This window comes from Streptomyces sp. JLBG701, from assembly GCF_058544905.1.
In genome coordinates this window covers 8,494,243-8,549,258 of record NZ_CM178588.1, presented here as the reverse complement: position 1 = coordinate 8,549,258, position 55,016 = coordinate 8,494,243, and the positions used below count along the sequence as shown (strand labels likewise).

Sequence of the window (55,016 nt, the reverse complement as noted above, 5' to 3'; positions counted from 1 at the left end):
GACTCCGGAGAGTGAAAATGGACCGCTCAGCTCCGACGCGCAGGGTTCCGCCCACAGTCTCGGTCTCGCTCACGGCGCCGGGAACCTCCGTTCGTTCCGGTCGATCTTCGCGTCCAGTGCCGACAGCGGGTCGATGCCGAGCACCTCGCACAGTTGCAGCAGATAGGCGAGGACGTCGGCGACCTCGTCCGTGACCCGGTGGGCGGTGTCGGGGTCGTCCATGACGCGCCCCGACTCCTCGGGCGTCAACCACTGGAAGATCTCGACCAGTTCGGAGGCCTCCACGCTGAGCGCGGAGACGAGGTTCTTGGGCGTGTGGTAGGGCTGCCAGTTCCGCGCGGCCGCGAACTCGGCCAGCCGCCGCTGGAGTTTGGGCACGTCAAGGTGTTCTGTCACGGTCCAGGTGTACCACCGAGACTCCGTCCACCCCGGCGGCCCACGAGGCGTCGCTCACCGCGCCGACGAGGCGGATGTGCCCGCGTTCGCACATGCGCGCCGCCAGCCGCAGCAGCTCCGTGCGCTGTCGGGGGTCGAGGCCCCGGTCGAAGCCGTCGGCGAGCACGGTCAGCGTCTGCATGGCCTGGGGCACTTCGCCGGCCGCGTCGATGTCCAGTACTCCGGGGCCGGTGAGCAGCACCAGCGCGAGGGCGAGGTAGCGGAGTTCGCCGTAGCCCAGCCGTGCGAGGCCGGTCCTGACGCCGTCGCCACGGTCGAGGACAGCGTGAACCAAGCCGTCGGGAAGCGGTTCCGCGAGCAGGTCCGCTACGGTTCCGACGCAGCCGGCGCGTACTGCCGCGACGAGTTGCGCGTGCCGCCGGCCGCACTCGGCGCGGGTGCGCCACAGGACGTCGGCGAGGTTGTCGCAGCCGCCGAGCAGTCGTCCGGAGGCGAGGGGGACGGGGGCGCGCATCCGGGCGGGGCGTGGATCGCAGGGGAAGACGGAGCGCAGGGCGACCACCATCTGTTCGGCGGCGGCGAGCACTTGGCGCTGTCCGTCGGTCTTGCCGGCCACCCGCAGCGGGAGCAGTGCGGTGCCGAGCCGGTCGTCGGGGAGCGGGGCGCGGGTCACCGAGGCCGAGCCGGCGGTGTGCCAGGCGGCCTGCACGGAGCGTCGGCCCGGGTCGCGCAGGGCGGTCTCCAGGAGGACGAGGCCGCCGGACGTCAACCGCTCGCCCACGATGCGCAGTTCGGGTTCGGCCTGGACGGCGACGTCGAGCCGGACGGGGCCCTCGGGTCCGTCGGCCGTGCAGCCGATACGGAAGCCGCGGCGGCGCTGGGCGTCGGGCCGGGCCCGTTCGGGCACGCAGGCCACGGGGTCGGCGAACACCTCGTCGAGCTGGGCCCCGCCACCGAGCCGGGCGAGTGCCTCGTAGGCCCTGAGCGCGCTGGACTTGCCGCAGCCGCTGGCCCCCGCGAAGAGGGTAAGCGGCCCGAGCGGGAAGCCGACGCGGCGGTGGGCGGCGAAGGCGGAGAGGCGCAGTTCGGTGACGCGCGGCCGGTCCGGGTGGGTCTCGCCTGCCGCGGGGAGGGCCGGGGACGGCTGGGCGGGGAGGGCGCACTCGGGCGATTCGGATGACGCGGATGAATCGGATGACTCCAATGACACAGCCATATCCGGACCGTACGGCTCCGCGGTCAGGCGAACCGTTCCGCCCGGGCGCCCTTCCTACGATCGAGGGACCGGCGTCACGTGCCGGGTACCCCCGCGCTCTCCATCAGCCCCTGCACCTCGGTGTCGGGCGGGGTCAGCAGGAACACGTTCCGGTCGACGCGGTGCATGCCGCTGGACAGGCCGAAGACGACGCCCGTACTGAAGTCGAGGACCCGCTTGGCGATATCGGTCTCCGCGCCGCTGAGGTCGAGCAGGACAGGGACGCCTGCCATCAGTGTCTCGGCGACCTCGCGCGCGTCCCCGAACACGTTGACCCGCAGGACGACGAAGCGCCGCCGCGGCTCCGTCTCCGAGTCCGGCAGGGAACGGTGGTCCACCGCCGACGGCCAGGCGTCCCGGCCTCGCAGCGGCACGACCTGGGCGAGCCCTTCCCACTGTTCGTCGGTGGCGTCGTAACGGTTCACCGGTTCACCCCGCCCTGACTCGCCTTCAATGCCTGCACCAGCCAATTCTTACGCCAAGTCACCCGTTCGGCCCAACCGCGACACGGTGCGCGACCGTCACTCGTACGACTGCCTTTCTCCGAACTCCTTCGCCAAAGCACCTCTTACCACCACCACACCGGACTCTTCACCTCCAGCGACACTTCGCTCACCAGGCCCGATTACCTTCCAATGTCGTGCACTTGGCAGAAACGCAGCCGCTGACACCCACGCGACAGACACCGGCGTGGGTTTCCGCCCCGGAAGCCCCGGAAGCCTCGCAACTCCCGGCGCAGTGGCACCGCGTCCTGACGCTCCTGGCCGATGTGAGTCTTTTCATCGGCACGCGCGCGGTGTGGACGCAGGCGGCCGGTCACCGGCTCGTCGTCGCGGGGGTCATCTCCGTCTGCTACGCCTCGATCCTCGCGTGCGGAGTGCTGGCGCTGGTGGTCCGCCGGACCCGTTCGCTGGCCCGCGTGGACCTGTGCGTCCTGGTGACGGCCGTGACGCTCACCCTGTGCACGTGGACGCTCTACCACTACGGCGGCGACGAGGCCGTCCTCACCACCCAGGCCGCGAAGGAACTGGTCGCAGGGCGCGCGATCTACGGACAGCCGTGGCCCTGGCTCTTCCACCACGCGGGCGTCGCCCTCACCCCGACGGTTACCGGCGGCTACGACCTCACCTACGGCTATCCCCCGCTGGCCGTGCTGCTGACCGCGCCGCTGCTGTGGCTCGGGCACGGCGGTGCCCCGGCGACGGCGGTGAGCACCGGCGCGGTCGTGGCCGGCGCGGTCACGCTGTGGCGGATGCTGCCCGTGCCGTGGCGGTCGGCGGCGACGATGGCCTGCCTCGGCTTCGGGTTCCTGCCGACGTACGGCCGCGTCGGCTATCCGGCGCTCCTCGCGCTGGCCCTGCTCATCCCGGTGGTGGTGCGCTGGCCGCGGATCGGACAGGGCGGCCGGCTGGGCCCGGCGGGTCTGGCACGGGCCGCGTGTCTGGGGGCGGCCTGCGCCGCGCAGCAACTGCCGTGGTTCCTGGCCCCGTTCCTGCTGGCGGGGATCTACGCGGTACGGCGCGGCGAACTGGGGCCGCGACAGGCCGCGTTGGTGGTGGCGCGGGTCGTCGGGGTCGCCGCCGGCGTATGGCTGCTGATCAACACGTACTTCATCGCGTACGAGCCGCACACCTGGCTGGCCGGCATCGCGCTGCCCCTGACCCAGGGCGCGGTCATCCACGGCCAGGGCCTGGTCGACATCTCCCTGTACTTCACGAACGGCAGCGACCGGCTCGACTGGTACTCCCACGCGAGCCTGTTGCTGGCGGCGGCGCTGCTCGCGCTGTTCGTCCTGTTCCTACGACGTCTGGGGCCGGCCGCGACGGTCCTGCCCTGGTGCGCCTTCTATCTGGCGACGCGTTCCCAGGACGGCTACTACCTCATGATGACCCCGCTGTGGCTGGCGGCCGCGATCACCGCACCCGCGGCGGAGTTCGCCACCGCGTGGCAGCCGCGCCCGCGCTTCCTGTCAGGCCCGCACCGACGCCCGGCCCGCCTGGCCACGGCCCTGCTCCTGCTCTCCCCGGCCCTGGTGAGCGCGATGCTGGCGGCGACGGGGACGCCACCGCTGGCCATGCGGGTCACTGCGGTACGGCGGGCGGCTTCGACCGCGAACGCGAACGCCTCGACGGCCGTTTCCGCGCTGACGCTCCGGATCACCAACTCCTACGACGGCTCCCTCACGCCCCACTACACGCTCACCACGAGCCAGGGCATGGAGCAGTACTGGTCGATCGTGCGGGGGCCGGCGACGATCCCCGCCCACAGCACGGTGAGCGTCGAACTCCGGCCGCCCGGAGGGAAGTTCACGGTCCCGCACCGCCGGCCCCGAATCCGGATCCGACTGCGGGCCTTCACCGCCGCACCGCAGACGTTGTCGAGCGCGGACGTGAAGTTGGGAGCAGGCGACTACAACTGACGGTTCCTCAGGCAGCCGTACGCGTGAAACGGAGTTTCGTGGCGACCGTCGTCAGGCCGCGGATCATGCCCATCTGGTTCCAGCCCATGCCGAACTCCGCACGGTCGACGATGAATTCGCCGTCGAGGGTGAGCGAGTCGGCCGCCGCGCCGGTCAGGCGGGCGGTGAAGGACAGGGGCCGACTGATGCCGCGCACGGTCAGCTGGCCTACGACGTGCACCTCGTCGCCGTTGCGGAGTTCGGCGCTGCGGGCCGCGAAGGTGATCACCGGGTGGTTGTCGGCGTCGAAGAAGTCGGCGGACTTCAGGTGCGTGTCCCGCTTGGCGTGCTTGGTGTCCAGGGAGGCGACGTCCAGGGTCAGCGTGCCGACGGCGGACCCGTCGGACCGGACCTCACCCTGACCGCTGACGGCGCTGATGGTGCCCTTCACGGTGACCATGCCCCACATCGTCTTGTGCTGGATGGCGACGGTGGACGCGGTGGTGTCGAGCTGCCAGGTACCGGTTTCGACGGCGACGGTCATGATGTCCTCCAGTGGTTCAAATTTGGATGAGCTCAAGCTAGCTCATTATCCAAATCTGAACAACCACCTCGTCCAAAAATGGACAACAGGTACACTCGAAGGCATGGCCGCCCCTGATGAGCACCCCGTCGACCTGCCCGAATGCCCCAACGCACAGGGTGACGGACTGCTGCCCGCCGAGCTGCGCGCCTGGATGGTGCTGCTGGGCGTGACGGGAGCGGTGGAGCAGCGGCTGCGGTCCGTCGTCAAGAAGAACCTCGACGTCTCCCACGACGAGTTCCTGGTCCTGTGTCTGCTGGCCGAGCAGCCCGGACAGGGCCTGCGCATGACCCGTATCGCGGAACTCCTGGGCCGCCCCAAGACCCGCCTCACCTACCAGATCGCCTGCCTCCAGCACGCCGGCCTGGTCACCCGCCAGTCGGTCTGCGGCGACAAGCGCGGCATCGAGGTCGCCCTCACGGACAAGGCCCGACGCCAGCTGAAGGAGGCCGCCGAGCCCCTCGCCGAGACGGTCGCCCAGGCGCTCGCGCATGTCATGGGGCCGGACCAGCGGGCGGCGGTGCGCGGCCTGCTGCCGGAGCTGGACGAGACCCTCCGGGACGCATAGCCCCCCCTCTTTGCCGATCACGCCTCGCGCGGGCCTCCCCATGCCCGATGATGGGCGGGCAATGACCCAGCCCGCTCCGATGACCCTTCGCCCGCCCCACCCACCCCTCCCCCTCCTCCGGGCGGCGGTGTTCGCAGTCGTGGGCACGGTGCTCGGAGTGAGCGCGCACCGGTTGGTGGCCGAGGAGCCGATGCCGTGGCGGGAGAGCGCGGTGGCGGTCGTCCTGCTCTTCGGGGTGGGACTCATCGGTGTGCGGCGCCCGCGTTCGCTCGCCACCATGGTGGCGACGAGCGCGACGGCACAGGTGGGACTGCATCTGTGGCTGTCGGCCGAACACATGGGCCCTACGGCGGCGATGGCGATGCCCGCCGACATGCATCACGGGATGCACGCCCCCGGCACCTGGCACGACCAACTGCACGACTCCTCCGCGATGACGGCCGTACACGCGCTCGTGGCGGTGCTCGTCGCGATCCTGCTGCACCGCGCGGACGCGGCGTGCTGGTCGCTGGCGCGCGGCGTGACGGCGGCGGTCGAGCGCTTGCGGGCGTGGCTGACGACGGTACGGGCGCTGCTGAACGGCCGTCCGGTACCAGCCGAGTTCGGGCCGTCGGCAGCGGAACTCGCCCTGGAGTGGACGGGGTTGCCGAGGCTCAAGGGGACGCTCCTCGCGGGCGTGGTGGTACGGCGGGGTCCGCCGACGGCAGGGCTCATCCTCGCCAACTGACCCCGCCGGGGCGGCACTTCGGCCGCTCCGCGTCATCCCCTTGCTCGGAGACACCCATGTTCCCTGCCCTGCAGCAGCACAGCACCGCCCGCCGTCTGACCCTCACGGCAGCCGCGGCCGCCTCCCTCGTCCTGCTCACCGCGATCCCCGCCGCCGCCCACGTGGAGGTCGAGTCGGAGAAGGCCCAGGCCCTCGCCGAGAACGTCGAGATCTCCTTCGACGCCGAGGCCGAGTCCGACAGCGCCGGCATCACCCAGGTCCGCGTGGTCCTGCCGGAGGGCATCGCGCCCGCCGACGTGGCGTACGGCGAGGGCCCCAAGGGCTGGAAGTTGAGCGCCGAGGACGACGGCTACACCGTCAAGGGCACGGCCCTGAAGGCCGGCGTCAACGCCGAGTACTCGGTCGTCGTACGGCAGCTCCCCGACGCGAAGGAGCTGGTGTTCAAGACCCTCGTCTCCTACAGCGACGGCAGCGTCGACCGCTGGATCGAGCTGGACGAGAGCGGCGAGAACCCCGCCCCCGTCCTCCAGCTCAAGGCCGCCGCGCCGGGTGCGGAGTCGGTGAGCCCGACCCCGAGCGAGACGGCCACGGAGGCGGCGTCGGAATCCCCGTCGCCGACGGCCGAGACTCCGGAGCCCTCGGACTCCCCCGCCGCCAAGTCGGCGGAGGACGACGACAATGGCGGTATGTCGACCGGCGCGTGGATCGGCATCGGGGCGGCCGTGGTGGTCGTAGCGGGCGCGGGCTTCTACTTCGTACGACGTCGGGCAACAGCCCAGCAGTAGCGCCGGCGCCAGTAACAGCAGCAGTAGCCCTCAGTCGTGCGGAGCCACGCCGCTCACCCGGTGGTCCGCGTGACTGAGGGCCTCCATCACCAGCCGGCGCAGGTGCCCGTCCCGCAGGCGGTAGTACACGCGCCGTCCCTCGCGCCGAGTCTCGACCAGCCCCGCGAGCCGCAGTTTCGCCAGATGCTGGCTGACGGCGGTCCGGGACGCCTCGCAGCGCTCGTTCAGCGAACCGACGTCCGACTCCCCCTGCGCGAGCAGCCACAGCAGATGCAGCCGGGTCGCGTCGGAGAGCAACGCGAACACCTCGGTCGCCTCCGCGAGGCGCACGCTGTCCGGGGCGCGCAGATGCGCATCTGACGCAGGTGGCACGGGCTCGCGAACAGGCATGGGGACAGGGTAGAGCGCGCGGGGGGCGGTTGGACGACCGGACGACTGGCGCCCCTATCAACATGTGCGCAGATGCGCACCTGTAGATACAGTAGGGATGTCGCGCTTCCCGACCGGCCGAGGACCCGCCCCATGCCCTCCGTCTCCACCCCTGTCTCCGTCTCCATCCTCCGCGACCGCACCTACCGCCGCCTCCTCACCGCCCAGGTCGTCGCGCTGGTCGGCACCGGCCTGGCGACGGTCGCACTCGGCCTGCTCGCCTACGACATCGCGGGCGCCCACGCCGGATCGGTGCTCGGCACCGCGCTCGCGATCAAGATGGCGGCGTACGTGGTGATCGCCCCGGCCGTGGGCGCGATCGCCGATCGGCTGCCGCGCCGAACCCTGATGGTGGGCGCGGACCTGACGCGGGCCGCGGTCGCGCTGTTGCTGCCGTTCGTGGACCAGGTCTGGCAGGTGTACGTCCTGATCTTCGTGCTCCAGGCCGCGTCAGCGGCGTTCACACCGACGTTCCAGGCGGTGGTCCCGGACGTACTGCCGGCGGAACGCGACTACACCCGCGCACTATCCCTGTCCCGCCTCGCCTACGACCTGGAGAGCCTGTTCAGCCCGGCCCTGGCCGCCGCCCTGCTGTCGCTGATCACGTACAACTGGCTGTTCCTGGGCACGGTGGCGGGGTTCCTGGCGTCGGCGGCCCTGGTGGTGTCGGCGGCACTGCCCAAACCGACTCCGGAACGGGAAGGCGGCAGCGTGTATGCGAAAGCCACCTCCGGCACCCGGCTCTTCCTCGCCACCCCACAACTACGCGCCCTGCTCGCCCTCAACCTCGCCGTAGCCGCCGCGAGCGCGATGATCACGGTGAACAGCGTGGTGTACGTCCGCGACCGGCTCGACCGAAGCGCGGCGGACGTACCGCTGGCACTCGGCGCGTACGGCGCGGGCTCGATGGCCGTGGCGTTGCTTCTCCCCCGCGTCCTGGACCGACTCTCCGACCGCACGGTGATGTTGCGCGGGGCGCTGTCGCTCACCGGGGTGTTCGCGGCACTGGGCACCATCACGGCGGCGGGAAGCGGCAGTTGGCGCTGGCCCGCACTGCTGCTCGTCTGGACCGCGTTCGGCGCCGCGTGCTCGGCGGTACTCACCCCGACCGGCCGCCTGATCCGACGGGCGGCGCCGCCGGAGAGACGTACGTCCGCATTCGCGGCCCAGTTCTCCCTCTCCCACAGCTGCTGGCTACTGACGTATCCCCTGGCAGGCTGGCTGGGCGCGACGGCGGGGCTCCAGGCGGCCGTATTCGCCCTCGGGTTCATCGCCTTGGCGGCGGGTCTGGGCGCGGTGCGTCTATGGCCTGCGCAGAAACCGACGGCCGTAGAACACGAACACCCCGACCTCGACGCCGCGCACCCGCATGTCGCCGGGGCCAGGCGGGTGGCGAACGGCTGGCGGCACAGCCACGATCCGGTGCTGCATGGGCTGCCCGCCCGGGGCTGACGCATGCTTTGATGGCCAGGACACCAGGGTGGACCGCGATGTCCAGCACGTAGCTGTCCTCCAGGCTGACTTTGTCGAACGCCGATGCCAGCGATATGCAGTCGGGCCAGTGCTGTGACCGCGAACCTTTGCCGGGTTGAGGGTCCGCCCCGTGAGTGAGGCGGCCGGCGGTGAAATTCGTGGGTTCTTCGATCACTCGCCGCCTAGGGTCTGCCGCATGACTCTCGCTTACGATGCAACCGGAGACGGTCCCGCGCTGGTACTACTGCACTCCGCGGTGTGCGACCGAAGGATGTGGGATCCGCAGTGGCCGGCCCTTGTCGATGCCGGATACCGGGTGGTGCGCTGCGACTTCCGGGGCTTCGGCCGGACTCCCTTGCCGGACCGGCGCCACAACGATGCAGAGGACGTACTGGACCTGCTGGACGCCCTCGGAATCGAGCAAGCGGCGCTGATCGCCTCCTCGTACGGCGGACGTGTTGCCGTGGAGATCGCCGCACGCCGTCCGGACCGGGTATCCGCCATGGCGCTGTTGTGCGCCGGGCTGCCAGGGCATGAACCCACCGATGAGCTGCGCGCGTTCGGCGAGCGGGAGGACGCGCTGCTTGAGGCGGGCGATATCGCGAGGGCCGTGGAACTGAACGTAGGCACCTGGCTGGGGCCGGACGCCGACGAGGCGGTCCGGGAGGAGGTGCGCGGGATGCAGCGGCATGCCTTCGAGGTGCAACTGGCCGCCCCCGAGGGAGCCGGGCGGAACGAGGTGGAGATCGACCTGTCAGCGATCAAGGCACCTTGTCTCGCTCTTTCGGGCGGCCACGACCTGGCGGATTTTCGGCAGATCGCGGCCCAACTGCCGGGTCTGCTCGCCGACACCCGGCACCTCGAACTGCCCTGGGCCGGTCACCTCCCCAGTCTGGAGCGGCCTGCCGCAGTGACGGACCTGCTGACCGGCTTCCTGCGCGAGACGGTCCCCGCCGGCTGAGCGTGATTGCCGGATGTCCCGGTCAGGCCGCCTGTGCGAGGCGGCGGCCGCCCCAGCTTCAGCGCGGTCACCCCGTCCCGGATGTAGCTCACCGCCCGTTCCACCAGACCCGGCGGAACACCCAGATCCGCCGCGCCGACGAAGGCTCCCGGCCCGGTCAGCCGATCGCGGCCCAATAGGAGTACTGGGCGACCTTGTTGGTCGTGGGGGTGATGGAGGTGGGGAGGGTGGTGAGGGTGGTGCCGTTGGTGGCGTAGCGGGAGAGGGCGGGGGTGGCGTCGAGGTTGGTATTGAGGAGGGTGGCGCTGAGGAGGAAGGCGACCCAGTGGAGGCCGGGGGTGAGGTCGGCCGAGATGGGTTCGGTGAAGGGGCCCGTGGAGGTGACTCGGGCGTCGACGCCGACTGATGCCAGGCGGGTGCCGGACGCGTCGTAGAGGCCGACGAAGTTCTGGCCGGAGACCAGTGAGACGCCTGCGGTGTTGATGCCCCAGAGGAGTTTGGTGGCGGTCACCGGGCGGGGCACGTACAGGGCCGCCAGGTAGAGGGTCTGCGCGGTGCCTGCCTTGCCGCTGAAGACGCGGGAACACTCGCGCCCCCGCCCCGCGTTGCCCCGAGCATGACGACGAATGCGCCGCGCCCCGAGGTCCTTCGATACACCGCCTTCTCCAGCGACCCCGAGGGCGGAAACCCCGCCGGCGTCGTTCTGGACGCCGCCGCCCTGGACGACAGCGACATGCTGGCCATCGCGGCCGACCTCGGATACTCGGAGTCCGCGTTTCTGACCGCGGCCCCGGAAGGACTCGGTGGGGAGGCAAGGCGGGCGTACAGCATTCGTTACTTCAGTTCCAAGGCCGAGGTGCCCTTCTGTGGGCACGCCACCGTCGCGACCGCCGTCGCTCTCGCCGAGCGGGTCGGTCCTGGGGAGTTGGTGTTCGCGACACGCGCCGGCACCGTGCCGGTGAAGGTGGTCGAGGAAGGTGGGACTCTCCAGGCCACGCTCACCAGTGTCGAGCCGCACATCGAGGACATCGATGACGCCGACCTCGATGAGGCACTCGCCGCGTTGGACTGGCCGGCCGCCGATCTCGACCCGGCCTTCCCGCCCCGGATCGCCTTCGCCGGCGCCCGCCATCTCGTCCTCGCGGCGGCGACACGCGCCCGCCTCGCCGACCTCGCCTACGACTTCGCGCGCCTCGAAGCCCTGATGCACCGCCTGGATCTGACCACGGTTCAGTTGGTGTGGCGGGAGTCGGCCACCGTCTTCCATGTCCGTGACCCCTTCCCCGTCGGCGGCGTCGTCGAGGACCCGGCGACCGGGGCCGCGGCGGCCGCGTTCGGCGCATACGTCCGTGAGCTCGGCCTGGTCCCCGACGACGCCGTCCTCACCCTCCACCAGGGCGAGGACCTGGGCCGGCCCGGCGAACTCACGGTGACGCTGCGCGCGGGTGACCCGCGCGTCCGAGTCGGCGGCGCGGGAGCACGCATCGACTGAAGGCTCAAGGCTCAAGGCTCAAGGCTGAAGCCGCGGCCAGGACGGCGCATCGTCAGCGGCCCGCCTCTCTCAGAGGCCGGGCCAGATCGCCGAAGCGTCGTCGCGGTGGGGGTCGGGCAGGCGGATCGGGCGGACCGGGATCGTACGGCTGTGTTCTTCGGTGACGGCCGTCCACGGGGTGGGGTGCCCGGAGTAGCACAGGGTCGTGAGGGCGAAGACGTTGTCGGCGTAGACCTCGACGTACTCGCCGATGGTCAGGATGCGCAGAGTGGTGGCCGGTTCGCTCAGGACGGTCTCGCCGAGGCGGGTGCCGTCGGGGCCGGTGATCCATAGGTTCTTGCCGTCGCAGCCGACAGCGAGGGCAGGGCGGTCGTCGTCCGGGGTGGCGGTGCGGAGGGTGATGTCCACGGGCCCGGTGATGCCGATGTCGCCGACCGCGTGCAGGGCGGGGTGGTCCGTCTCCTCGCCGAGCCAGGTGTCCAGGCCTGGCCACCATTCCAGGCGGGGCGCGGAATCACCTTGCACGACAAGGGACTTGGGCTGGGCGAGCATGCCCCGGCAGCGGTCGCCGGTGTCGGTCAGGCCGACCTGACGGGGCGTGGTGTGCAGGACGACTCGGGAGCCGTCGGGCGCGGCGATGACGCGTGGGGCGTAGGAGCCGGTCGGTCCGAGGGGGCCGCGGCGGGTCCAGGGGCCGCGCAACCGAGGGGCCGTCCACGACTCGAAACCACGGGTCGCGCCGATGGAGCCGATCAGCAACCAGCTGCCGTCGTCGAGGCGTTCCAGGACCGGGCACTCCAACTCGTCGACGTCGCCGGGTGAGACGAGCGGCGGGTGGACGGTCCAGTGCTCCAGGTCCTCGGAGGTGGCCCAGGCGACGCAGCCGCCGGCCTCGACGGGGAGGGAGGCGTCGTTGGCGCAGACGACCATCACCCAGCCGTCCGACTCGTCGTCGCGTACGACGAAGGGGTCGCGCCAGCCCATCTGCTCGCCGGTGCGGTACCAGCGCGGGTCGGCCTCGACGACCGGTCCAGTGCCGTGGCGCCGCCAGCCGGTGCCGTCGGTGCGGTCGGAGTACGCGAGGCCGACCGACTGGAGCGGCCAGCCGCCCTCCGTCAGTCCGCTCACGCCGGTGTAGAACATCGCCATTCCGTCGCCGTGCCGGATCGGGTGCATGGTCCACACCGCCTGCTGGTCGAAGCGGCCGGGCAGGCCGACCCCGAACGCGGGCCCCTGCGGCTGCCAGCTCACCAGATCCGTGGAGGTGGCACGGCCGAAAGAGGTCTCCATCCGCAGGTGGTCGAACTCCGCCGTCCAGGGCCCCTGGAGGTGCAGCACCGCGTACGTGCCGTCCTCGTCCCGCAGCAGGGCGAAGTCGTTCACGCAGAGGCCGGGCGGGGCGTATCGCATGCGCAGTTCCTGTCGGCTCACAGCGCCCAAACGCATGCGCTGACCATCGATCAAAACGGACTCAATTTGAAATCGGCCCAAGTAAATATGAACGCAAACGCTTGCGCAACAAGGTGGGCAGGTTTACGGTCACGTCACTCACAGATCACACCGACGTGAAATCAACGGGAGGAACTGAGCCGTGACGGCCAGCATCAACGACGTCGCCCGCGAGGCCGGCGTCTCCGCGTCCACCGTGTCCCGCGCACTTCGCGGCCGGCCGGGCGTCTCCGACGAGGTGCGGGACCAGATCAAGGCCGTCGCCGACCGGCTCGGGTACACCGCCTCCCGCTCGGCCTCCAGCCTGGCCAGCGGCCGCACCTACACCATCGGCGTGCTGGTCCCGTACGTGGGCCGCTGGTTCTTCGGCACCGTGCTGGACTCCGCCGAGAAGGTGTTCAGCGCCGCCGGGTACGACGTACTGCTGTACAACCTGGGCTCGCCGGAGACACGCAAGCGTTTCTTCACCAAGCTGCCGGTCCGCAAGCGGGTGGACGCGGTGCTGTCGCTCCTCATCCCCGACGAGGAGGAGTCGGCCGCGCTGCGCTCACTGGGGGTGCCGCTGGCCACCACGGTCGGCGGCGCCCGGCCCGGCTTCACCGTCGTCGGCATCGACGACCGGGCCGGCACCGAAACTGCCGTACGGCATCTGGTGAACCTCGGCCATCGCCGCATCGGCATGATCTCGGGATCCAGCGGGCCGCTGCACTGGACCACCCCCATCGAGCGTCGCAACGCCTACCTGGGCGTCCTGGCCGACGCCGGGATAGAGCACGACCCGGCCCTGGAGGCGGACGGCGACTACACCGTCGACGGCGGCGAGCGGGCCATGACCGAACTGCTGGCCGCCTCCCGGCCGCCGACGGCCGTGTTCGCGCAGTCCGACGAGATGGCGATGGGCGCCCTGCGCGCCCTGCGCCGCCACCGGCTCAAGGCACCGGACGACGTGTCCGTCGTCGGCTTCGACGACCACGAACTCGCCGACGTGGTCGGCCTCACCACCGTCGCCCAACCGGTCGCCAAGCAGGGCGCGGAGGCCGCCCGGCTGCTGCTGCGTCAGCTCGACGAGCCCGACGGCGAATCCCCGGGGCACGTCCAGATGCCCACCCACCTCGTTCTGCGCGAGACCACCGCCCCGCCCCGGCCGCGCGGACCGCAGTAACCCCCAGCCCCCTTAACCCCCCCCCACGTCTCGAAAAGCACCCCGCACCACGAACCCTCGCCACAGCACGGAGGCACTCACCATGAGCTCGACCAGCAGAAAGTACCGCCGCACCGCCTGTACGGGCCTGGCTCTCGCCCTGCCTCTGGCGGCGCTGGCCGCCTGCGGCGGGGGTGGCGGCACCGATGCCTCCGCGGAGGCGGGCAGCGGCAAGGGCACCATCAGCGTCTGGGCCCACCAGGGCCAGAAGAGCGAGGACGCCGCGCTGCAGGCCGCGGTGAAGTCCTTCAACTCCTCGCAGAGCAAGATCAAGGTCAAGCTGACGCTGCTGCCCGGCAACGACTACACGAAGACGATCACCACCACCGACGCGTCCAAGCTGCCGGACGTGATGGAGTTCGACGGCCCTACCATGGCGAACTTCGTCTACAACAAGAAGCTCGCCCCGGTCGACGACTACGTCTCCGCCAAGACGATGGCCAACGCCACCGACGCGAGCAAGTCGCAGGGCGAGATAGGCGACCAGCACTACGGCCTGGGCATGTACGACTCCGGGCTGGGGGTCTACGGCAGCAAGAAGCTGCTGGACGCGGCCGGGGTGAAGTACCCGACGAGCGTGGACGACGCCTGGACGGCGGACGAGTTCACGGCCGCGCTCAAGGCGCTGAAGGCCAAGGACTCCGACGGCAAGACCCTCGACGTCCAGGAGAACAACGGGTTCGCCACCGAGTGGGGCACCTACGGCTTCGCCCCGATAGTCTGGTCGGCCGGCGGCTCGCTGCTCAAGGACGGCAAGGCGGAGGGCGCCCTCGACACCCCGGCCGCGGTCTCGGCGCTGAAGACCTTCCAGTCCTGGAAGACGTACGTCGATCCCAACACCGACGGCAACGCCTTCGCCAAGGGCCGCGTCGCCCTGAGCTGGGTCGGCCACTGGATGTACCCCACCTACAGCGAGGCCCTCGGCGACGACCTCGTCGTGCTGCCGCTGCCGGACTTCGGCAACGGGACCAAGACCGGCCAGGGCTCCTGGGCCTGGGGCATCGGCGCCGACAGCAAGAACGCCAAGGCCGCCGGCACGTTCATGGACTACCTGCTCAACGACACCAACGTCGCCGCGATGACGACGGCCAACGGCGCCCCGCCCGCCACGAAGACCGCGCTCGCCGCGAGCTCCCTGTACAAGGAGGGCGGCCCGCTCCAGCTCTTCGCCGACCAGCTCGCCAAGCCCTGTGGCGCAAGCGACATCACCGCGTCCTGCGTCGCCGTCACCCGCCCGGTGACCGCGGGATACCCGACCATCACCGCCAAGTTCAGTGAGGCCCTCAACTCGATCTACGGCGGTACCGACCCCAAGGAAGCCCTGGAGAAGGCCGCCCGCTCCATCGACCAGGACTTCACCGACAACGCCGGCTACGAGATCCCGTAGGACCATCGGCCGGGGGCGGGCCCGCTTGTGCCGCGCCCGCCCCCGCCGGGAACAGGACCCATCCGTGACATCCGTAGAACCGGCGCACGCCGCGCCCCACGCCCGGGAGAAAGCCCCACCCGTGACCGCCGCCAAGCCCGCGCGTCCGGTGCGTCCGGCGCGCTCCGTACACCCTGTGCGCCCTGTGCGCAAGAACCGCGACTGGTTGCACGGACTGCTCATGTCCACGCCCGCCGTCGCCGGACTCATCGCCTTCGTCGGCATCCCGTTCGGCTACGCCGTCGTCCTCTCCTTCTACAACGTCCGCCTCGGCTCCCCACTCGCACCGTCCTTCTTCGGCCTGGAGCAGTACCGACGACTGTTCACCGACCCCGACCTGTCCGGCCCCTTCCTGCGGGCCCTGCTCAACAACCTGACCTTCGCCGTGGTCGTCGTACCCGTACAGACGGCCCTGGCGCTCGGGCTTGCGATCCTGCTCAACCGCAAGCTGAAGGCGATCGGTCTGTTCCGGTCCTTCTTCTTCATGCCGGTGGTCTTCCCGATGGCGCTGGTCGCCGTGATCTGGCGGCTCATCCTGGCCCGCAGCGACCAGGGCATGCTCAACTCCGCGCTGCACGCGGTGAGTTTCGGCAGCTGGGGTGCCTTCGACTGGCTCGGCGACTCCGCCACCGCGATGGCCTCGATCATCGTGCTGTCCGTCTGGCAGGGCGTCGGCTTCCAGATGGTCATCCTGCTCGCAGGGCTCCAGCAGATCCCGGGCGAGCTCTACGAAGCCGCCGAACTCGACCGGGCCTCCCGCTGGCAGCAGTTCCGCCATGTCACCCTGCCCGGCATCCGCGGCACGCTCGTCTTCGTCGCCATGCTCACCTCGGTGCTGTCCTTCCGGGTCTTCGACCAGGTCTACGTCCTGATCCGCGGCGGTGGTCTCAACGAGGACGCCACCCGCACCGTGATGTACCAGGCCGTCACCACCGCCTTCGACCAGAACAACGTCGGCCAGGCGTCCGCGATCACCGTCGTCTTCTTCCTGATCGTCGTCGCCCTGACCCTTATCCAGCGCCGCGTCGTCCGGCCCGACAACGAGGACTGAGACTGATCATGAGCACCAACCCGGGCTTCTCCCGCACACCCCTGCGCCGGTTCCTCGACTACGCAGTCCTGTCCGTCCTGGCGTTCATCTTCGTGCTGCCCGTCCTCTATCTGTTGGTCGGCAGCCTCAAGCCGTCGGACGAAGTACTGAACGGCTTGGCCGGCTTCCTGCCCACCCACCTGTCCTTCGACAACTACACGGCCGTCCTCGACAGCCTGAACTCCGACAGCACCGGCTACTTCTGGCGCTTCATGGGCATCTCGGTGCTGCTCGCGTTCGTCGTCGTCACCGGCGGCCTGTTCGTCAATTCGATGGCCGCGTACGGACTTTCACGGCTGAAGTGGCGTGGCCGGAACGCTGTCTTCACCCTCGTCCTGCTGCTGATGTTGGTCCCGTTCGAGTCGGTGGCCGTCCCCCTCTTCTACATGTTCAACGACCAGCGCAACACCCTCTACATCCTGGCGCTCCCGTTCATCGCCAACGCCTTCTCGGTCTACCAGTTCCACACGTTCTTCCGCTCGATCCCGCCGAGCATCGAGGAAGCCGCCCGCATCGACGGCGCGGGCCCCTGGCGCACGTTCTTCGCGATCGTCGTCCCGATGTCGAAGCCGGCCTTCGCCTCCGTGGCGATCCTGACCTTCCTCACCCAGTGGGGCTCACTCCTCTGGCCGGTCCTGATGGTCTCCGACCCGTCGGTACGCCCCCTCCCCCTGGAGATGAGCGTCTTCCAGGCCCAACTGCCCCCGGACTACGGCCAGACGCTCGCCTTCGGCGTCCTGCTCGTCCTGCCCGTGCTGATCGTCTTCGCCTTCTTCCAGCGGTGGTTCGTCCAGGGCGTGGCCAGCTCCGCCGTCAAGGGCTGAGGATCCGTTCCGTTCGAAAGGCCCCGCGTGCCCTGATTTGATCAGTCCTCAACAGCCTTCCGCACCCGCCGCGAAGGCCCGAACTCATACAGGTCCAGGATCTCCGGCGGCGCCGCGACACCCGGTCCCCCGGCACGGACCCAGTCGGCTATGTCGGCCGTCGCGTCCGTGTCGTTGACCAGGCCGAGCCAGACCGGGCGGCCGCCCGCCGCGCGGCCCTCCGACGAAGGCTGTACGACGATGACGTTGGCCTGTTCGCAGGCGTCCAGGCAGTTCACTGCCCGCACTCGGGCCAGCGGCGCCAACTCGTCCTTCAGCGTGGCCAGTTGGGCCGCATGGTCCACACTGGGGATCTTCGGTGTGCCGCAGCAGCAGCCCCGGCAGACGGTGACCGTGCACCGGCTCGCACCCTCCGAAGCAGTCGTCCCAGCGGTCCTACGGGTACGGCGGCTCATCTGTTCCTCTCGGTCGGCACGGCGGCCGTAAGAGTACGACGGCTCGCCCCCCGCCCCCTCGGCCCGCTCCCAGGCGCCCTCGCGCAGTAGCCGCAGGCCGTTGAGGCCGACGAGGACCGTCGAGCCCTCGTGGCCGAGGACGCCGAGGGGCAGGGGCAGGGTGCCCGCCAGGTCCCAGGTGACCAGGGCGGCGATGAACACCCCCGCGAGGACGAGGTTCTGGATCACCAGCTCGCGGGCACTGCGCGACAGGGCGATCACGGCCGGGATCGTGGTGAGGTCGTCGCGGACGATCACCGCGTCGGCGGTTTCCAGCGCGAGGTCGGAACCCGCCCGGCCCATGGCGACACCGGTGTGGGCTGCGGCGAGGGCGGGGGCGTCGTTCACGCCGTCCCCTACCACCATGACCTTGCGGTCCTTCTCCTCCAACTCCCTTACCGCCACCACCTTGTACTGCGGCAACAGGCCCGCCCGCACGTCGTCGATTCCGAGCTCGGCGGCCAAGTGGCGCGCGGCACGCGGGTTGTCGCCGGTCAGCAGGACGGGCGCGGTGCCGGTGAGAGCCGTGAGCGCCGCCACCGTCGCGGCGGCGTCCGGGCGGAGGCGGTCGGCGATGCCGAGTACTCCGGCCGCCACGCCGTCCACCGTGACCAGGACGGCCGTACGACCGCTCTCCTCAAGTCCACTGGCGACGACCGCCGCTTGAGCCGCGCTCGCGCCGGCGGCCCCCTTCAGCAGACGGGCCGGCGTTCCGACCGCCACCACTCGGCCCTCCACGGTGGCCGTCACGCCGACGCCGGGCGTGGAGTCGAAGTCTCCGGACTCCGGCAGCGGCAGGCCTCGCTCGCGGGCCGCGTCCACGATCGCGCGGGCCAGCGGGTGTTCGCTGGGATGCTCGGCGGCCGCGGTGAGGGCGAGCAGTGCACTCGCGTCGAGGCCTGAACCGGCCAGTGGCCGTACATCCGTCACCCGCGGGGTGCCCTCGGTCAGGGTGCCGGTCTTGTCGAGTGCGACCGCGTCGACCTGTCCGAGGCGTTCCATCACCACGGCGGACTTGACCAGCACACCGTGCCGTCCGGCGTTGGCGATCGCGGAGAGCAGGGGCGGCATGGTGGCCAGCACGACGGCGCACGGCGAGGCGACGATCATGAACGTCATGGCGCGCAGCAGCGATCCGGTGAGCGCGGCGCCGAGGGCGAGCGGGACCAGGAAGACGGCGATGGTCGCCGCCACCATGCCCAGCGAGTAACGCTGTTCGACCTTCTCGATGAAGAGCTGGGTCGGCGCCTTGGTCTCGGACGCCTCCTCCACCATGCGTACGATCCGCGCGATCACCGAGTCGGAGGCGTCCCGTTCGACGCGGATCCGTAGCGCGCCGGTGCCGTTGAGGGTTCCGGCGAAGACCTCGTCGCCCAACTCCTTGGCCACGGGGAGGGGTTCACCGGTGATCGTCGCCTGGTCCACCTCGCTGGCCCCGTCCAGCACCCGCCCGTCGGCACCGACGCGTTCGCCCGGCCGTACGAGGATGATGTCGCCGATCTTCAACTCCTCGACGGCGACGGTCTGTTCGGCGCCTTCCCCCGTGAGCCGGGTCGCCGTCGCGGGGGCCAGGTCCAGCAACCCGCGTACCGAGTCGGCGGTGCGGGCGGTGGCCAGGGCCTCCAGCGCGCCGGACGTGGCGAAGATGACGACGAGCAGCGCACCGTCCATGACCTGGCCGATCGCGGCGGCGCCGAGAGCGGCGACGATCATCAGCAGGTCGACGTCGAGCGACCTCTCCTTCAGCGCCTTGAGGCCTTCCCAGCCCGGTTCCCAGCCGCCGGTCGCGTACGAGAGCGCGTACAGCGGGCCCCACGCCCACGCCGGGGCGCCGGCCAGTTGCAGCGGCAGCGCCAGCAGGAAGAAGGCGGTGGCCGCGGTGGCCCAGCGGGCCTCGGGCAGTGCGAGGACGCGAGTGCGGCGGCGTAGGCCGTCCCGTGGCCGCGCGGGCGCGGTCCGGTCGGGCAGGGGCGGGGCGAGGGTGCTGGTCATCAGGGGTCCTTCACGCGAAACGCGAGCACGAGGAGGCCGGGGGCAGAGGCGGGTGGGGCTCCCGGGGCCTGCGCCTCACCATACAGGAACACATGAAGACCCATTCATGTCACTCATGTCATGGTGTCCGTAGGATGAGCACATGGGCCACGGACCTGACGCCAAGACGACCGCCACCGCACGTGAGCGGCTCGAAGCCGTGGGCGCCGCCGATGTCGCCGCCACGCTCCAGGCCCTCGCCACCCCCTCGCGACTGCGGATCCTGGCCCGCCTCCAGGAGGGCCCGTGCGCGGCGACCGAACTCGCCGACGCCGTCGGCATGGAACAGTCCGCCTGCTCCCACCAACTGCGCCTGCTGCGCAACCTCGGCCTGGTCACGGGTGAGCGCCGCGGACGATCGGTGATCTACGCGCTCTACGACAACCACGTGGCCGAACTCCTGGACCAGGCCCTCTTCCACGTGGAGCACCTGCGGTTGGGGCTGCGGGACGCGCCCGTCGAGGCCGTTCAAGCGACGGTCTGACGCCGCCCGTCACCCACCCCCAGTCTCAGACAGCCGCCCTACGGCGACGCACCGTGAGCGCCAGCAGCGGCCCGGCCGCGATCAGCGCGGCGAGCACGCCGTACCCGTAAGTAAGCGTGGCCACGGTGGCGACACCCGCGACCAGCAACGGGCCGCCCGCGTCGCCGAGTTCGCGGCCGAGTTCGGCGCTGCCCATGGTCTGGCCGAGGCGTTCGGCGGGGGTCGCGGCGGCGAGGGAGGCGAAGCCCAGCGGGGTGATCAGGCCGGTGCCGGCGCCGATCAGGGCCGCGGCCGCCAGGACGCCGGCCAGGCCCGGCAGCATCGCGCACGCCAGGCCCGCCGCCGTGGTCAGCAGGCCCGCGGTCATGCCGCCGCGCGCGGTGAGGCGCCCCTCGTCCAGGGCCCGGCCCGCCTTCGGCTGGACGATCGCGGCGCAGGCGGCCAGCACCGACACCGCGGCGCCGGTCGCGACCGTGCCCAGGCCCGCCGCCGCGCCGGAGACCGGCAGGAAGCCGACGCCCACCGACAGGGCGGCGGTCGCGGCGGCCAGTGTCGCGGTCGGAGTGAGGAAGGCCGGGTCGGCGAGCCGTCGGGCCAGGTCCACGACCGTCTGGCGTTGCTTCGGCAGGGGCGGTACGCGCGGTACGGCGAGCGCCGCCCAGCCGGCGACCAGCGCGCCAAGCACCGCCAGTACGACGAAGAGCAGCCGCAGGCCGCCGGCCCACACCAGGACGCCGCCGAGCAGCGGGCCGAGGGTGTAGCCGATGGACTTCCAGAAGCCGTAACTGCCGTACGCCCGCCCGTGTTTGGCGGCCGGGTTCAGCCGGGCGACGAGCGCGGACGCGGACGGCGAGAACGCGGAGGCCGCGGCGCCCTGACCGAGCCGGGCCGCCCACAGCCAGCCGGAGCTGTCCGCGGCGACGTACGCGGCGGAGGCGAGGGCGAAGGCGACGAGCCCGCCCAGCAGCACCGGCTTGGCGCCGATCCGGTCGGCCAGGGTCCCGAACAACGGCTTGAGCAACACCTCGGCGCCGTCGTAGAGGGCGAGTAGCCCGCCCAGGACGAGGAGTGAGGTCACGGCGCCTTCGGAGTGGCCGCCGAGGTTCGCGGCGATGCCGTGCGCGCCGAAGGCGGTGGTGAAGCCAGCCGCGTACAACGGCCACATCCTGGCCCGACCTGGCGATGCCTCCATCGTCCCCGTCGCCTCCGTCATGACTCCGCCCCGGGCATCTGGTGCAGGGCCGCGAACACCCGTTCCGCGTAGTCCTCGCACGCCGCCACGCACTGCTTGAGCCGCTCGCCGGCCTCGGCCGCCTCCGGGGCGCCGAACACGTCCCGGGCGGTCAGATCCCGGTGCCAGCGGCGCAGCCGCTCCAGGCTCTGCTCCTCTTCCTCCAGCTCGGCCAGGGTGAACTTGGCGATCCGGATCTCCTTGGCGAGTTCCTCCTCGAACTTGCCGCAGTCGGCGAGGAATTCGGTCCAGTCCGCGGTTCGCGCGGCCGTGAACATGGCCCGCAGCCGTGCCGCGTCCTGCGGCCCGCGTCCGGTCGCCGCCAGCGAGACGGCCTCACCGCCGGCCCGCTCGGTCAGCTCCAGCGCCCGCCCGATCCCGCCGGCGAAGACCGGCACGTCCGGCACCGCCCAGACGCCCTGCCCGAGCGAGAGCGCACCGATCTTCCGCAGCTCCCGCCAGACGGCGACCCGGTGCCGGGACGGTTCGGCCGCGATCTTGACGAGGAGTACGAGCCAGCGCACATCGGCGCCTGGATGTTCGGTCACATGAGAGAATGTAGCACTTGTTACATTCCCTCATCCGTACTCCTCAGCTCGCCGTAGCCGCGGCCGCCGCCTGGCCCGCCTTGCGGCCCGAGAACAGGCAGCCGCCGAGGAAGGTGCCCTCCAGGGAGCGGTAGCCGTGGACTCCGCCGCCGCCGAAGCCCGAGACCTCACCGGCCGCGTACAGGCCCGGAATGGGGGTTCCGGTCGCGTCCAGGACGCGGCCGGAGAGGTCGGTCTGAAGGCCGCCGAGGGTCTTGCGGGTGAGGACGTTGAGGCGTACGGCGATCAGTGGTCCGGCGGAGGAGTCCAGGATCTTGTGCATCGAGGCCGTACGGCTGAGGGTGTCGCCGGGGTAGGCGAGCGCGTTGCGGATGCCCATGACCTGGACGTCCTTGGTGTACCCATTGTCGGTCTCCCGGTCCCGGGCCTCGATCTGCCGCTGGAGGGCGGCCAGTTCGATGAGGTTGTCCCCGGTCAGCTCGTTCATGCCGGCGACGAGTTCGGACAGGGTCGTCGCGACGACGAAGTCCTCACCGTTGTTCTTGAACTTCTCGATCGGCTCGGGCGTCTGCCAGATGCGGGAGAGCAGCTGCCAGATGTTCTTGTTGGTGAGGTCGGGGTTCTGCTCCGAACCCGAGAGCGCGAACTCCTTGGCGATGATCTTCTGCGTGGTGACGAACCAGGAGTAGTCGTAGCCGGATTCGGTGATCGTCTTGAGGGTGTGCAGGGTGTCGTAGCCAGGAATGTCAGGGGTGTTGAACCGCTTGCCGGTGGCGTCGAACCACATCGACGAGGGGCCGGGGAGAATCCGGATGCCGTGGTTCGGCCAGATCGGGTCGTAGTTGCGCAGGCCCTCGGTGTAGTGCCACATGCGGTCGGGGTTCACGATCCGGCCGCCCGCCTGCTCCGTGATCCCCAGCATGCGGCCGTCGACGTGCGCCGGTACGCCCGTGACCATGAACTTGGGCGGAGTGCCCATCCGGGCGGGCCAGTTCTGCCGTACGAGATCGTGGTTGGCGCCGATACCGCCCGAAGTGACGATGACGACGGGGGCCTTGAGCTCGAAGTCCCCGACGACCGTGCGGGAGCTGGGCTTGCCGCGGGCGGCGTCGCTCGGCTCCAGGATCGCGCCGCGTACGCCGGTGACGGCGCCGTTGGTGGTGACGAGCCCGTCGACGCGGTGCCGGAACTTGAACGTCACGTTCCCCGCCGCGACCGCGGCCCGCACCTTCTTCTCGAACGGCTCGACCACGGCCGGGCCGGTCCCCCAGGTGACGTGGAAGCGGGGCACCGAGTTGCCGTGTCCGTCGGCGAGAGAGCCGCCGCGCTCGGCCCAGCCGACGATCGGGAACCACTGCACGCCCAGGCCGGAGAGCCACGACCGCTTCTCGCCGGCGGCGAAGTCCACATACGCCTCGGCCCACTTGTACGCCCAGTAGTCCTGGCCGAGCGGGTCGGTGATGCCGCGGTCGAAGCCTGCGGTGCCCTGCCAGTCCTGCCAGGCCAGTTCGTGGGTGTCCTTGATGCCCATCAGCCGCTGTTCGTCGGAGTCGACGAAGAACAGCCCGCCGAAGGACCAGAACGCCTGACCGCCCAGACCGCTCTCCGGTTCCTGGTCGAGCAGCAGCACCTTCCGTCCGGCGGCGGCGAGTTCGGCGGTCGCGACCAGTCCCGCCAGCCCACCGCCGACGACGATCGTGTCGGCGTCCGCGCTCGCGGAGGCGGCCGCGAAGGCGGGTGCCGTCTGCGCGAGCGTGGCGGCGGCGAGGACACCTCCCGCGACGGTGAGGGCGCCGCGGCGGCTGATCCCGGGCGGGGTCGCCGAGTTCACCGTGTTCTCGATGTGCTCCATGGACTGCCTTCCGTACGACGTGCGGCGGGTGCGGGAGGTCGGGAGGGTATTGCTGGGACGCCTGTGTTGTTACCGTCGGTAGCCCAGAGGGAATCAGGTCGTCGAGGGAGTGCGGTAGTAGCCGGTCGTCAACGTGGTCGTCTCCTCGTTGTGGCCCGGCGACAGCGCCGGGCCACAACGCCGGGCGGGCGGACACGGACGAGGGAGGCACCATGACGGTCACTCAGGAGCGGGAGCCGGTCACCGGGATCCTGCGGGCCCTGGCCGTCGACACCGACGTATGCCGCGAACTCGTCCGCGCGGCCCGCACCCACTCCCCCGAGGTGGCCCGGCTCACCGAGTCGGAGACCAGCTCGCACGCCACCGCCATGATCCGCGCGGCCGGCGCGTGGTTCCTCACCTTCGACCCCGTCGAGGAACAGGACTTCTCCGCCGCGCTGTTGCTGGGCGCAGACCGGGCCGCCCAGGGCGTCCCGATGACCGGCGTCCTCCGGGGTGTCCAGGCCGGGGTGACCCGCGCGGTGGAGATCACCGTCGACCGCTGCCGCTCGGCCGGGGTGCCGGACGGCACGCTGCTCAGCCTGGTCCTGCGGCTGAAGGAGTACGGCGACGCGGTCGAGCGGCAGGTGATCAACGGGTATCGCGCGGCGGAGCGGGAGGCACCCCGGGAGACCGGCGAGCTGCGCACCCGACTGCTGCGCCGGCTGCTCCTCGACGGAGTCACCCCGCCCGCCGCGGAGTTGGCGCGGGCGGGCATCCACCTGGCCGCCTCCGCACGCCAGCGCGTCCTCGTCGCCGAGACGGCGGCAAAGGCGGGGGTGGGGGCGGTGAATTCGGATACGGATACGGTCGGCGCCCGCCTCCTCGTGGACCAACTCGGCGCACTCCGCGGGGTCTTCGGACTCCTCGACGGAAGACTGGCGGGCCTGTCCCCCCGTACGCCCGCCCGTGCGGAGGTCGGTGACACCGCACTGGTGGTGGTCTCCCCGCCGACCGGCCTCGACGACCTGCGTCCGGTGTACCAACTCTGCGTCCGCGCCCTGGACTTGGGCCGCCGCCAGGGCCGCACCGGCCTGTACGACCTCACCGACTTCGCCGCCGAGATCGCCCTGTCGGACCAGCCGCTCCTGGGCGCGTACCTGAGCGACAGGCTTCTCGGCGCCCTTGACCCGGCGGACGCCTTCCACCGCCAACTGGCCCTGACCGCACTGACGTTCCTCGACCACGGGCGTCGCCTGGACCAGACGGCGGCGACCCTGTTCACCCACCCCAACACCGTCCGCTACCGGCTCGGCCGCCTCCAGCAGATCACCGGCGAGTCACTGACCGAACCCCCGGTCGACAGCCGCCCGGCACCACTCGTCGGCACAGTGCACTGGTGGTGGGCGCTGACCACGTGGCTGCGGCCGGAGTAGACGCAGCGCCAACTCATCTGTGGACCCAGTGGTAACGACTGCCCCAGGACTGGACACGCATGCTGATGAAGCACGCTTTCAGGGAGTGCACAGGAATGGATGTTTCATGACCAAACATGACAGAGAGCCGAGAAGCTTCAGGGTGCACTGGCAGGCCGTCGCGCTGGCCGCTGTGGCCCTGGCGGGCGCGCCCGTGCTCACGGGTTCCTCACTGAGCGGCGCGGCGGCGGCCGCGGAGACCACCACCGTGACCGCCGCGGCCGCCGGGGACCCCGTCTACGCCCGGCTCTACAACCAGAGCACCGGCAAGTGCCTGGCCGTGGGTGGCGGTGCCGCCTCCGAAAAGGGCGACAACCCGATCGAGTGGAATTGCACCACCAGCGAGAGCCAGTACTGGGCGCTTGAACCGGTGACAGGCGGCTATCAGGTGAGGAACCTCGCGAGCGGCATGTGCCTCGCCATGGCGAACAGCACCAAGGTGCACGGCGCCAACCCCATCCAGTGGCCGTGCGACGGTGGCGACGGCGGTGAGCAGGCCTGGGCGCAGGACGCCAACGAGCGGCTGAAAAACGTCAACAGCGGGTTCTGCCTCGCCTTCCTCGACGGCGAAACCGCCAACTACACCAAGGCCGCTCAGTGGACCTGCGGTGACAGCAAGGATCAGCAATGGCTCTGGTAACGGAACAGCACTCCTCGCGCCGGCCCCGGGTGGCCTTCCTGGCAGGGCTCCTCGGTCTCGTCGCCGCGCTGGTCGTGGGCCTGCTCATCGCGCCCGAGCGCGCGTCCGCCGCGAGCATCTCCGCCCCGGCGGTCGCCTACCAGAACACGGCGACCGAGGGCGACGGGCCCCGCACCCCTGACATCATCAGCACCAGCGCGAACGACGCCGTCGTGGTGTGGCGGGAGGGCACCACCGCCACGGTGATCACCGACACCTCGGGACCGGTCGTCGACCACGGGTACATCCGGTACTCGTACACCACCGACGGCGGCGTGACCTGGAGCCGCCCGCAGACGCTGGCGCAGGAGACCAACGAGTACTCCTGGCACTACGTCGAGCTCTACAAGACGGGCAACCGCATCATCGCGTACCTGGGCCGTACCTCCCCCGAGTACCGCCGAGGCCTGCCGATCACCGCCATCGTCGCCAAGGAGAGCACCGACGGGGGGCACACCTGGCACGACTTCACCGTCGACCTGCCGCTCGCCGACCATGGGAACCTCGCCCTCGCCGGACGCCCGGTCCAGATGGCCAACGGACTGTACTTCATGCCGTACTGGGCGACGGGTCGCGAGAACGGGGTTCTGTACTCCAAGGATCTCGCGACATGGACGGCCGGCGGTGACCCCGTGTCCAACCCGACCGACCACCTGGCCGGCGAACCGCAGCTCGTCGTCTCGCAGGACGACCCGACCAAGCTGCTCCTGGTCGCCCGCAGCACTCCTCCCGTGAAGGGGGCGGCGTCGTTCGCGCTGTCCGCCACCGCCACCGTCGCCGTCACCGAGACCGACGCCGGCACCGACGTCGACGTGTCGTGGACCCCTTTCGCCCTGAACACCAACGTGCCCAACAACGACTCCAAGGGCTACTTCACCAAGGACAGCGCCGGCCGGTACCTGACCATCTACAACACCAACACGGACCCGATCCGGCAGGCCATGAACTACCGGACCAAGAACCCCGGCGCGGCCTGGTCGAGCAGCAAGCTGTTCGCCGACCCCAGCGGCCCCACCGACCCGACACCGGCCGGCGACGGCGCGGGTTGGGACACGTACCCGATGGGCGACGAGTACGCGCCCGGCAAGTACTTCATCGTCTGGGAGCACGACACCTCGGCCATCCTGGTGAGCAAGCTCGACATCTCCGACCTGTAAGCCACCTTCCCCCCAAGACGCGGGCCGGCGCACCTGATCACAGGCGCGCCGGCCCGTACGTCTGAGGGATGAGACGCGCATGGCACCGGGGTACCGGCCCGCACGGCCGTATTCACCTCACGAGTGCCATCGAACAGCGGCAGGGCGTTCCTAGCGTTGTGCACGGGGCCACGACCGGCCCCCTTCGCACGCCTCCCGGGGGTCCACCTTGGCCACGTTCCTCTACCGGCTCGGCCGGTTCTCGTTCCGACGACGACGGGTCGTCCTGTTGCTGTGGATAGCGGTCCTGGCCGCTGTCGGCATCGGCGCCGGCAGCGTGTCGTCCAGTACGACGGACACCTTCGCCATCCCCGGCACCCAGTCCCAGAAGGCGCTGGACCTGCTGGCGAAGGAGTTCCCGCAGGCGTCGGCCGACGGTGCCACGGCCCGGGTGGTGTTCGAGGCGCCGGACGGGCGGAAGCTGACGTCCGGGTCCGACAAGGCCGAGGTCGAGTCCCTCGTCGCCGAGCTCGGGAAAGCGGACCAGGTGGCGAGTGTCGCCGACCCGTACACGAGCGGCACCGTCAGCAAGGACGGCACGATCGCCTACGCCCAGGTGACGTACTCCGTCGCCCAGGCCGACGTCACCGACGCGGCCCGCACGGACCTGGAGCACATCGCCGCGCAGGGCGAGGACGCCGGGCTCGCGGTGAGCATGGGCGGCACCGCCGTCACCGAGCGGACCGAGCAGAGCGCGACCGAGCTGATCGGCATCGCGATCGCCGCCGTGGTCCTGGTCATCACCTTCGGCTCGCTCATCGCGGCCGGACTGCCGCTGCTCACCGCGGTGTTCGGCGTCCTCGCGGCGATCTGCGGGATCACCGTGGCGAGCGCGTTCATCGACCTCAGTTCCAGCACCTCCACGCTGGCGCTGATGCTGGGCCTGGCGGTGGCCATCGACTACGCCCTGTTCATCGTCTCCCGCTATCGCGGCGAGCTGAGGGAGGGCCACGGGCCGGAGGAGGCGGCCGGGCGCGCCCTCGGCACGGCCGGATCCGCGGTCGTCTTCGCCGGTCTGACCGTGGTGATCGCGCTGGCCGGACTGAGCGTCATCGGCATCCGGATGCTGACCGACATCGGTGTGGGCGCCGCGTTCGCCGTGGTCGTCGCCGTGGTCATCGCGCTCACCCTGCTGCCCGCGCTGCTCGGCTTCGCCGGTCCGCGGATCTCGGCGGGCAAGCTCAAGTCGCGCCGGCTGAAGGGGGTCGAGAGCGGCGAGCGCGAGCCGATGGGCGTGCGCTGGTCGAGGTTCGTGCTGCGCAACCCGGTCAAGGTCCTGGGGGTCTCGGTGGCCGGGCTGCTCCTGCTCGCGATCCCGTCCTTCTCGCTGCAACTCGGCATGCCCAGCGACGCGACGGCCACCCCGGGCAGCGCCCAGCGCACCGCCTACGACACGATCACCGACGGCTTCGGCCCCGGCTACAACGGCCCGCTGACGGTCGTGGTCGACGCCCGCGGCAGCGACGATCCCGAGGCCGCCGCGAGCGACGCGGTCACCCTGCTCGACGGCCTGCCCGACGTCGCCTCGGTGAGCCCCGCGACCTTCAACACGAGCGGCGACGTGGCCCTGATCCGCGCCGTCCCGGGCTCCTCCCCCACCAGCGAGGACACCGTCGACCTGGTCTCCGAGATCCGCGACGGGGGCGCACGGTTCCAGGACGACACCGGCGCCGAGTTGATGGTCACCGGCACCACCGCCCTCAACATCGACATCTCCGACAAGCTGAGCGCCGCCCTGATCCCGTACCTGTGCGTGGTCGTCGGCCTGGCGCTGGTCCTGCTGATGCTGGTGTTCCGCTCGATCCTGGTCCCGCTCAAGGCCGCCGCCGGCTTCCTGCTGAGCGTTCTGGCGACCCTGGGCGTCGTCGTCGCCGTCTTCCAGTGGGGCTGGCTCGCGGACCTCTTCGGCGTCGACCAGACCGGGCCGATCGTGAGCGTCCTGCCGATCTTCATGGTCGGCGTGGTGTTCGGCCTCGCCATGGACTACCAGGTCTTCCTGGTCACCAGGATGCGGGAGGAGTACGTCCACGGGGCCGAGCCCCGGGAGGCGGTGGTCGCCGGGTTCCGGCACGGGGCCCGGGTGGTGACGGCCGCCGCGGTCATCATGATCTCGGTGTTCGCCGGGTTCCTGCTCAGCGACACCGCGCTGATCAAGTCGATCGGCCTGGGCCTGGCCGCCGCCGTGCTCTTCGACGCCTTCGTCGTCCGGATGACCATCGTCCCCGCGGTCATGGCCCTGCTCGGCCGCCACGCCTGGGCCCTGCCCGCCCGCCTCGACCGGCTGCTGCCCAACGTCGACGTGGAGGGCGAGAAGCTGCGGCACCGGTTGGAGAAGGAGAAGGACAGCGCGGGGGCTGCGGACCCCGAGCCGGTCGTCTCCGGAAGGAGCTGAGCTGTCGGCCGTACGATCCGAAGCAGGACGTACGGCCCACAGCGGCCGTGACCACCCCCGAGAGGCGCCCTACGACGTGACCGCACCGACCGCGCCCGGGCCGACGGCGCGCCCCCTCACGCCCGAGGCACTGCTGGGCGAGAGCCAGCACCGCTCGGACCTCGCGGTCCTGCAGTGGCTCGTCCGGGCGAGGCAGGCGGACCTGGCTCATCCGTGGATCAGGCGCTGGACGGTGCCGTTCTTCTGCGCGGCGTTGGGCCTCCCGGCCCTGCGGAACACCGCGGACGGCACCGGCCCCGGCCTGCCCGCGGTGTTGACGGTGATCGTCGCCTTCTGTGTCCCGCTGCTGTGGCGGCAGCAGTGGCCGGTCCTGGTCTTCGCGTTCACCACGGTCGTGAGCGGGGCGGGCCTCGCCATGGACATCGACACGGGGTCGGAGGCCGCGCGGATCGTGGCGCTGCTCAATGTGGGCCGCAGCGTCAGGCCCGCCCAGCTGGCGGTCTGTGTCGCGATCGCCTGCACACAGACCACCGTGGCGGTCGTCGTCCGCGGCACCGACCAGCCGAGCGGCCAGTTCTGGGAGACCCCGGTGCTGGCGATCGTGCAGACGGCGCTCGTGGCGGCGGTCGCCGCGGCCGGTCTGGTCGGCCGGGTCGTGAACGCCTACATCGGGGCCCTGCACGAACGCACCGTCCGCCTGGAGGTGGAGCGCGACCAGCGGGCCCGGCTCGCCGCCGCCGCCGAACGCGCCCGCGTCGCCGGGGAGATGCACGACATCCTCGGCCACACGCTCGCCGTCATCGTCGGCCTCGCGGACGGCGCCGCCGGACTCACCGAGGCGAAACCGAAGCGAGGCGCGGAGACCCTGCGCATCATCGCCGACAGCGGCCGCGGCGCCCTCGCCGAACTGCGCCGCCTGCTGGCCGTCATCGGCGAGGAACGCGACACCATGGCGGACACCCCGCTCGCCCCCCAGCCAGGCCTCGCCGACCTCGAACCCCTCCTGGAACGGGTCCGGGGCGCCGGCCCCACGGTCACCCTGCACACCGACGGCGACCTTCTCCCGCTCGCCCCGGGCCTCCAACTCGCGGTCTACCGCATCGTCCAGGAGGCCCTCACCAACACCCTCAAGCACGCCGCCGCCGATACGACCGTCCACATCACCCTCACCGCCGACGACACCGTCGTACGACTGACCGTCGAGGACACCGGACCGCCCCGCACCCCGCGAGCCGGGGACGACGACGGGCGCGGTCTGGTCGGCATGCGTGAGCGGGCCGCGCTGTACGGGGGGAACGTCACCTCGGGTCCCGACGCCGAGGGCGGCTGGACGGTCCGAGCCCACCTCATGATCACCACCACGAGCACGGAGAAACGTTCAGCATGACCACCGTCCTCATCGTCGACGACCAGGCCCTGCAACGCCTCGGCTTCAGCATGCTCCTTGAGCAGCATCCCGACCTTTCCGTGGTCGGCGAGGCCACGCACGGCGCGGAGGCGGTGCGGCTGGCCGCCGAACTGCGGCCCGACGTCGTGCTGATGGACGTACGGATGCCGGGTATGGACGGCATCGAGGCCACCCGCCGCATCGTCGAGTCCGGCGGCCGCTCCCGCGTCCTGGTGCTGACCACCTTCGACCTCGACGAGTACGCCTACGCCGCCCTGCGCTCCGGTGCCAGCGGGTTTCTGCTGAAGGACGCGCTGCCCGACGAGCTGATCGCCGGGATCCGGGCGGTGGCCTCCGGGGACGCCGTCATCGCCCCCGGCCTGACCCGCAAGCTCATCGACGCCTTCACCGAACGGCTCCCGGGCCACACCCCCGCCCAGGAGCGACAGCTCGCCGCGCTTACCGAGCGGGAACGCGAGGTGCTCACCGCGATGGCGACGGGCTGGAGCAACGCCGAGATCGCCGACCGGCTGTCACTGGCCGAGTCCACCGTGAAGTCCCACGTCAGCCGCGTCCTCGCCAAGATCGGCGCCCGCGACCGCGTCCAGGCCGTCATCTTCGCCTACGACACCGGGCTCGTCCGGCCCGCGTGAGAGGCGCGGTCACGGGAGCGTCCGCGCACCCAGCCGTACAGGATCACCGAGCACACCGCCGCGAACGCGCACCACGTCGAGATGAACTCCAGCTGCCACAGCGTCCAGCAGATCAGCGCGCCCGCCGCCGCCAGGATCCCGAAGGCCACCAGACCCCGGTCACCGGACAGCAGCAGGGAGCCGACCGTGGCCAGCAGATAGGCCGCGACCACCAGTTCGGCGTGGGGCAGGTGCAGGCCGTAGCCGACGGTGTGGCCGCGGATCTCGGCCGTCATCGGGCCCGCGGCGAGGGCGTACGCGAGCACCGCGGCGGTCGTGACGCCGGCGGCGAACGGCACCATCAGTCTGCGTCGCGCGTGCGGTGGCGCGGCGCACAGCACGCCCGTCGACAGCCAGAGCGGCAGCAGCGGGAGGGCGATGACGGCCCAGGCGAGGGTGGCCGGGCCCGTTCCTCCGTCGGCTGCCCAGACCGCTGCCTCGACCATCTGGTGGGCTCCGAGCAGCAGCGGCAGCGCGGCGAGCGCCAGGTCACGACGCCGGCGTACCCGCACCAGACAGGCCACACCGACCGCCGCGACGCCGATGCCTGCCACGAGGTCGGCCTTCGCGCTCCAGCACATCGGTCCATCCCGGGGTCGGCGGACCTCCATCTTCACCCGTCGCGGGCCGGGATGGCCGGAACCGGCCCGCACAGAAGAGCACGGCGCGGAGAGCCGACTAGTCCTCGATCACCAGCCCCTTCGCCGCGAGAAGCGGCGCGAGGTTGCACATCTCTACGACCGTTTTGCCCGCCCGGTACGCGGCGATGTACCCCGCCTCGGCGTCGACCCGCTCCTGTGAGGCGGCGACCGCCTCGGCGGCGTCTTCACGGCGGACGACGACCACGCCGTCTGCGTCGGCGCGCATCACGTCGCCGGGGCGGACGAGGACGCCGCCGATGGTGACCGGCTCGCACATCGGGCCGACGGTCTCCTTGACCGTGCCCTTGACGGACACGCTGCGCGAGAAGACCGGGAAGCCGAGGGCGCGCAGGTCCTCGGTGTCCCGGACGCCCGTGTCGGTGATCAGGCCGCCGAGTCCCTTGGCCTGGCAGGCGTTGGCGAGCACGTCTCCGAAGGAGCCGGCCTCCTCGTAGGCGCCGGCGGACACGACGACGACGTCGCCGGGGCGGGCGTAGGCGATGGCGGTCTGGAGCATCAGGTTGTCGCGCGGGGCGCACTGGACGGTGAAGGCGGGGCCGCACAGGGACATGCGGTGGTCGACCGGCTTGATGGCCGAGTCCAGCGCGCCGAGTCGGCCCTGTGCCTCGTGGATGGTGGCCGAGGAGAAGGCGCTCAACTGCTCGACCAAGGCCTCGTCCGGCCGCTCGAACTTGGTGGTGACGCGGATCATGATGACCTTTCAGGCGGGGGTCAGTGCGGCGCAGGCCGTCGCGATGCGCTCGCACGCGTCGGTGAGGACGTCCGTCGACGTGGCGAACGAGATGCGGAAATAGCCGGGTGCGCCGTACGCGGTTCCGTGGATCACCGCCACCTGCTGCGTGTCCAGGAGGTAGCGGGCGAAGTCCTCGTCGTTCTCGATCCGGTGCCCATCAGGTGTCAACTGGCCCATTACTTCCTGGCAGTTGACCAGGAGGTAGAAGCCTCCGTCCGGGACCGTGCAGCTGAGCCCGGGAACGTCGTTGATGAGCTTCACGGTCGCGTCCCGGCGTGCGCGATAGACCCGCACGGTGTCCTGGACGAAGTCCTGCGGTCCCGTGAGCGCGGCGGCAGCGGCGGCCTGGCTGATGGAGGAGGGGCAGGAGGAGGTCTGGGACTGGAGGGTGTTGATCGCGGTGACCAGGTCCGTCGGGCCCACCCCGTATCCGATACGCCAGCCCGTCATCGCGTACGTCTTGGAGACGCCGTTGGTGAGGAACACCCGGTCGGCCAGGCGGGGTTCGGCGGCTGCGAGGGACGGGGTGTCCTCGTCGCCGTACCAGATCTCGTCGTAGATCTCGTCGGTGAGGACGCGGACGTGGGGGTGGTCCAGCAATACCTGGGCGAGTGCGTGGAGTTCGCCGGTGGTGTACGCGGATCCGGTGGGATTGCCGGGGGTGTTGAGGACGACCCAGCGTGTGCGCTCGGTGAGCGCGGCCCCGAGTCGCTCGGGGGTCAGCTTGAAGCCGTCCGTCTCCGGGCAGTTGACGATGACCGGGGTGCCGTCGTTCGCGCGGACCATGTCGGGATACGACACCCAGTACGGGGCGGGGACGATGACCTCGTCCCCTTCGTCCAGGGTGGCCATCAGGGCGAGGAAGATGACCTGCTTGGCTCCGCCGCCGACGGTGATCTGTGCGTCGGTGAAGTCCAGGCCGTGTCGCTCGCGGAGTTTCCCGGCGATCGCGGCACGCAGCGCCGAAGTGCCGTTCACCGGCGTGTACTTGGTCTCCCCCGCCTCGATGGCCCGGATGGCGGCGGCCTTGACGTGGTCCGGGGTGTCGAAGTCGGGCTCGCCGACCGTCAGGTCGAGGACGGTGAGCCCCTGGCTCTTCAGCTCGCGCACGCGCTGGGCCGCCGCTGTGCTGGGCGAGGGGTTGATACGGCGTACGCGCTCCGCGGTCCGCATGTGATCAGCCCTCCCTGCGCTCGAAGTTGAGGCCGCCGGGGACCTGGAAGGTGGGCAGGATCTCGATGTGGCCGATGTTGACGTGCCGGGGCGCGTCGACGGCGAACTCGATGGCGTCGGCGATGTCCTCGGGCTTGAGGGACTCGTAGCCGTCGTAGTACTCGCGCTGGGCGGCCTCCATGTCACCGAGCAGGCGGCCGAAGATCTCCGTCTCCACGCGGCCCGGGCAGATCTCGCTGACGCGGACGCGGCGGCCGTAGCCGTCGACGCGGAGCTGGCGGGAGAGGGTGTGCACGGCCGCCTTGGTGGCGTGGTAGATCGTGTTGCCGCCGAAGTTGTAGACGCCGGCGATGGAGCTGATGTTGACGATGTGGCCGAGGTCGCGCTCGACCATGCCCGGCATGAGCAGGCGGACCAGGTGCAGGACCGCCTGGATGTTGACGGCGATCTGCTCGTCGACCGCGAACTCGTCGGCGGTGAGGATGTTGCCGGTGCGCGAGACGCCCGCGTTGTTGACCAGGACGTCGATCTCCAGGCCGTCCAGTACGGCGGTGAGCGCCTCGGTGTCGGTGATGTCCACGGCGTGCGGGACGCAACCCGTGGCGTCGGCGAGGGCGTCCAGCCGTTCGGCGTTGCGGGCCACGGCGTGAACTTCCAGGCCGCGCTTGGCGAGTCGCTCGACGACCACGGCTCCGATGCCGGTCGACGCTCCGGTGACGAGGGCCGTCCTGTAGTCGGAGATGGGCATGCTGATGTGCTCCTTGGTGTGGGGGTAGGGCGGGGTGCGGGTGCCGGGGATCGATCTGTCAGGCGTCGCGCAGGGGCAGGTGGGCCCTGTCCTTCACGCGGGACACGGCGATGAGGGTGCCGAGGGCGGTGAGGACGGCGTAGAAGGCCGGCATGTAGACGTTGCCCGTGCGGTCGATGAGGGTGGTCATCAGCAGGGGGGCCGTGCCGCCGAAGAGGGCGGCGGAGACGTTGTAGCCCAGGCCGTAGGCGGAGTAGCGCACACGGGTCGGGAAGAGTTCGACGAGCAGGATGTGGATGACACCCGTGTGGCCGGCGAACACCACCGCCATGACGCAGGCGCCTACGACGGCCAGCGCGACGTTGCCGGTGCCGATCAGCAGGTAGCAGGGGGCGCCGATGACGGCCATGGTGATCGCGGCGCCGGCGATGACCTTCTTGCGCCCGACCCGGTCGGAGAGGCGGCCCATGTAGGGGATGGCGATACAGATCGCGACCAGGCTGGAGGCGGTGACGAGGAGGCCCTGCACCTTGCTGAAGTCCAGCTCGCTGCTCATGAAGGTGGGCATGTAGCTGAACAGGACGTAGTAACCGGAGCCGTTCATCAGGGGGATGAACAGGGCAAGGAGCATGGCGCGGCGGTGCTCGGCGGAGGTGAACGCCTCCTTGAGGGGGTTCTTGGACAGGCCGCCCTCTTCCTTCAGGCGGTTGAAGTTGGGCGTGTCGCTGATGCGCTTGCGGATGTAGATGCCGGTGATGCCGAGCGGGACGGCGAGCAGGAACGGGATGCGCCAGCCCCAGGACTCCATGCGCTCGGTGCCGAGTCCGCTGGTCATGGCGGCGGCGATCAGGGTGCCGGTGAGCAGGGAGAGGAACGACGCGATCTGGGCGTAGCTGGTGTAGAGGCCGCGCTTGCCCTCCGGGGCGTGCTCGGCGAGGAAGCTCATCGCGCCGGATGCCTCGCCGCCGACGGAGAAGCCCTGGGCGACGCGGAGCAGGATCAGCAGGGCGGGTGCCGCGATGCCGATGCTCGCGTAGGTCGGCAGGATACCGATGGCCGCGGTGGCGGCGCTGATCAGCAGGATGACGAAGACCAGCATCCGCTGGCGGCCTATGCGGTCGCCGAGGTGACCGCAGATGACGGCGCCGAGGGGGCGGAAGAAGAAGGAGACGGCGTAGCCGAGGAAGACGAGCTGGATGGCGTTGTCGGAGCCGGGGAAGAAGACGGCGGCGAGGGTTCCGGCCATGAAGCCGAAGATGCCGTTGTCGTAGAGCTCGGCGAAGATCCCGACGCATCCCGCGAGGGTGACCTTGCGGGCGGTTCTGGGATCGACCGTGTTGGGGACTGGCTGAGCGGCCAGGGTACTCATGGCGTCTCCTGTCTGGGCAGCAGGCGTGGGATGAGGGGCGTTACGGCTCCGTGCGGGTGCTTCCAGCGGGTGGGCGGGGAGCTGTTGAGCGGGGGTGAGTGTGGTGCGGGTGGGTTTTGTAGGCGTTGGTTGCGGTTTGGTGTGGCGTGCGGGTCGGTGGGGGCTGGGCGCGCAGTTCCCCGCGCCCCTTTGGAGCGGGCCGGTGTTGGAGAGGTGCGGGGGGGTCAGGTCTCCGCAGGGGCCCGGATGTGTAGGGCCTCGAAGGCTGTGTGGACCCTGGTTCTCAGGGCGTCTATCGCCTGGCGTTGGGCTCGGTGGGCCGTGACTGCCTGGTCGAGGGTGCGGTGGCGGAAGCGGATGGTCTGGCCTGGGCGTACCTGCCCCAGGGCGGACAGACCGGTGGCGGTGACGACGGCGAGGACGGGGTAGCCGGCCGTGACGCCGCGGCCTCGGTGCAGTACGAGGAGTTCGTCCCCGGCCGGCACTTCGACGGCGCCGATGGGGACGCCGCGGGAGAGGACCTCGCCCTTGGTGACCCGGCGGGGCACTTCACCTTCGAGCCGCAGGCCGATGTGGTTGCTGCGCGGGGTGACGGTGAAGGGGGCGTCGAACAGGCGCCGTCCCGTGTCGCCGAACTCGGCCCGGTCGGGGCCGTCGGTGACGTCGATGGTCCAGGTGGTGGGGAACGGGGGGACGGGGGCGTTGAGGCGGAACAGCGGGATCCGCGAGAAGGGGTGGTCGAGGGGCGGGCAGGCCGTGCGCAGGGCGAGTTCGTCGCCGTTGCGGAGGGCGGGGCCGAAGCCCAGGATCGTGTCGGGGGCGCAGCTGCCCTGTAGGTAGTCCGCTTCGAACGAGCCGAGTACGGCCAGGTAGACGCGCAGTCCGCGCCGGATGCCGGTGACGCGAATGGTTTCTCCGGCGCGTACGGGGACCGGTTCCCATTGCGGTCGTGCGACTCCTTCGACGGTGACGTCGGCGGGGGCGCCGGTCACCGCGATGAGGATGTCGCCGGAGGGAACGCAGGCGAAGTCGAGGGCCGTGATCTCCAGCAGCGGGGCGCGTTCGTCGTTGCCGCACAGGACGTTGGCGACGCGCGCCGAGTGCTGGTCGGCGGCTCCGTTGGCGGGCAGGCCGTAGCGGGAGCGGCCGACGCGGCCGAGGTCCTGGACGGTGACGATGCCGGCGGTGCGGATGGTGAGGGTGTCAGCCATGGCAGTCCGCCAGGGTCAAGTCGGCGTATTCGTCCCACTGTTGGGCTGTGATGGGGCGGAACCGGAAGGCGTCTCCGGGCTGGTAGGCGGTGATCGGGTCGCTGTGCAGGTCCAGGACGCGCACGGGGGTACGCCCGAGGAGCGGCCAGCCGCCGGGCGAGGGCATCGGGCAGATGACCGCCTGCCGGCCCGCGACGGCGACCGAGCCGGGATCGACGCGGGTGCGGGGCGACGCCAACCGCGGCACCGGTTTCGGGAAGGGCGGCCCGTCCGTCATCGGCGCCCCCGCGGGCGCGCCGAGGCAGCGTACGGTCAGGTCGGACCCGGCGTGGAGGGCGATGACCTCGCTCTCGGCCAGGCCGAGTTGGGCGGCCACCTCCGGCAGATCGGGCCCGTACTCGCCGCCGTAGACGACAGGGACGAGGAAGCGGCGCGGAGGGGTCGTCGGCGCGGGGTCCGGGCCGAGGCGGGCTGCCTCGTGGGCCAGGACGCGCCGGACGGTGTCGTGGTCGGTTCGGGTGCAGTCGAACTCCACGAGCAGGGCGTCGTAGGTGGGCACCACGTCGTGGACACCGGCGAGTTGGACGGCGTCCAGGGCGTCGGCGAGGGCGTGGACGAGCCGCCAGGCGGCTTCGGCGTCCAGGCCGACGGCCTTGGCGACCAGGGCGGAGTCGCCGCAGTCGGTGATCGTGACGTTGCCGTTCGCCTCAGGACCATTCATGTCAGACGCCCTTGCCGCTCAGGACCTTGTCGAGCGAGGTGATCTCGACCCCGGCGGCGAGTAGTTGCTCTCGGATGCGGCCGGCCAGCGCGATCGCTCCGGGGCTGTCTCCGTGCAACAGGACGGTGTCGCAGGCGACTTGGACGTCCGTGCCGGCGACGCTGCGGATGACGCCTTCGGTGACCATCCGCAGCGTGCGCCGGGCGACCTCGTCGGGGTCGTGGATCACCGCTCCGGGCTCGGAGCGGGGGACGAGGGTCCCGTCGTCGCGGTAGGCGCGGTCGGCGATGCCGACGATGCCGACTCGCAGTCCGCGGGCGCGGGCGGCGTCGGCGAGCTCACCGTCCTGGGCCAGGATGATCAGCGACTCGTCCAGGGAGGCGACGGCGTCCACGACGGCACCGGCGTAGTCGGCGCGTACGGCGACGAGGTTGCCCAGGCGTCCGTGCGGGGCGATGTGCCGCACCCGGGTGCCGTGGGCGACGGCGAACGCCTGGAGGGCGCCGATCTGGTAGAGCAAGTCCGTACGGACTTCCTCCGGCGTGAGATCCATCGCGCGGCGGCCGAAGCCGACGAGGTCGGGAAAGCTCGGGTGGGCGCCGACGGCCACCCCCTTCTCCACGCACGTCCGCACCGTGGCGTCCATGATGCGCGGATCACCGGCATGGAATCCGCAGGCCACATTGGCGGACGTGAGCATCTCCAGAAGGGCCTCGTCGTCGCCCATCGTGTAGGCGCCGAATCCCTCGCCGAGATCGGCGACGAGATCAACCATGGGGGTCATGACGTCCTCCGGGAGAGAATGCGGGATCACAATGCTGGGAAGGGGAATTCCTAGGAAGGAGATGCACCGGGAAGGAAATGCCATCACGCCGTCGTGACATCCGGAAAGGATCCGAAACACCTCGGACACAAGCGGCTATTTCATCGAGCGAGTCCGGGCTGGATGTTCCGCTCAACTTAGGTCCCTGCTCACGTGATCGCCAATATGCGTTCGGTCTGGCGTTATCGCGAACGGTTATGACCCGCCTCACACACGAGGCCTACGATGAGGCTCCGCCCCCTTGGAAGGCCCGCATGGACACCAGGCGTCTCTACTCGTTCATCAAGATCATCGACGCGGGGAGCATCACGCGCGCGGCCGACATCCTGCACATCGCGCAGCCCGCGCTCAGCCAGCAACTGTCCGCGCTGGAAGCCCAGTTCGGGCAGCAGCTGCTGATCCGCAGCAAACGCGGGGTCGCCCCGACCGAGGCGGGCAGGGCGCTGTACCGGCACGCCCAGCTGATCCTCCGCCAGGTGGACCTCGCGCACGCCGCCGTCGAGGTCTCCGGCCGGGCTCCCGCCGGCAGCGTGTCGGTCGGGCTCGCGCCGTACAGCCTTGGCGCGGCGCTCGCGTTGCCGCTGCTGAAGAGCGTGCGCGAGCGCTACCCGGACATCCTGCTGCACATCAACGAGAACTTCGGCGGCGTGATCAGCGAGGCGATCATGACGGGCCGGATGGACATGGCGTTCATCTACGGGGCCGGCCCGCTGCGAGGCGTGCAGTTCGAGCCCGTACGCACGGAGGACCTGTTCCTGATCGGCGCGCCCGGCGCGACCGCCCCGCCGGGAGAGGGCGAGGGCGAGGGCGAGGTGAGCCTGGCGGAACTCACCGGCGTGCCCCTGCTGCTGCCCAGCCGCATCCACACGATCCGGCAGGTGGTGGACGCCGCCTTCCAACAGGCGTCGCTGCGGCCGCACGTGGTGGGCGAGGTCGAGTCCGCGCTGACGCTCGTCAACGCCGTGGACGCGGATCTCGGCGCCACGGTCCTGCCCTGGTCGGCCGCGCGCGCCATCCTCGACGTCCGCTCCCTGTCCGTACGCCGGATCGTGGACCCTGTCATCCAGGTCAAGCTGTCCCTGGTGACATCGGACAATCAGCCGCTCTCGGAACCGGCGTTGGCGGTGCACGATCTGTTCCTCGAACTGATCGAGGACAAGGATGGAGGATAAGGATCGCCAATAGCGTCAGACGAATCCGTTATTTGTTTCCGGTGACCGCCCCGGCTAGCTTTCCCCGAAGCGATCCAACTGGTCGGCAATACACGGCTCGTCACTGGAGAAACAGTTGGAAAAGCGTGTCCTGGCCACCCGTGAGAACCTGCCCGGCCGAGGCCTGGACCGCGAGCGTCCACGCGAAGTTGATCTCCGCCGGTCCTGGCCGACGCCGCCCGCAGAGCACCCGGGTGAGGCCGGGCAGGGGAAGACCCCGTAGCCCGGCGTCACTTGATGTGCCGGGCGAGCCCCGTCACCGCGTTGAGCAAGTGCTCCAACGGCCCTCGGCGGCGATGCCGCGTCCATACGCTCGCCAGCACCATCGCGGCGACGGTGAAGCAGGCCAGGGCCACCAGCGCCGGGCCGGTCTCCTCCTCCATGCCGACCGCCCGGATGGCGAGGATGTGCAGGACATAGACGGTCAGCGCGATCATTCCGACCGCGGACACAGGTGCGGCCAGGCGCGTGAGGCGCGGCAGGCGGGCCGTGACCGTGACGCACGCGGCCAGGGCGAGGAGCGCGACGCCTGTGTTGCCGAGGACGGAGAAGGTCGTCTGGCTGTGCGGCGCCCCCACCAGCAGCCAGGCGGCAGGGGTGTCGTCGGTGAGGTCGCCGACGGTGTCGGACCACCAGGCGGAGGCTCCCGAGTCCCCGTCCGTGGCCGCGGCGACGGTCGCCCGCGCGTGCGGCACGAAGTGCAGGGCCAGCCAGGAACCGCCGTAGCCCAGCACCGCCAACGCACCGCCGGTGAGGGCGAGTCGGGCATGGATCCTGCCCCGGGTGAGGTCGAGCCGGGCCACCGCCATGCCCGCGACCATGAAGGACATCCAGGTGAGCACCGGGTATTCGCCGGTGAACAGCAACTCCATGAAGCCGTCGGTGCCGCTGACGCGGGCCAGCGGATCGGAGGCGACGACGGCGTCCGCCCAGTCGCCCTGGTCGATCGACTGCCGTACCACGTACAGCAGTTGGGGCAGGACAAGTGCGCCCCCGGCGGCTACGGCCGCGAGCGTTCCCGCCCGTAGCCGGTACAGCGGGAGCACGGTGAGGAAGATCAGGCCGTAGAAGGCGAGGATCACGTCGACCTCGGTGTCGAGGGCGGTCAGGGCGTAGCCCAGCGCGATCAGGACGACCGAGCGGATGACGATCCTGCCCACCGCCTGCCGGCCGGCCCGACCGGTCCGGGGGTGCGGGCGGCCGGTGATGAGGACGAGCGTGAAGCCGGCGAGCAGGGCGAACAGCGCGGAGGAACGGCCGCGGGCCAACTCCAGTACGAGGCCCAGTGGTCCGCCCACGGAGGGATCGGGGCCGACGTGGGCGGCGTACATGCCGAGGACCGCGAGTCCGCGGGCCAGGTCAATACCGATCAGCCGTGGTGTGGAGGGTGATCCGGGGGTGGGAGAGGGCTCACCCTTCTCCGGGGAGAGCCGGTCGGGCAAGTCATCGGGCAAGCGGGACAAGGCCGTTGAGGCGTCCTGTGTCATGTGGTTCAGGCTGGCGGCGGCGCGGGCGCCGAACCATCCGGCAGGTGGCCGGAGTTGCCCCGCCGACCGGCGGGAGTCGGCGCGGGGAACCCGGGGGCGGCCACGGGCGTCGTAGGAGTCCGGCGACGGACGGAGCGGCAGGTGATCCGGGTAGTGGTGGTCGACGACGAGGCCCTGATCCGTACGGGTTTCCAGCACATCCTCGACACCGCGGACGACATCGAGGTCGTGGCGGCGGTCTCCGGCGCTCAGGCGGTGCGCGCGGCGCGGGAGTCGCGTCCCGACGTCGTACTGCTCGACATCCGGATGCCGGACATGGACGGACTGACGGTGCTGGCCGAGCTGCGCCGCATACCGGATCCGCCGGTGGTGGCCATGCTCACGACCTTCGACATGGACGAGTACGTGGCGGCCGCACTGCGGTCCGGGGCGGCGGGCTTTCTGCTCAAGGACACCGATCCCGAGCAACTGCCGTATCTCGTACGATCGTTGGCGGACGGCGGGGTCGTGCTGTCGTCCAAGGTCGCCCGTACCGTCGTGGACGGTTACCTGGACGGCGAGCCGCAGAACGACGCCGCTCGCGGCATCGCCCGGCTGACCGACCGCGAACGAGACGTGCTCGTCCTTGTCGCCGAGGGGCTGTCGAACGCCCGGATCGCCGCGCGGATGCTGCTGAGCGCGGCGACGGTCAAGGACCATGTGAGCTCCCTCCTCACCAAGTTGGAGGTGGGCAGCCGCGTCCAGGCGGCCCTGCTCGCCGAGCGTGCCGGCCTGCTCAGGCCGCTCCGGAACCCGGACGGGTGAGGGGGCTCGGACGGGTGAGGGGGCTCGGACGGGTGAGGGATCCGCGGCGTCCGCCCGCCCCGCTGCTCGACCCCGCCCTCGTCGGTGCCTCGCTCGTGGACGTCTGGGTCCACGTCGACACCGACGACCGGCCGGCCGTGGTCTGCGCGCTGCTGGCCGCCTTTTCGCTCGCGTTGCGCCGCGGGCTGCCGTTGCCGACGTACGCGCTCGCTCTGCCGGCCGCCCTGGTCACCGACGCGGTGGTCGCCCCTTTGCTGGCCCTGTACTCGCTCGCGTCGCGCACTCGCCGACGCGGGCTCCTGGCCGTCTGCGCTCTGGCGTTCACCATCAGCGACACCACGGCCTGGTCGTGGCCCACGCCTGGGTTCGCCGACCTGTCGGACCCCTCGGACCTGATCAGAGTCACCTACGGCCTGGCGACAGCGGCAGCACCTGTCTTCCTCGGTCAACTCGTCCAGGCCCGGCGCGAGTTGGCCCAGCGCCTGGCCGAGATATCCGACGCCCGCGAGAGCGAACGGCTGCTGCTCGCCCAGAGCGTGCTGGCCAGGGAACGGGCCCAACTGGCCCGGGAGATGCACGACGTGGTCTCCCACCAGGTCAGCCTCATCGCCGTACGCGCCGGAGCGCTCCAGGTCGGCAGCCTGGACCCGGAGACGAAGGAGGCCGCCACGACGATCCGGCGGCTGAGTGTGCAGACCCTGGACGAGCTGCGGCACATGGTCGGCATACTGCGCGCCTCGGGCAGCCGCCCCACGGAACTGACCCCACAACCGTCCCTCGCGGACCTCCCGCGCCTGGTCGACACCAGCGGAATCGACGCCGACCTGCACACGGACCTACCGGACGACTTACCTCCCCCGGTCCAACGCGCCCTCTACCGCACCGTCCAGGAGGCACTGACGAACGTCCGCAAACACGCCCCCGGCGCCAAAGCCACCATCCACCTCACCCACCTGGACGGCACAGTCCTGGTCACGGTCGTCAACGCGCCCCCGAGCCGCCCGGCCCTCCCCCTCCCCGGCGCCCACCACGGCCTCATCGGCCTGCGTCAGCGCGCGGAACTCCTCGGCGGCACCGTCACCGCCGGCCCCACGACCGACGGCGGCTACGAGCTCCGGCTGGAAATCCCGGTGCAGGGCACGTCGTGAGACGCGACAGGGCCGTCAAGGAGTGCGACTGTGGGTCAACCGGGCCCGGCGACCGGTCAGCGGTGCGTACCGCCGGGACGATCCGAGAGCTCCGGAAAGGCGAGGAGAGCCCCGATGAAGGCCATCGTCCAGGACACCTACGGCTCGGCCGACTCACTCCAACTGCGCGACATCGACCGCCCCGTCCCCCGCGACGACGAGGTGCTCGTCCAAGTGCGCGCCGCCGGGGTCGACCCGAGCGTCTGGCACCTCATGACGGGACGGCCGTACATCGCCCGGCTCAGCCCCCAGATCGGCCTCCGCCGCCCCACCAACCGTGTCCGGGGCTGGGACGCCGCCGGGATCGTGGAGTCGGTCGGCGCGAACACGACCGGCTTCAAGCCCGGAGACGAGGTCTTCGGCAACTGCGACGGCTCCTTCGCCGAATACGCCCGAGCCAAGGCCGCCCAACTGGCCGCCAAACCCTCCCCCTTGGCCTTCGAACAGGCCGCGGCCCTCCCCGTCTCCGGCGTGACCGCGCTCCAGGCACTCGACGTGGCCCGTCCCCGCCCCGGCCAGAAGGTCCTCGTCATCGGCGCCTCAGGCGGCGTGGGCACGTACGCGGTCCAGCTCGCCGTCCACTACGGCGCCCAGGTCACCGGCGTCTGCGGCCCCACCGGAGCCGACCTCGTCCGCTCCCTCGGCGCCGAGGACGTCATCGACTACACCCACGAGGCCATCACCGACCGCCCCCACCGCTACGACTTCATCCTCGACGCCGCCGGCAACCGCCCCCTGTCCCACCTGCGCCGCGTCCTCGCCCCGCGCGGCACGATCGTCTTCGTCGGCGGCGAGAACGGAGGGCCCGTACTCGGCGGCATGGACCGTTGGGCACGTGCCCTGCTGCTGTCCGCCTTCGTCCGGGAGAGCTTCCGCCCGGTCTTCGCGGTCACCAGGCAACAGGACCTCCTGACCCTGAAGGACCTCGCCGAGAAGGGCGTGATCGCGCCGGTCATCGACCGCACTTATCCGCTGGCGGAGGCCCCCGCCGCCGTACGCCACCTGGAGAGCGGGCATCCACGGGGCAAGCTCGTCGTCACGGTGTGAGCGGGTCGGCCGCCGCGCTTGTGTGCTTCTTCCGCTCGGCGAGCATCTCGATGAGTTCGCCGGCGCTCGCCATGGTGTGGCGTTCCACCTCGGCGTCGATCGTGTCCGGGTCGCCGTCGAGGATCGCCTCGATGAGACGCTCATGGACGTGCAGGGCGCGATCGGGATCCGAACGGGTGCTCTCGTCGACCATGATGGCGATGTTGATCTGGGCTTCCACGGTGGGCCACAGGCGTTCGAGCATGGTGTTCTCGGAGGCGGTCCACACGGTCCAGTGCAGGTTGACGTGGGCCTGGTGGAGGCGGTCCGGGTCCTGGGCGGCGTGGGCCGCCTGGTACTCCTCCCAGCTGCGCCGGAGCGTCTCCTTGCGGGAGCCGTCGGGATCGTCGGCCAGGGCCCGGGCGGCCAGCTTCTCCAGGGCGACCCGGACCGCGGCCACATCGGTGATGAACTTCTCGTCGATGTCGGTGACGACGACTCCGCGGTACGGCTGCTGTTCGAGGAGTCCTTCGTGGGTCAGCTGGTAGATCGCCTCACGCAGGGTGGGACGGCTGACCCCCATCTGCTGGGAGATCTGGACCTCCCGAAGCCGTTGCCCCGGTCCCAGCTCTCCGGCCAGGATGGCCCTCCGCAACTCGTTCACCACGGCGTCACGGCGGGTCTGGTTGATGACCGGCCGGGGCCCGGTGGCTGGTTGGGGGGCGTGGTCACTCATGGATCCTCCGCAGATTGTCAGACCACATACTAGCCGCCGGGCGGGTGATCAGCCGCCGTACTCGGTGACGCGCTCGGCGCTGACGGTGACGACCACTCTGGGCGTTGTCGCGGTCTCCTGCCAGGGCTTTCCCTCGTACTTGCGGGAGAGCTCGTCGATCAGCTCCGGCCCGCCGTCCCGGGTGATGGTGACCGACCCACGGACCACGGCGTAGGCGTAGGGGTTGTCACGGTCGATGATCAGGATGCTGGCGCGGGGGTCGCGCAGCAGGTTGAGGTGTTTCACGCGGCCCTCGACGGTGGAGAAGGCGATCCCGTCACCGGTGGCCTTCACCCAGACCGTGGTCTGCTGCGGCAGGCCGTCCTTGCCGATCGTGGCGAGTGTCGCGAAGTTGGGCGTGGAGGCCAGTTTCCTTGCCAGCTCGGTGAGTTGGGGCATGTCGGTGACCCTTTCGGTAGGAGACGAAGCTTCCGGGAGGAGGCGGTGGCAGGCTCTCGGGGAGGCGTGTGCGGGAGCCTGCCACCGCGTGCGGGGCGCTCAGAAGCGGACGGCGTCGATGAATGCCTGGAGCCCTGGTGTCTGTGGGTTGTTGAAGGCCTGGTCCGGTGGCACGTCCTCCTTGATCAGGCCGTCCTCGAAGAAGCAGATACGGTCGGCGGCGTGGGCCGCGAAGGCCATGTCGTGGGTGACGATGCCGCAGGCGATGCCCTCTTCCTCCTTCAGCTTGGTGAGTACGCCGAGGACCTCGGCCGCCACCGGCGGGTCGAGCGCGGAGGTGATCTCGTCGCACAGCAGCAGCCGGGGCCGCATCATCAACGCCCGTGCGATGGCCACCCGTTGGCGCTCGCCACCGGACAGCTGGGTGCAGCGGCTGCGCAGGTGGTGTGCCATGCCCACCTCGGTCAGGGCCCGCTCGGCCCGCTCAAGCAGCTGGGCCTTGGACTCGCCGAGGGTGAGGCGGGGAGCGACGGTGAGGTTGTCGAGGACGTTCATGTGGGGCCACAGGGTGTAGCTCTGGAAGATCATCCCGATCTGGCCGCGGAGGTCCTTCCACGCCTCCGTGTACTCGCCGTCACGTACGACGGCCTGGCCCGCGAGGTCGATGTCCCCGGCGTCCGGCTCCTCAAGTCCGGCGATCACCCGGAGCAGGGTGCTCTTGCCGGAACCGCTCTTGCCGATGAGGACCGCGATCTCACCGCTGCCGATCCGGAAGTCGGCCTCCTTGAGGACGGGGCGGCCGTGGAAGGACTTGCTCACACCGCGTGTGCGCACGAACGCGCCGTCGAGCCCCGCGTCAGCGTCCGCGTCGGTGTCCGGTGTCTTGTCGAGGGTCGGGTTGGTCTCTGTCATCGTGATCAGACACCTTCCGGCTTGAGTACGGACTTGGGTACGGATTTGAGGGCCGTGTTGGCCAGAGCGGCCCGCGCGAAGGGGCCACGAAATGGGTCTGCGACCACGCAGGGCCGGTCGATTCCTTCACTTCCGGGCATTGACCGCGCCGCGTGGTCCGGTCTAGCGTCAGCCCAGCCGCCGATTGTTTGACAATCTGCGATCGGAGGAAGGCCCATGAGGTTCAGCCGCGCCTTGAACGTGGTGGACGCGCATGCCGAGGGCGAATCCGACAAGGTCGTCGTCGGCGGGGTCGGACCGGTCCCGGGAGAGCGCGTCTTCGACAACCTGGTGGGGCGCCCCTGGGAGCCGGAGGTCTGACCGCGCTGCGGCAGAAGCCATAACGCGGATCATTCGACGCCTTGTAAGCGACGCCTTGTAAGGAGGTACACGACCCCATGCGGACCATCGTTGTAGGAGCCGGCGCCGTCGGTCTGGCCGCCGCCTACCGGCTGGCCAGGAGCGGCTGCGAGGTGACCGTTCTCGACGCCCGGAGCGCGGGCTCAGCCGCCTCGCACGGCAACGCGGCCAAGATCGCCCTGGCGGAGAGCGGTCCGGTGCCCGCGCCGGGCGTGATCCTGCAGTCCCTGAAGTGGATGCTGAAGCCGGACAGCCCGCTCTACGTCAAGCCGTCGCTCAACCCCGCCTTCGTGAAGTTCATGCTGACGATGGCCCGGCACTGCACCGCGCGCGACTTCCGCCAGGGCCTGGAGACGACCCTGCGCCTCGCCGAGGGCACCATGGACCTCCTCGACGACTGGACCCGGGACGGCATCGCCTTCGAGATGCACAAGGCGGGCGTCCTGCTCGCTTTCGAGACGCGGGAACGCTACGAGGAGCAGCTCGCCTCCCTCGACATCTTCGAGAGCTTCGGCATGGTCGCCGAGCACCTGCACTCAGACGCCGTGCAGGCGAAGGAACCGGTGCTGAACAGCCGTATCAAGCACGGTCTGTTCTTCCCCGACGACCGCCAGGTCGAGCCCGACTCCCTCACCCGGGGCCTGCTCAAGCGGTGTACCGAACTCGGCGTCGAGATCCACGAACACACCCCCGTACGCCGCTTCCTGCGCCGGGGCGACGCCGTGACCGGCGTACTCACCGACAAGGGCGAGTACACGGGCGACACCCTGCTGCTGGCCGGCGGCGTGTGGACCGCCCGGATGGCCGCCCAGCTCGGCGTCCCCCTGCCGATCCGGCCGGGCAAGGGCTACAGCGTCGACTACTCGCCCTCCCCGGTGCCGCTGCGCACGCCCCTCACGCTGGAGGACGCCCGTGTCGCGGTGACCCCGCTGAACGGCTTCCTGCGACTGGCGGGCACCATGGAGTTCGGCGGCCTGGAGGAGAACGTCAACCCCCGGCGCATCGCCGCCATCAAGCAGGCGGCGGCCGACTCCCTCACCGGCTGGGACAACCCGCCCGGAGAGGCCAGTCCGTGGGCCGGGCTGCGCCCGATGACCCCGGACGGCCTGCCGATCATCGGCCGCCTCGATCCCCTGCCCAACGTCTACGTCGCCTCGGGCCACGGCATGCTCGGGCTCACCCTCGCCCCGGCCACCGCCGAGATCATCACCGAGGCGATCACCACGGGCCGCCTTCCGTCCGTCGCCGAGGCGGTCTCGCCGCGCCGCTTCACCCGCCGATGACCGGCCCCGGTTTCGCATGCCCACCGACCGTTTCCCTCATGCTGATCTCAGGAGTCCCTTCATGAGCGCCCCCCAGTTCACCGGCATCCTCGCCGCTGTCGTCACCCCGCTGACCCCGGACGGCTCGGCCGTCGACGCCGAGGGCGTCCGGCGCCAGGCCGAGCACATCATCGGCGGCGGCATCCACGGCCTCGTGCCCGGCGGCAGCACCGGCGAGTTCACGACGCTGACCCTCGACGAGCGCAAGCGGGTCACCGAGTTGTACGTCGAGGCCGCCGACGGACGTGTCCCGGTCGTCGCCGGGACGGGCGCGCTCAGCACGGCGGACACCGTGGAGCTGAGCGTGCACGCGGAGAAGGCGGGCGCTTCCGCCGTGATGATCGTGCCGCCGTTCTACGACGCCCCCACCTTCGACGAGATGCTGGGCTTCTTCGGCACGGTGTCCGACGCCATCGACATCCCGATCATGTACTACAACATCCCGTCTGCCACCGGCGTCAACCTCGCGCCCGAGGAGCTGGCGAAGCTGGCCCGGGAGACCGCGGTCACCTCCTACAAGGACACCGGCGGCGACTTCACCTGGTTCTCCACCGTCCAGCAGGAGCACGCGCGGGACATCACCGCCCTCAACGGCTGGGACACCCTCACCTTCGCGGCGCTCGCGAGCGGTGCGCAGGCGGGCGTGTGGGGTACCGCCAGCGTGATCCCCGGGCTGTGCGCCGAGTTGTACGACGCGCTCGCCGTCCGCGGAGACCTCATCGCCGGGCGCGCACTGTGGGCGAAGATCTTCCCGATCTGCCGGTTCCTGGAGTCCCACAACTACGCGTGCGGCATCAAGACGGGCCTCGACCTGGTCGGCGTCAGCGCGGGCCCGACCCGCCGGCCGGTGCTGCCGCTGGCCCCGCAGTACGTCGAGGAGTTCCGCGGCCTGCTGATCGCCGCCGGGGTCGCCGTAGCGGACGAAAGCGTGGCCGCCTGATGCCTTCGTACGGCCGTGTCCACGCCATCGACGTCCATGCCGAGGGCGAGCCCGGCCGCGTACTGATCGGCAGCCATCTGCACGTCAAGGGCGCCACGATGGCCGAGCGGCTGCAGTACTGCGAGAAGCACCTCGACGACCTGCGCCGGCTGCTGCTCCAGGAGCCGCGCGGCTACCCGGCCCTGTGCGGCGCCCTCGTACTCCCCCCGGCCGACCCGGCCGCCGACTTCGGACTGGTGGTGCTGGAACAGGGCGGCTTCCGCCCGATGTCCGGCTCCAACCTCATCTGCGCGGTCACCGCGCTCGTGGAGACGGGCGCGGTCCCGGTGAGCGAACCGGTCACGGAACTCACCGTGGACACCGCGGTCGGCCTCGTCCGGGTCCGCGCCGAGGTGTCCGGCGGCAAGGCCACCAGGGTCACCTTCGCCAACGTCCCGGCCTTCGCGGTGGCCCTCGACCACGAACTGGACCTGCCCGAGTACGGTCGGGTCCCGGTCGACATCGTCTTCGGCGGCCAGTTCTTCGTGCAGGCCCGCGCCGCCGACCTCGGCCTCACCCTGGAACGGTCCTCGGCCAGGCAACTCACCCGCGCCGGAGCGGTGTTGCGCACGGCGGCCCAGCAGCAGTTCCCGGTCAGCCATCCGCTCAACCCCGGCATCGACCAGATCTCCCTGACGATGATCCACGGTCCCTCGCCCACATCCGGCGTCTCCGGCCGCAACACCGTCGTCCTGCCCAACGGCGAGGTGGACCTGGCCGACCCGGCCACGTGGACCGGCTCCTTGGACCGCTCCCCCTGCGGCACCGGCACCTGCGCCCGCATGGCCGCCCTGCACGCACGGGGCGAACTCCCCCTGAACACGCCCTTCGTCCACGAGTCGATCATCGGCACCACCTTCACGGGCACGCTGCTCGACACCGCCCAAGTCGGGCCGTACGAGGCGGTGTTGCCGACGATCAGCGGGCGCGGCTGGATCACCGGCTTCAACCAGTACGTCCTGGACGACACCGACCCCTTCCCGCACGGCTACACCCTCGGCGACCTGTGGGGCGCCGCCGAACAGGAGCGTTGATGGAGACCACCGGAACGCAGTTCATCGCGGGCAAGCGCCGCCCCGGCACGTCGGGCGAGGAGTTCTCGGTGACCAACCCGGCCACCGGAGAGGTCCTGGCCACCGCCACCCTGGCTGGCGTCGAGGACGTGGAGGAGGCGGTCGCCGCCGCCCGCGAGGCGTTCGCGGACTGGTCGCGCACCACGCCCGCCGAACGCTCCGAGGCGCTCCTGCGCTGGGCCGATCAACTCCAGGCGCGCGCCGAGGAGTTCGCCGAGGTCGAAAGCCGTATCGGCGGCAAGCCGATCAGGCTGACCCGTGGCTTCGACATCCCCGGCACCATCGACAACGTCCGCTTCTTCGCCGGTGCGGCCCGCAACCTGGAGGGCCGTGCCTCCGGCGAGTACTCCGGCGACCACACCTCCACGATCCGCCGCGAACCCGTCGGCGTCATCGGCTCCATCGCCCCCTGGAACTACCCGTTGCAGACGGCGGCCTGGAAGGTGCTGCCCGCCGTAGCCGCGGGCAACACGATCGTCCTGAAGCCGTCCGAACTCACCCCGCTCACCTCGGTGATGTTCGCGGAGGCGGCCCAGGAGGCGGGCATCCCCGACGGTGTCATCAACATCGTCACCGGCACCGGTCCCGTCGCCGGGCAGGCGCTGATCACGCACCCCGACGTCGCCATGGTCTCCTTCACCGGCTCCACCGCGGTCGGCCGCCAAGTCGCCGCCCAGGCAGCCGGGTTGGTCAAGCGCGTCCACCTCGAACTCGGCGGCAAGGCCCCCTTCGTCGTCTTCGACGACGCCGACCTGGAAGCCGCGGCGCGCGGTGCGGTGGCGGGGGCGCTCATCAACGCCGGCCAGGACTGTACGGCGGCCACGCGCGCGTATGTCCAACGGCCGCTGTACGAGGGGTTCGTGGCCCGGGTCGCCGAGCTGATGGACGGTGTGCGTGTGGGCCCGGTCGACGACCCGGCGACCGACATGGGTTCCCTGATCTCGCTCCGGCAGCGCGACAAGGTGGCGGGCATGGTGGAGGACGCCCGCCGTTCCGGGGCCACCGTCGTACGCGGCGGCAGGATCCCCGACAGCCCGGGCGCCTATTACGAGCCCACCCTCATCACCGACGCCGCACAGGACTCCGCCATCGTGCAGCAGGAGATCTTCGGCCCGGTCCTCGTCTGTCTGCCCTTCGACGTCGACGAAGAGGCGCTCCGCCTCGCCAATGACACCCCGTACGGGCTCGCCGCATCCGCCTGGACGACCAACGTCTACCGAGCCGGGCGCGCGAGCCGGGAGATCCAGGCGGGCTGCGTCTGGATCAACGACCACATCCCGATCATCAGCGAGATGCCGCACGGCGGCTACAAGACCTCCGGCTTCGGCAAGGACATGTCCGCCTACTCCTTCGACGAGTACACCAACGTCAAGCACGTCATCTCGGACATCACCGGCGCCGCGCACAAGGGCTGGCACGACACGATCTTCACCAGCGACTGAACCCCGAAGGGAAGTGTCATGACCGACTCGGCGACTGCTTCGAGTGCTTCCCGCTTCGGGGAGAAGGTCTGTGTCGTCACCGGCGCGGGCGGCGGTATCGGATCCGCGATCGCCCGGCGGCTGGCACACGAAGGGGCCAACGTCGTGGTCTGCGACGTCGACGGAGCCGCGGCGGGCAAGGTCGCCGCGGAGATCACAGGAGAGGGCGGGACCGCCGAGGTCGCGCAGTTCGACCTCGGCGACGCGAGCGCGTGCGTCCAGGCCGTCGACGACGTGGTCGCCCGCCACGGACACCTCGACGTGCTGGTGAACAACGCCGGCGTCAACCGACGCGGCGACCTCCTCGCCCTCTCCGCCGAGGACTGGGAGACCAGCTTCGCCATCAACGTGCACCCGCTGTTCCACCTGTGCCGGGCGGCGCTGCCGCACATGGCCTCCCGTGGCGGTGGAGCCATCGTCAACACCGCCTCGCAGTGGGGCCTTCAGCCGGCGCCGGGACACATCGCGTACAACGTGACCAAGGCCGCCGTCGTCGCCTTCACCCGCAGCCTCGCCCGGGACCACGCCCACCAGGGCGTCCGCGTCAACGCCGTGTGCCCGGGAGAGATCCGCACACCGATGGTGGAGGCGCACCTCGCCCGGACCGGACGCACCGTCGCCGAACTCGACGCCCTGGTGCCGTTCGGCCGCATCGGGACGCCGGAGGAGGTCGCGGCGCTGGTCGCGTTCCTCGCCTCGGACGAGGCGCCGTACATGTGCGGATCCGTCGTCGAGATCACCGGAGCGCAGGCGGTCGCATGAGCAGCGAGACAACTCCCCCCGGCAGCCTGCTCCTTGGCGGTAGGACGGTCCTCGTCACCGGTGCGTCGCGCGGCATCGGACGGGCGACCGCACTCGCCGCCCACCGCGAAGGCGCCTACGTCGTAGCGCACTGGGCCGGCAGCGAGCAGGCGGCCCTCGACCTCCAACGCCGCCTGGGAGACCGCGGCTGCCTGGTCCGCGGCGATCTTCGGGATGCGGACGCGACGGAGACCCTGTGGCAGGAGGCCCTGGCCTGGCGTGGCGGTATCGACGTCCTGGTCAACAACGCGGGAGCCTGGCTCGGATCGCCTCTCGAGGACGCGGCGCTGTGGCGCCAGGGGTGGGCCGACAACCTGGCCCTGAACCTCACCGGCCCGGCAGACCTCAGCCGTAACGCGGTGTTGCACTTCCGTGAGCGCGGCGGGGGCATCGTCGTCAGCGTGTCCAGCCGTTCCGCACACCGCGGGGACGACGCGGAACACCTGGCCTACGGCGCCGCCAAGGCGGGCCTGCTGGCGCTGACCAAGGGCATCGCCCGGGGATTCGCGGCCGACGGTGTCCTCGCCTACTCGGTGGCCCCCGGGTGGGTAGCGACGGACCTTGCCGAGGCAGGCGAAGCAGACGCCGCGAGCGTGCCACTGGGCGAGATCACTCCGCCGCAGGAGGTGGCCGAGATGATCGTGTTCCTGGCGTCCGGTCGTTCGCGTCATGCGACGGGCGCCACGATCGACATCACCGGCGCGGACTACGTCCGCTGAGACGCGGCCTGGGGGAACGGTGTGGAGCCCTCCTTCAATGGACGGCGTCCCTGGCTAAATCGCTTCTGCCAGGTCTGCCAAGAGGACGTCAGCCACCAGCTCCTCGACCACGGCGGTTCCGTGGTCGGTCATGGCACGAGTCAGTTCAGCGTCCCAGGGGGCCTCGGTAAGGCGACCAGGCTGAGGGCCGTACGGCGTGCGGGCGACGGCGACACGGTAGTCCGCGGCCGTCATCCGCCAGGGGCGGGCCGGCGTCTTGTCCAGGAGATACGCGGCGATGCGGATGCCTTCGCCATCGAAGTCGCCGTGGTAGCGGAGAAGGGCACCCTGGTCCGCAAGAAGGCGGAGGAGGTTGACGGCCGCGCTGTTGGGCCAGCCGGACGTGCACACGAGCGGCGGACAGTCCGGGCCGAAGCGACGTACGGCGAGAGCCAGGATGCTGGGGTTCTCAACGGCGTGGACGACAGGTGCAGGGTCACAGACGAGCGCGAACTCGCCCGGAGCCCGCAGTTGGGCGAGGGTCAGGCTGGCGGCCTGACCGGCCTCGGCACAGGCGCGGGTCACACGGGCCAGCGGGCCGTCGCCGACCGGGCGCAGTCCGCCGACGAGAACGGTGGCGGACAGGTCGTCGTCGGCGACACCTGCGCGGGCCCACAGAGCGCGCCGGTCCGCTGCGGACTCCGGCGGGGCGGTGTCGTGGACGGTCGCCAGAGCACGCAGGACGAGGGTGGACAGGCGGGTGCCGTCGTCAAGCGCGTGGGAGTCGCCCTTCAGGACTCGGGCAGCGAATACGGGCAGGGGCTCAGCCTGGGCGGGAAGTTCCGCGAGCACGGCAAGCGCGTCGGCGAGCAGGGTTCGAGTTCTTTCGGATGCGCCGCCGACCAGACCGGCGACTCGGCAGGACGCAGTCCAGTCGGCGAGCGCAGGTTGGGCGCGCACGGTGGCATGTCCGTCCAACCATGCCCACAGCTCGACTCGTTCGCCTTCTTTGCGGCGTCGTTCGGACGCTCGATCGTCGAGAGGGCCGACAAGTTCGATGACGGTTTCACGCACCGTGCGGCCGGACAGTTCGGTGACGGCTTCTTCCAGGCGGGCCAGGGCGACGGAGGGGCGAGGGCCCGGCAGGCGGTCCAGACCCAGGAGGTCGGCGAGGGCCTCGCGCTGGGCTTCGTCGAGCGGTCCCAGGCGCACCCGTGCGACGGGGCGGCCGGAAGAGAGACGGCTGTGGACCGTGAGCCAGAGCGGGCGGAGTTCAGGACGGCGCAGGGTGCGCTCGCCCGGGGCGGGTTCCGTGTGGGTCATCCCGCCTCCAGGTCGGTGCCGTTCCAGACGAAGCGAGCGCTGGTGACAGCGTCGTCGTCCCCGTCGGTGAGGAGTTGGTGGACGGCGATGCCGGGCAGTTCGCCGTACGTGCACCATTCGTGGTCGGAGGTGATCACAAGGTCGAGGTCGAGTGCGGTCAGCAGGGCGAAGACCTGTCCGCGGTTGACCGCGTCGACGCCGA

The 55,016-nt window shown here is 70.7% G+C and carries 53 protein-coding genes and 1 pseudogene (1 of these 54 running past the window's edge); 29 read left to right on the top strand and 25 right to left on the bottom strand.

The window, feature by feature from the left end; all coding sequences use genetic code 11:
- Positions 1-69 precede the first annotated feature (69 nt).
- The 3 genes from AC5DRG_RS39405 to AC5DRG_RS39395 all read right to left on the bottom strand — a co-directional run bounded on the left by AC5DRG_RS39405 (position 70) and on the right by AC5DRG_RS39395 (position 2,076).
- A complete protein-coding gene (locus tag AC5DRG_RS39405; RefSeq protein WP_491804635.1) occupies positions 70-396 on the bottom strand; it encodes a nucleotide pyrophosphohydrolase in 327 nt (108 codons plus the stop codon).
- The gene (locus tag AC5DRG_RS39400; RefSeq protein WP_491804634.1) at positions 380-1,612 is read right to left on the bottom strand and encodes an AAA family ATPase; all 1,233 of its coding nucleotides are present in this window, start codon (positions 1,610-1,612) and stop codon (positions 380-382) included. Before AC5DRG_RS39400 ends, AC5DRG_RS39405 begins: the two co-directional genes overlap by 17 nt.
- 74 nt (positions 1,613-1,686) lie before the next feature.
- Positions 1,687-2,076, bottom strand: a complete 390-nt coding sequence (locus AC5DRG_RS39395; protein WP_491804633.1) for a cell division protein SepF — start codon at positions 2,074-2,076, stop codon at positions 1,687-1,689.
- A 215-nt stretch (positions 2,077-2,291) separates the two neighbouring features.
- Between AC5DRG_RS39395 and AC5DRG_RS39390 the strand changes: the two genes are divergently transcribed.
- Positions 2,292-4,070, top strand: coding sequence for a hypothetical protein (locus tag AC5DRG_RS39390; protein WP_491804632.1), 1,779 nt, complete (start codon positions 2,292-2,294; stop codon positions 4,068-4,070).
- Positions 4,071-4,077: 7 nt separating this feature from the next.
- On the opposite strand, the gene AC5DRG_RS39385 is transcribed toward AC5DRG_RS39390, so the two are convergent.
- Entirely contained in the window at positions 4,078-4,593 is a 516-nt protein-coding gene (locus tag AC5DRG_RS39385) for a YceI family protein (RefSeq protein WP_491804631.1), read from the bottom strand.
- A gap of 103 nt (positions 4,594-4,696) precedes the next feature.
- On the opposite strand from AC5DRG_RS39385, the gene AC5DRG_RS39380 reads away from it, so the two are divergent.
- From AC5DRG_RS39380 to AC5DRG_RS39370, 3 genes are all read left to right on the top strand, one after another.
- Entirely contained in the window at positions 4,697-5,200 is a 504-nt protein-coding gene (locus AC5DRG_RS39380) for a MarR family winged helix-turn-helix transcriptional regulator (RefSeq protein ID WP_491804630.1), read from the top strand.
- 157 nt (positions 5,201-5,357) lie between these two features.
- Positions 5,358-5,927 (top strand): hypothetical protein, encoded by a 570-nt coding sequence (locus AC5DRG_RS39375; RefSeq protein WP_491804629.1) that lies wholly within the window; start codon positions 5,358-5,360, stop codon positions 5,925-5,927.
- Between the two features lie 56 nt (positions 5,928-5,983).
- Positions 5,984-6,712, top strand: coding sequence for a DUF1775 domain-containing protein (locus AC5DRG_RS39370; RefSeq protein WP_491804628.1), 729 nt, complete (start codon positions 5,984-5,986; stop codon positions 6,710-6,712).
- A gap of 30 nt (positions 6,713-6,742) precedes the next feature.
- On the opposite strand, the gene AC5DRG_RS39365 is transcribed toward AC5DRG_RS39370, so the two are convergent.
- On the bottom strand, positions 6,743-7,102 hold the full coding sequence (locus AC5DRG_RS39365; protein WP_491804627.1) for an ArsR/SmtB family transcription factor: 360 nt from the start codon (positions 7,100-7,102) through the stop codon (positions 6,743-6,745).
- A gap of 132 nt (positions 7,103-7,234) precedes the next feature.
- On the opposite strand from AC5DRG_RS39365, the gene AC5DRG_RS39360 reads away from it, so the two are divergent.
- Together AC5DRG_RS39360 and AC5DRG_RS39355 are read left to right on the top strand one after the other, a co-directional pair.
- Positions 7,235-8,593 carry an MFS transporter gene (locus AC5DRG_RS39360; protein ID WP_491804626.1) on the top strand — a complete coding sequence of 453 codons (1,359 nt, stop codon included), beginning with the start codon at positions 7,235-7,237 and terminating at the stop codon, positions 8,591-8,593.
- Positions 8,594-8,810: 217 nt separating this feature from the next.
- Positions 8,811-9,575, top strand: coding sequence for an alpha/beta fold hydrolase (locus AC5DRG_RS39355; RefSeq protein WP_491804625.1), 765 nt, complete (start codon positions 8,811-8,813; stop codon positions 9,573-9,575).
- 157 nt (positions 9,576-9,732) lie between these two features.
- Here the strand turns inward: AC5DRG_RS39355 and AC5DRG_RS39350 are convergent, their stop codons facing one another.
- Positions 9,733-10,086 carry a hypothetical protein gene (locus tag AC5DRG_RS39350; protein WP_491804624.1) on the bottom strand — a complete coding sequence of 118 codons (354 nt, stop codon included), beginning with the start codon at positions 10,084-10,086 and terminating at the stop codon, positions 9,733-9,735.
- 105 nt (positions 10,087-10,191) lie between these two features.
- Between AC5DRG_RS39350 and AC5DRG_RS39345 the strand changes: the two genes are divergently transcribed.
- Complete coding sequence (locus AC5DRG_RS39345; RefSeq protein ID WP_491804623.1) at positions 10,192-11,067, top strand: PhzF family phenazine biosynthesis protein; 876 nt, start codon at positions 10,192-10,194, stop codon at positions 11,065-11,067.
- A 69-nt stretch (positions 11,068-11,136) separates the two neighbouring features.
- Here the strand turns inward: AC5DRG_RS39345 and AC5DRG_RS39340 are convergent, their stop codons facing one another.
- Positions 11,137-12,477: a glycoside hydrolase family protein gene (locus AC5DRG_RS39340; RefSeq protein ID WP_491804622.1), complete on the bottom strand. Its 1,341-nt coding sequence runs from the start codon at positions 12,475-12,477 to the stop codon at positions 11,137-11,139.
- A gap of 181 nt (positions 12,478-12,658) precedes the next feature.
- Here AC5DRG_RS39340 and AC5DRG_RS39335 point away from each other — a divergent pair, with 181 nt between their 5' ends.
- The 4 genes from AC5DRG_RS39335 (at position 12,659) to AC5DRG_RS39320 (ending at position 17,057) form a co-directional block, all read left to right on the top strand.
- Positions 12,659-13,678: a LacI family DNA-binding transcriptional regulator gene (locus AC5DRG_RS39335; RefSeq protein ID WP_491804621.1), complete on the top strand. Its 1,020-nt coding sequence runs from the start codon at positions 12,659-12,661 to the stop codon at positions 13,676-13,678.
- Between the two features lie 82 nt (positions 13,679-13,760).
- Positions 13,761-15,104: an ABC transporter substrate-binding protein gene (locus AC5DRG_RS39330; protein WP_491804620.1), complete on the top strand. Its 1,344-nt coding sequence runs from the start codon at positions 13,761-13,763 to the stop codon at positions 15,102-15,104.
- Positions 15,105-15,168: 64 nt separating this feature from the next.
- Positions 15,169-16,194, top strand: coding sequence for a carbohydrate ABC transporter permease (locus tag AC5DRG_RS39325; RefSeq protein WP_491804619.1), 1,026 nt, complete (start codon positions 15,169-15,171; stop codon positions 16,192-16,194).
- Between the two features lie 8 nt (positions 16,195-16,202).
- Complete coding sequence (locus AC5DRG_RS39320; RefSeq protein ID WP_491804618.1) at positions 16,203-17,057, top strand: carbohydrate ABC transporter permease; 855 nt, start codon at positions 16,203-16,205, stop codon at positions 17,055-17,057.
- A gap of 503 nt (positions 17,058-17,560) precedes the next feature.
- Here the strand turns inward: AC5DRG_RS39320 and AC5DRG_RS39315 are convergent.
- Positions 17,561-19,543: pseudogene (locus AC5DRG_RS39315) on the bottom strand (heavy metal translocating P-type ATPase); the annotation flags it as partial.
- 142 nt (positions 19,544-19,685) lie between these two features.
- Between AC5DRG_RS39315 and AC5DRG_RS39310 the strand changes: the two are divergent.
- A complete protein-coding gene (locus AC5DRG_RS39310) occupies positions 19,686-20,066 on the top strand; it encodes an ArsR/SmtB family transcription factor (protein WP_491804617.1) in 381 nt (126 codons plus the stop codon).
- A gap of 25 nt (positions 20,067-20,091) precedes the next feature.
- Here AC5DRG_RS39310 and AC5DRG_RS39305 read toward each other — a convergent pair whose 3' ends face one another.
- The 3 genes from AC5DRG_RS39305 to AC5DRG_RS39295 are packed head-to-tail and all read right to left on the bottom strand — an operon-like array spanning position 20,092 to position 23,697.
- A complete protein-coding gene (locus tag AC5DRG_RS39305) occupies positions 20,092-21,231 on the bottom strand; it encodes an MFS transporter (RefSeq protein ID WP_491813273.1) in 1,140 nt (379 codons plus the stop codon).
- Positions 21,232-21,275: 44 nt separating this feature from the next.
- On the bottom strand, positions 21,276-21,845 hold the full coding sequence (locus AC5DRG_RS39300) for a Chromate resistance protein ChrB (RefSeq protein ID WP_491804616.1): 570 nt from the start codon (positions 21,843-21,845) through the stop codon (positions 21,276-21,278).
- Between the two features lie 43 nt (positions 21,846-21,888).
- On the bottom strand, positions 21,889-23,697 hold the full coding sequence (locus tag AC5DRG_RS39295) for an FAD-binding dehydrogenase (protein ID WP_491804615.1): 1,809 nt from the start codon (positions 23,695-23,697) through the stop codon (positions 21,889-21,891).
- 212 nt (positions 23,698-23,909) lie between these two features.
- Between AC5DRG_RS39295 and AC5DRG_RS39290 the strand changes: the two genes are divergently transcribed.
- The 6 genes from AC5DRG_RS39290 (at position 23,910) to AC5DRG_RS39265 (ending at position 31,458) form a co-directional block, all read left to right on the top strand.
- A complete protein-coding gene (locus AC5DRG_RS39290; protein ID WP_491804614.1) occupies positions 23,910-25,112 on the top strand; it encodes a PucR family transcriptional regulator in 1,203 nt (400 codons plus the stop codon).
- A 106-nt stretch (positions 25,113-25,218) separates the two neighbouring features.
- On the top strand, positions 25,219-25,791 hold the full coding sequence (locus AC5DRG_RS39285; RefSeq protein WP_491804613.1) for an RICIN domain-containing protein: 573 nt from the start codon (positions 25,219-25,221) through the stop codon (positions 25,789-25,791).
- Complete coding sequence (locus tag AC5DRG_RS39280; RefSeq protein ID WP_491804612.1) at positions 25,779-26,987, top strand: sialidase family protein; 1,209 nt, start codon at positions 25,779-25,781, stop codon at positions 26,985-26,987. The genes AC5DRG_RS39285 and AC5DRG_RS39280 overlap by 13 nt, the downstream gene beginning before the upstream one ends.
- Before the next feature lie 208 nt (positions 26,988-27,195).
- Entirely contained in the window at positions 27,196-29,418 is a 2,223-nt protein-coding gene (locus AC5DRG_RS39275; protein WP_491804611.1) for an MMPL family transporter, read from the top strand.
- 76 nt (positions 29,419-29,494) lie between these two features.
- The gene (locus AC5DRG_RS39270; RefSeq protein ID WP_491804610.1) at positions 29,495-30,805 is read left to right on the top strand and encodes a sensor histidine kinase; all 1,311 of its coding nucleotides are present in this window, start codon (positions 29,495-29,497) and stop codon (positions 30,803-30,805) included.
- Entirely contained in the window at positions 30,802-31,458 is a 657-nt protein-coding gene (locus AC5DRG_RS39265) for a response regulator (protein ID WP_491804609.1), read from the top strand. The genes AC5DRG_RS39270 and AC5DRG_RS39265 overlap by 4 nt, the downstream gene beginning before the upstream one ends.
- Here AC5DRG_RS39265 and AC5DRG_RS39260 read toward each other — a convergent pair.
- The 8 genes from AC5DRG_RS39260 to AC5DRG_RS39225 all read right to left on the bottom strand — a co-directional run bounded on the left by AC5DRG_RS39260 (position 31,428) and on the right by AC5DRG_RS39225 (position 38,898).
- Positions 31,428-32,078, bottom strand: a complete 651-nt coding sequence (locus AC5DRG_RS39260; protein ID WP_491804608.1) for a DUF6629 family protein — start codon at positions 32,076-32,078, stop codon at positions 31,428-31,430. The genes AC5DRG_RS39265 and AC5DRG_RS39260 overlap by 31 nt on opposite strands.
- 97 nt (positions 32,079-32,175) lie before the next feature.
- A complete protein-coding gene (locus AC5DRG_RS39255) occupies positions 32,176-32,850 on the bottom strand; it encodes a 4-carboxy-4-hydroxy-2-oxoadipate aldolase/oxaloacetate decarboxylase (protein ID WP_491804607.1) in 675 nt (224 codons plus the stop codon).
- 9 nt (positions 32,851-32,859) lie between these two features.
- Positions 32,860-34,065: an aspartate transaminase gene (locus tag AC5DRG_RS39250; RefSeq protein ID WP_491804606.1), complete on the bottom strand. Its 1,206-nt coding sequence runs from the start codon at positions 34,063-34,065 to the stop codon at positions 32,860-32,862.
- 4 nt (positions 34,066-34,069) lie between these two features.
- Positions 34,070-34,813 carry an SDR family oxidoreductase gene (locus tag AC5DRG_RS39245; protein ID WP_491804605.1) on the bottom strand — a complete coding sequence of 248 codons (744 nt, stop codon included), beginning with the start codon at positions 34,811-34,813 and terminating at the stop codon, positions 34,070-34,072.
- A gap of 58 nt (positions 34,814-34,871) precedes the next feature.
- On the bottom strand, positions 34,872-36,182 hold the full coding sequence (locus tag AC5DRG_RS39240; RefSeq protein ID WP_491804604.1) for an MFS transporter: 1,311 nt from the start codon (positions 36,180-36,182) through the stop codon (positions 34,872-34,874).
- Positions 36,183-36,406: 224 nt separating this feature from the next.
- Complete coding sequence (locus tag AC5DRG_RS39235) at positions 36,407-37,393, bottom strand: 5-oxoprolinase subunit C family protein (RefSeq protein WP_491804603.1); 987 nt, start codon at positions 37,391-37,393, stop codon at positions 36,407-36,409.
- Positions 37,386-38,114 (bottom strand): 5-oxoprolinase subunit B family protein, encoded by a 729-nt coding sequence (locus AC5DRG_RS39230; protein ID WP_491804602.1) that lies wholly within the window; start codon positions 38,112-38,114, stop codon positions 37,386-37,388. The genes AC5DRG_RS39235 and AC5DRG_RS39230 overlap by 8 nt, the downstream gene beginning before the upstream one ends.
- A 1-nt stretch (position 38,115) precedes the next feature.
- The gene (locus tag AC5DRG_RS39225) at positions 38,116-38,898 is read right to left on the bottom strand and encodes a LamB/YcsF family protein (protein WP_491804601.1); all 783 of its coding nucleotides are present in this window, start codon (positions 38,896-38,898) and stop codon (positions 38,116-38,118) included.
- Between the two features lie 293 nt (positions 38,899-39,191).
- On the opposite strand from AC5DRG_RS39225, the gene nac reads away from it, so the two are divergent.
- The gene (nac, locus tag AC5DRG_RS39220) at positions 39,192-40,109 is read left to right on the top strand and encodes a nitrogen assimilation transcriptional regulator NAC (RefSeq protein WP_491804600.1); all 918 of its coding nucleotides are present in this window, start codon (positions 39,192-39,194) and stop codon (positions 40,107-40,109) included.
- 269 nt (positions 40,110-40,378) lie between these two features.
- Here the strand turns inward: nac and AC5DRG_RS39215 are convergent, their stop codons facing one another.
- Positions 40,379-41,635 carry a DUF418 domain-containing protein gene (locus AC5DRG_RS39215; RefSeq protein WP_491804599.1) on the bottom strand — a complete coding sequence of 419 codons (1,257 nt, stop codon included), beginning with the start codon at positions 41,633-41,635 and terminating at the stop codon, positions 40,379-40,381.
- A gap of 141 nt (positions 41,636-41,776) precedes the next feature.
- On the opposite strand from AC5DRG_RS39215, the gene AC5DRG_RS39210 reads away from it, so the two are divergent.
- The 3 genes from AC5DRG_RS39210 to AC5DRG_RS39200 all read left to right on the top strand — a co-directional run bounded on the left by AC5DRG_RS39210 (position 41,777) and on the right by AC5DRG_RS39200 (position 44,673).
- Entirely contained in the window at positions 41,777-42,439 is a 663-nt protein-coding gene (locus tag AC5DRG_RS39210) for a response regulator (protein ID WP_491804598.1), read from the top strand.
- Between the two features lie 95 nt (positions 42,440-42,534).
- Positions 42,535-43,587, top strand: a complete 1,053-nt coding sequence (locus AC5DRG_RS39205; protein ID WP_491804597.1) for a sensor histidine kinase — start codon at positions 42,535-42,537, stop codon at positions 43,585-43,587.
- 114 nt (positions 43,588-43,701) lie between these two features.
- On the top strand, positions 43,702-44,673 hold the full coding sequence (locus AC5DRG_RS39200; protein ID WP_491804596.1) for an NAD(P)-dependent alcohol dehydrogenase: 972 nt from the start codon (positions 43,702-43,704) through the stop codon (positions 44,671-44,673).
- On the opposite strand, the gene AC5DRG_RS39195 is transcribed toward AC5DRG_RS39200, so the two are convergent.
- From AC5DRG_RS39195 to AC5DRG_RS39185, 3 genes are all read right to left on the bottom strand, one after another.
- Complete coding sequence (locus AC5DRG_RS39195) at positions 44,663-45,388, bottom strand: GntR family transcriptional regulator (RefSeq protein WP_491804595.1); 726 nt, start codon at positions 45,386-45,388, stop codon at positions 44,663-44,665. The genes AC5DRG_RS39200 and AC5DRG_RS39195 overlap by 11 nt on opposite strands.
- A gap of 48 nt (positions 45,389-45,436) precedes the next feature.
- Positions 45,437-45,826 (bottom strand): PPOX class F420-dependent oxidoreductase, encoded by a 390-nt coding sequence (locus tag AC5DRG_RS39190; RefSeq protein ID WP_491804593.1) that lies wholly within the window; start codon positions 45,824-45,826, stop codon positions 45,437-45,439.
- Positions 45,827-45,925: 99 nt separating this feature from the next.
- Positions 45,926-46,738, bottom strand: coding sequence for an amino acid ABC transporter ATP-binding protein (locus tag AC5DRG_RS39185; protein WP_491804591.1), 813 nt, complete (start codon positions 46,736-46,738; stop codon positions 45,926-45,928).
- Positions 46,739-46,954: 216 nt separating this feature from the next.
- On the opposite strand from AC5DRG_RS39185, the gene AC5DRG_RS39180 reads away from it, so the two are divergent.
- From AC5DRG_RS39180 to AC5DRG_RS39150, 7 genes are all read left to right on the top strand, one after another.
- Complete coding sequence (locus tag AC5DRG_RS39180) at positions 46,955-47,098, top strand: hypothetical protein (protein ID WP_491804589.1); 144 nt, start codon at positions 46,955-46,957, stop codon at positions 47,096-47,098.
- A 77-nt stretch (positions 47,099-47,175) separates the two neighbouring features.
- Complete coding sequence (locus tag AC5DRG_RS39175; RefSeq protein WP_491804587.1) at positions 47,176-48,420, top strand: NAD(P)/FAD-dependent oxidoreductase; 1,245 nt, start codon at positions 47,176-47,178, stop codon at positions 48,418-48,420.
- Positions 48,421-48,481: 61 nt separating this feature from the next.
- Positions 48,482-49,399 (top strand): dihydrodipicolinate synthase family protein, encoded by a 918-nt coding sequence (locus AC5DRG_RS39170; RefSeq protein WP_491804585.1) that lies wholly within the window; start codon positions 48,482-48,484, stop codon positions 49,397-49,399.
- A complete protein-coding gene (locus AC5DRG_RS39165) occupies positions 49,399-50,472 on the top strand; it encodes a proline racemase family protein (protein ID WP_491804583.1) in 1,074 nt (357 codons plus the stop codon). The genes AC5DRG_RS39170 and AC5DRG_RS39165 overlap by 1 nt, the downstream gene beginning before the upstream one ends.
- A complete protein-coding gene (locus AC5DRG_RS39160; RefSeq protein ID WP_491804581.1) occupies positions 50,472-51,953 on the top strand; it encodes a gamma-aminobutyraldehyde dehydrogenase in 1,482 nt (493 codons plus the stop codon). Before AC5DRG_RS39165 ends, AC5DRG_RS39160 begins: the two co-directional genes overlap by 1 nt.
- 18 nt (positions 51,954-51,971) lie before the next feature.
- Positions 51,972-52,754 (top strand): SDR family NAD(P)-dependent oxidoreductase, encoded by a 783-nt coding sequence (locus tag AC5DRG_RS39155; RefSeq protein WP_491804580.1) that lies wholly within the window; start codon positions 51,972-51,974, stop codon positions 52,752-52,754.
- Positions 52,751-53,512 (top strand): SDR family NAD(P)-dependent oxidoreductase, encoded by a 762-nt coding sequence (locus AC5DRG_RS39150; RefSeq protein ID WP_491804578.1) that lies wholly within the window; start codon positions 52,751-52,753, stop codon positions 53,510-53,512. Before AC5DRG_RS39155 ends, AC5DRG_RS39150 begins: the two co-directional genes overlap by 4 nt.
- A gap of 54 nt (positions 53,513-53,566) precedes the next feature.
- On the opposite strand, the gene AC5DRG_RS39145 is transcribed toward AC5DRG_RS39150, so the two are convergent.
- Together AC5DRG_RS39145 and AC5DRG_RS39140 are read right to left on the bottom strand one after the other, a co-directional pair.
- Positions 53,567-54,814, bottom strand: coding sequence for a TIGR02679 family protein (locus AC5DRG_RS39145; protein ID WP_491804576.1), 1,248 nt, complete (start codon positions 54,812-54,814; stop codon positions 53,567-53,569).
- Positions 54,811-55,016, bottom strand: partial view of a TIGR02680 family protein gene (locus tag AC5DRG_RS39140; protein WP_491804574.1) — the 3' portion only. It continues 3,949 nt past the right edge of the window; 206 of the gene's 4,155 nt are visible here — the last part of the coding sequence; its start codon lies beyond the right edge, outside the window; the stop codon is at positions 54,811-54,813. The genes AC5DRG_RS39145 and AC5DRG_RS39140 overlap by 4 nt, the downstream gene beginning before the upstream one ends.

Excerpts from the sequence above, each read along its gene's own strand:
- AC5DRG_RS39400 (WP_491804634.1), bottom strand. The coding sequence starts at position 1,612 with ATGGCTGTGTCATTGGAGTCATCCGATTCATCCGCGTCATCCGAATCG.
- AC5DRG_RS39385 (WP_491804631.1), bottom strand. The coding sequence starts at position 4,593 with ATGACCGTCGCCGTCGAAACCGGTACCTGGCAGCTCGACACCACCGCG.
- AC5DRG_RS39380 (WP_491804630.1), top strand. The coding sequence starts at position 4,697 with ATGGCCGCCCCTGATGAGCACCCCGTCGACCTGCCCGAATGCCCCAAC.
- AC5DRG_RS39370 (WP_491804628.1), top strand. The coding sequence starts at position 5,984 with ATGTTCCCTGCCCTGCAGCAGCACAGCACCGCCCGCCGTCTGACCCTC.
- AC5DRG_RS39365 (WP_491804627.1), bottom strand. The coding sequence starts at position 7,102 with ATGCCTGTTCGCGAGCCCGTGCCACCTGCGTCAGATGCGCATCTGCGC.
- AC5DRG_RS39360 (WP_491804626.1), top strand. The coding sequence starts at position 7,235 with ATGCCCTCCGTCTCCACCCCTGTCTCCGTCTCCATCCTCCGCGACCGC.
- AC5DRG_RS39355 (WP_491804625.1), top strand. The coding sequence starts at position 8,811 with ATGACTCTCGCTTACGATGCAACCGGAGACGGTCCCGCGCTGGTACTA.
- AC5DRG_RS39345 (WP_491804623.1), top strand. The coding sequence starts at position 10,192 with ATGACGACGAATGCGCCGCGCCCCGAGGTCCTTCGATACACCGCCTTC.
- AC5DRG_RS39340 (WP_491804622.1), bottom strand. The coding sequence starts at position 12,477 with ATGCGATACGCCCCGCCCGGCCTCTGCGTGAACGACTTCGCCCTGCTG.
- AC5DRG_RS39330 (WP_491804620.1), top strand. The coding sequence starts at position 13,761 with ATGAGCTCGACCAGCAGAAAGTACCGCCGCACCGCCTGTACGGGCCTG.
- AC5DRG_RS39320 (WP_491804618.1), top strand. The coding sequence starts at position 16,203 with ATGAGCACCAACCCGGGCTTCTCCCGCACACCCCTGCGCCGGTTCCTC.
- AC5DRG_RS39310 (WP_491804617.1), top strand. The coding sequence starts at position 19,686 with ATGGGCCACGGACCTGACGCCAAGACGACCGCCACCGCACGTGAGCGG.
- AC5DRG_RS39305 (WP_491813273.1), bottom strand. The coding sequence starts at position 21,231 with ATGTGGCCGTTGTACGCGGCTGGCTTCACCACCGCCTTCGGCGCGCAC.
- AC5DRG_RS39295 (WP_491804615.1), bottom strand. The coding sequence starts at position 23,697 with ATGGAGCACATCGAGAACACGGTGAACTCGGCGACCCCGCCCGGGATC.
- AC5DRG_RS39290 (WP_491804614.1), top strand. The coding sequence starts at position 23,910 with ATGACGGTCACTCAGGAGCGGGAGCCGGTCACCGGGATCCTGCGGGCC.
- AC5DRG_RS39285 (WP_491804613.1), top strand. The coding sequence starts at position 25,219 with ATGACCAAACATGACAGAGAGCCGAGAAGCTTCAGGGTGCACTGGCAG.
- AC5DRG_RS39280 (WP_491804612.1), top strand. The coding sequence starts at position 25,779 with ATGGCTCTGGTAACGGAACAGCACTCCTCGCGCCGGCCCCGGGTGGCC.
- AC5DRG_RS39265 (WP_491804609.1), top strand. The coding sequence starts at position 30,802 with ATGACCACCGTCCTCATCGTCGACGACCAGGCCCTGCAACGCCTCGGC.
- AC5DRG_RS39260 (WP_491804608.1), bottom strand. The coding sequence starts at position 32,078 with ATGTGCTGGAGCGCGAAGGCCGACCTCGTGGCAGGCATCGGCGTCGCG.
- AC5DRG_RS39255 (WP_491804607.1), bottom strand. The coding sequence starts at position 32,850 with ATGATCCGCGTCACCACCAAGTTCGAGCGGCCGGACGAGGCCTTGGTC.
- AC5DRG_RS39250 (WP_491804606.1), bottom strand. The coding sequence starts at position 34,065 with ATGCGGACCGCGGAGCGCGTACGCCGTATCAACCCCTCGCCCAGCACA.
- AC5DRG_RS39245 (WP_491804605.1), bottom strand. The coding sequence starts at position 34,813 with ATGCCCATCTCCGACTACAGGACGGCCCTCGTCACCGGAGCGTCGACC.
- AC5DRG_RS39240 (WP_491804604.1), bottom strand. The coding sequence starts at position 36,182 with ATGAGTACCCTGGCCGCTCAGCCAGTCCCCAACACGGTCGATCCCAGA.
- AC5DRG_RS39235 (WP_491804603.1), bottom strand. The coding sequence starts at position 37,393 with ATGGCTGACACCCTCACCATCCGCACCGCCGGCATCGTCACCGTCCAG.
- AC5DRG_RS39230 (WP_491804602.1), bottom strand. The coding sequence starts at position 38,114 with ATGAATGGTCCTGAGGCGAACGGCAACGTCACGATCACCGACTGCGGC.
- AC5DRG_RS39225 (WP_491804601.1), bottom strand. The coding sequence starts at position 38,898 with ATGACCCCCATGGTTGATCTCGTCGCCGATCTCGGCGAGGGATTCGGC.
- nac (WP_491804600.1), top strand. The coding sequence starts at position 39,192 with ATGGACACCAGGCGTCTCTACTCGTTCATCAAGATCATCGACGCGGGG.
- AC5DRG_RS39215 (WP_491804599.1), bottom strand. The coding sequence starts at position 41,635 with ATGACACAGGACGCCTCAACGGCCTTGTCCCGCTTGCCCGATGACTTG.
- AC5DRG_RS39200 (WP_491804596.1), top strand. The coding sequence starts at position 43,702 with ATGAAGGCCATCGTCCAGGACACCTACGGCTCGGCCGACTCACTCCAA.
- AC5DRG_RS39195 (WP_491804595.1), bottom strand. The coding sequence starts at position 45,388 with ATGAGTGACCACGCCCCCCAACCAGCCACCGGGCCCCGGCCGGTCATC.
- AC5DRG_RS39190 (WP_491804593.1), bottom strand. The coding sequence starts at position 45,826 with ATGCCCCAACTCACCGAGCTGGCAAGGAAACTGGCCTCCACGCCCAAC.
- AC5DRG_RS39185 (WP_491804591.1), bottom strand. The coding sequence starts at position 46,738 with ATGACAGAGACCAACCCGACCCTCGACAAGACACCGGACACCGACGCG.
- AC5DRG_RS39180 (WP_491804589.1), top strand. The coding sequence starts at position 46,955 with ATGAGGTTCAGCCGCGCCTTGAACGTGGTGGACGCGCATGCCGAGGGC.
- AC5DRG_RS39175 (WP_491804587.1), top strand. The coding sequence starts at position 47,176 with ATGCGGACCATCGTTGTAGGAGCCGGCGCCGTCGGTCTGGCCGCCGCC.
- AC5DRG_RS39170 (WP_491804585.1), top strand. The coding sequence starts at position 48,482 with ATGAGCGCCCCCCAGTTCACCGGCATCCTCGCCGCTGTCGTCACCCCG.
- AC5DRG_RS39165 (WP_491804583.1), top strand. The coding sequence starts at position 49,399 with ATGCCTTCGTACGGCCGTGTCCACGCCATCGACGTCCATGCCGAGGGC.
- AC5DRG_RS39160 (WP_491804581.1), top strand. The coding sequence starts at position 50,472 with ATGGAGACCACCGGAACGCAGTTCATCGCGGGCAAGCGCCGCCCCGGC.
- AC5DRG_RS39155 (WP_491804580.1), top strand. The coding sequence starts at position 51,972 with ATGACCGACTCGGCGACTGCTTCGAGTGCTTCCCGCTTCGGGGAGAAG.
- AC5DRG_RS39150 (WP_491804578.1), top strand. The coding sequence starts at position 52,751 with ATGAGCAGCGAGACAACTCCCCCCGGCAGCCTGCTCCTTGGCGGTAGG.
- AC5DRG_RS39145 (WP_491804576.1), bottom strand. The coding sequence starts at position 54,814 with ATGACCCACACGGAACCCGCCCCGGGCGAGCGCACCCTGCGCCGTCCT.